Raw genomic sequence first — 57671 nt, forward strand, 5'->3', positions numbered from 1 at the left:
CCTTCATAGCTTCAAAGGATTCGGGGGAGATCGAGGCTTTGATATTCTCGCCATACTTGTCAATCAGCGGGGTCAGATCGACAAGCGCACCCATCTTGGCATAATCTGTGTAGACTGCTTTTTCGCCCGAGATGGTAATGACATCGTAAGGCTCCGCGGAGGAGATCAGCAGATTCAGCTTATCCATGGCCTTATCGGCCGGCAGCATCTCGTATTTGACCTTGTAGCCGGTTTTCTCTTCCACCACCTTGGCGAGCGTGTACGTGTTGTAATCATCCTTCGACCATAAATTAAGTGTCTTCAGCTCCGGCTTCGCCCCGCTCTCCGTTTGCGTGCCAGCCGTTTGCTCCGCTGCACTTCCCGCTGCCCCTTCTTTGTTCATGTTACCGGAAGAACCACAACCGGCTATCGATGCCACGAGCCCTGCAGACAGCAACAGTGTCAGCCATTTTCTATTTAGCATATGAAATAAACCTCCCCATAAGTTCTGCAATCTCAGTTCAGCCCTTTACCGAGCCAATCAGCACGCCTTTGATAAAATACTTCTGCATAAAAGGATATACGAGCAATATCGGCACCGTAGATGCGACCACTGTTGCTGCGCGGATGCCTTCCGGAGACATATTCATGAGATCGTCTACGCTTTTGTTCGTAAGATTCGCACTGTTTGCGTCCATCACCACATCCTGCAGATACAATTGCAGTGTCTTCAGTGCGGTGTCATTAATGTAGATCATCGGGCCAAAATAATCGTTCCAATATCCAACGGCGTAGAACAGCGCAATCGTGGCAATCACCGGCATACTAAGCGGAAGGATGATCCGGAACAAAATCGTGTAAGTCTTCGCTCCGTCAATCCGTGCGGATTCCTCAAGGGCTTCAGGCAGGCTCTCATAGTAGCTTTTGATCACCAGCATATTGAATACGCTAATCATTCCGGGAAGAATCAGCACCCACAGATTATTGACCAGATGCAGCTGGCGCATCAGCAGATAATTGGGAATGAGTCCGCCGCTGAACAGCATCGTGAAGATGAACAGCACCATAATGAAGGAAATGCCGGGCAGATTGCGTTTGGATAGCGGATAAGCGGTAAGTGCCGTCATAAGGATGGAGATTAGCGTGCCGACAGCGGTAACACCGACGGAGATACAGAAGGCCCGAATGAACAGGGATGAGGAAATGACCTGCATCAGGGTGTCGAGTTGGAACCCTACAGGCAGAATGCCGACTTTGCCGGAGGTAATTGCCCACTCTTCGCTGACCGATTTGGAGAAGACACTCGCCAGGGGCAGCAGCATAATGAGTCCGATGGCAATCAGGAATAGATACACTCCGGTATCCAGTAAAAAATCCCCTTTGGTCCGTTTTGTCATGGTTGTCCTGCTCCTTTCCTCCTCACCAGATCCCGCGCTTCAGCAGCTTGCGGCTGAGATAATTGCCGGAGACAATGAGGATAAAACCTACTACGGAGTTGAATAATCCGACTGCTGTACTGAAGCTGTAGTCCATTTTGCCAAGACCGATCCGGTATACAAAGGTACCGATAACATCTGCCGTCTCGTAGACCACCGGATTGTACATGGTGAGAATCTGTTCGGTCCCGGCATCCAGCACGGAGCCCAGACGGAGAATGAACATCAGCACTACCGTAGGCAGAATCCCCGGAAGCGAGATATGCAGCATTCTGCGGATCCGGCCTGCCCCGTCGATGGAAGCGGCTTCATATTGCTCCTGATCAATCCCGGCAATGGCGGCAATGAAGACGATGGCATTCCAGCCTACCTCCTTCCACCCGGCAGTGAAGACCACCAGGCTACGGAAATACTGGTTGCTGACAAAGAAACTGACCGGCTCTCCGCCGAACCACTGAATGATATTGTTGACGAGCCCCCCGGAAGTGGAGAGAATCGTCACGAACAATCCCGATATAATAACCCATGACAGAAAATGCGGAAGATAGATAATCGTCTGGATCGTCCGTTTGAAAAACATCAGCCGGACCTCATTCAACACCAGGGCGATGACGATCGGAACGGGAAACAGCAATACGATCTTATACACACTGATCAGCAGCGTGTTTGTGAACACCTGTCCGAACTCATCGGACTGGACCAGCTTGTGGAACTGCTCCATCCCCACCCATTCACTGCCTCGGATGCCGTCAAAAATATTAAAGTCCTGAAAGGCAATCAGCACGCCATATAAAGGCGTATATTTGAAGAGCAGCAGAAACAAAAGTCCGGGTAGCAGCAGCATATAATAATCCCTGTTTCTCCAGGCTAACCTCCATTTGCTGGCGGACCTGCTTCGGGCCGCGGCGGCTCTGCTCTTCGGGTTCAACTCCGTGGCACCTGCACCCAAGTTCAATCACCTCCATTTGCTTGTGAGTTGATTATACTGAGGAAGGGGGCCCAGCTAGTAGAGGGTAATCTGATTATTTCTGGTCTCTCGCGACTGTAAATGCAGATGCGTTTATTCCGCCCGGGTTGCTTTGACAGTAACGGTTACGGCAGTGCCCTTTCCAGGCTGGGTATGGATAGACAGACCATAACGGTTCCCTGCAAAATAACGGATTCTTTCATGTACATTGTATAATCCGAACGACCCTTCCAATCCATCCGCCCGTTGCCCAGAGGCAGGTTCGTGCAGCAGCCAGTTAGCCTGTTCAGGATCCATACCGATACCGTCATCTTTAACAATCAGCACAACATCGCCATTCTCCAGACTCGCCGAGATTTCTATCGTTCCCTGCTTGTTTTTCGTCTTGCGGATGCCATGCAGCAGCGCATTCTCCACCAGCGGCTGTAGTGTCAATTTGGGGATGATATATGGCATGAGCCCAGACTCCGCCTGGATAGAGAACGTGAACGTAGACGGAAAACGGTTCTGCTGGATCTCCAGGAATACCCGGGCCAGCTCTAATTCATCGGCAATGGTGACATTATCACGGCCCTTGTTCAGGCTTAGACGGAAGTACTGTGCCAGCGCTTCGATCATTTCGCTGGTGTCCTCCGCATCATGGGAGATGGCCGACCAATTGATCATATCCAGGGCATTGTAGAGAAAATGCGGATTAATCTGTGCCTGCAGCGTCCTCAGCTGGGCTTCCCGTTCTTGTATCTTCGCCTGATAAGACTCTTCCATCAGGTTGTTGACCTTATGGATCAGATGGTCAACGCTGCGTTCCAGCAGCCGGAAATCCCCGTCCGGCAAGGACCGGCGATCCTCCAGCCAGCCGATGCCCTCCTTGCGAATCATCCGCAGGATCATCTTCACCCGGCCCTGCATGCTTTGGATCATGAACATCAGCAGCACAAACACCAGAACAAGAAACATCACTGTAATTCCTGCCAGGGTGGCAATACTGGTGAATTGGCTGAGCGCCGTAGCACGGTGCGAAATCTCTGCTTCCGATACCTGTGCCACCAGCTTCCAGCCTGTCGTACCAATAGTGGTGTATACCACATTCACGTTGTCGCGGCCAATAGTTCTTTGGATAATGCCTTCTTCGGAATGGCCGATCTCGTTAAGCAATTTTCCAGGAAGAGGATTCACAGCTTCCCCCGAGCCTGCCTCTGCATCCCTATCCCCACCCTGATCCGGTTCATCTGTTCCATAGATCAGCTTACCGGCTCCGTCCAGGAGGAAGGGTGTATATTGATCCGAGAAATGAAGCTCCGATACAATCTCCTGCACCACGGTTTCGGATATATCCATCACCAGAATCCCGACAATTTCCTCGTAGTCCCGCGGATTACGCAGCAGGCGGGCGGCTGAGAAAATATTCTTTTCGCCAAAATCGTTATAAACTTCCGGATATATCCCCGTCCAGACAATCCCCCCGCCAGCTTCCTTCACAGCTTCATACCAGGGGTACTTATTCATATCCGTTAACGGATACAGATTAATCCGGTCTCCACCATATATCCTGGAAGCTTCGGCAAAAAACCGCAGACGGAAAATATCCTGATTCTCCTGGGCAGTTTCGGCCAGATTACGCAGCTCCTTGATCTGTCCCAGCTGGTCGGTTATCTTATCTTTTTGCAGCAGGTTGTCATACAGAATCTGGTTCATGAAAACAGAATTGCTGCTGTCGCGGATATGGTTCAGCTTATAGGACAGGTTCATGCCCGCTTGCTTCAGCGTAAGCTGCATCGTCCGGGTCACCTCTTTCTCCAGCATGTCATTGGAGCGCTGATAGAAGGAGCCCAGCATAATGGAAACGGGTAGAAGAATGAGCAGGACATAAGCAAATAGCCATTTTCTCGCAGCAAGTATCCCCTGACTTAAACCGGTAAGATATGCCCAGAACTTTGTCATCGTGTAGCCCTCCCGGTCTGCCCGGTTTGTACCAGCATGATTTCAGACGCCATACTCATTTATGCAGCTCCCTGAATGCACTTGGTGTACTTCCGGTCATTTTTTTGAACAGCTTGCTAAAGTGGCTGGGATCGGTATAGCCCACCGCATAACAGACCTCGTATAACTTATTCTGTGGATTCTTCAGCAATTCTTTGGCCTGTTCAATCCGCACTTTGGTTAGATATTCAAATAAGGTTTCTCCAGTTTCCTGCTTGAACAGCAGCCGGACATAGGTAGGGCTGAGATATACGCCTCCGGCGATGTCGGCTGCGCTTAGATTCTCCGCATATCTCTGCCTGATCAGCACGCGCACCCGTTCAATAACGTCACTGGACTTTCCACTGCGCTTCAAAAGAGAGTACTCACATACCTCCTGCAGATATTCAGCGGTATACTGGAGCAAATCCCGCATCGTTTCCTGGCGCATGACCTGCTTCCAGGCCTCCATTTCCTTCTGCTCCCACTCTTCTGTCATCCCGTTCAGCTCAAGCATGACCTGCCCGGACTGCAGGATCAGGTGCAGACTGACGTTCTGGGCGTAACGGGAACCATGCCGGCGATTCTGGGCCAGCTGCGCAAAAATACACTCCAGCTCACTCAATGTCCGCTCTGAGTCCCCCGATCTCAATGCCGAGAGCACCCGTTCACCCCACTCCGCTTCGTACCGGTACTGCAGATAATCACCGGTCTCCAGCTTATCCATAGTCAGGATACGGTTTTTGCCCAGATACCATTTCTGGTCAGCCGCACCTCTTGCCTGCTTATAGGACGACGGCAGCTCCGACAGACTGCTCACTCCCTCGCCCACCCCGATGGTCACGCTGAGCTTCAGCCATTGCCGCAGATTGCTGCGAATGGATTCCGCCAGTAAGAGCAGCTCCTGCTCTGGGGACTGATCCTCCTCAAGCTCCTCAGTCTCCTCAGTCTCATCGGTATCCCCTTTCTTCAGCTCCGGTGTAAGCAGAATCCCTACATATTCTCCGGGCTGCTTCTCAAAGGTGATGCCCCTCATCTGTTTGTCGATTAATTCCTGAATAATATTCAGCACCGTATAGGACAACAGTTGCTTGTCCTGTTCACTCCGGGTATCCATTACTTGCGGTACGTCATCAATCATAATAACCATGATGATGTAATCGCTTGCAGATAACAGCGGCAAATCCAGGAACTCCAGCTTCTCCCGGATATGTGCCGGATGGATGCTGTCGCTGATGACGGACAGAAGAAACTTCTCGCGCAGCAGCGGCAGGCTCTGCGCCAGTTTCACCTGCATCTCTTTCACCCGGCTTCGTTCCCGGGCTTCTGCATCAAGCGACTCTGTAACTTTGCCCATAACAGCGGCAAGCTCTTTGCGGCGTATGGGCTTCAGAAGGTAATCTACCGCATGGATTTGAAGTGCAGACCGCAAATAATCGGCGTCATTATGACCGCTAATGAACACAATCTTGGCGAAAGGCAGCACGGTGCGCACCTCCGCTGCCATCCGGATTCCATCCATTGCCGGCATTTGCACGTCCGTCAATACGATATCCGGTTTCAGCTCCTTGATCAGCTCGAGTCCCGCATCCCCATCATCCGCTGTTCCAATAAGCTCAATTCCCTGCGCTGCCCAGTTCACATAGTTCCGTAGACCGTTCAGTACAGACGGCTCATCATCCACTATGACCAGTGTTTTCATTGAAATGTTCCTTTCTGTTCCCGTTAGTTATCCTGTCAGTTTCCTAAAAAAAGTAAAACGCCCAGTCTCCCGGGCGCTTCATCATTTCTGATCTTTAGCTGTCAAATCAAAGGCAAAGCAAGCCGCAGCCTCTACCTGCTTGAAGCCCTCTCCAATATAAAGTGCCTGGGCACGATCATTTTCCGCATTTACACACAATACCGTCTGCGTATAGGAATGATCTTTGGCGAACCGCAATGCCGCCCTCAGCAGAATTTTCCCCAGTCCTTGTCCTTGATACTCCGGAAGTACAGCCAGTGGCCCAATGTTCATGATCGGTGATCCTTGGTAATCATCGTCTGCTCCACGGACAACACCCACAGCAAGCCCGTTATGGTACAGGATCATGAGGCCGCCTTCAATGTAGCTCTTGCGGGAGATCATCTGAGTGACCATTTCCGGTGTGGCCGGTGTTTCACTGCCTTTCAGTTTGGCAAATCCGGCATTTCTCACCCCGCACCAGACAGGCTCATCGATTCCAGGCCGAAAAGCCTTAATGTCGTATCCGTTAGGCAAGCTGAGATCAGGAACAGATTCTTCATCCCGTACAAGCAAATAGGAATAACGCTCCACGGCAAAACCGGCAGCCAGTATATTCTGCGTCTCTCTTGTATTGACTGTTGGCACGAAGATATTCAGCTTATCCAGGCCGGCCGTATGCCGTAGAACAGCTTGTAACAACTCCCGGTAGATGGCATGTTCAGCTGTATCCGCCTGAAAAATCCGGAATTGGCCTTTCCGTCCCCTCCGGTTATAGTCATTCAAAATCAGTGAAGCGGCTGCAACCAGCGATCCCTGCTCATTGATGGCCACATAGGTAGGGTTCTCGTCGGACAGTTCAAACTCGGCAAGCTGCTCTTCATATAAAAAGGAATCATCAATATCCGGCCGGTGCTTCCGGCAAAAGTCCAAAAACTCGTTCCTTCTCTCCTGGCTTAACGCTTCAATCTTCATGTAATATGCACCCTTCCCGTCCATTATATGGCTTCTATAAGATATCAGAAGTTCAGTGAACCGAAAAGAGTAAAAAACAATTATATGAGCATTCGGGCATAAAAAAACAAGCATCCCTTCAAAAGAAGGGATGCTTGTGTAAACCATGATGCGGTCAAGAGGACTCGAACCTCCACGATATTGCTATCACTGGCACCTGAAGCCAGCGCGTCTGCCAATTCCGCCATGACCGCATATTCTAATGACTTTCTTGCGCAGTCACAAGATAGATCATATCATCTGAAGATGAGAAAGTCAACAATATTTCCGCAATTATTTTAATACATAAATTTTTGGTTAAATATTGCTTTTATTTGTGAATACGATGTATAATGAGAACAAAGGTTCGCATACTATAAATGAGGTGATTTATATGGCGACTACCAAGAAAACTCCACTATATACACCAACAATCCCAGAAGATATAACCAAAGACGAAAAGTCCCTTGTCAGAAGCTATTTGCTGCTAACGTTCATTCATAAAGTATTTGAACGCGATTGCCGGGTCATCGGCAAGAGCGGATTGTTCAAGACCCCACAGCTGTATATGGAGCTGGTATCCGGCGCAACCAAGAAGACTTCGCTTATGCTCCAGGAGGTCACCCGTGAGCTTACTTCCCATCATCTGAAGATCACCACTATCCGCCAGGATCAACGGGGAGTAGAAGCCGAGTATTCTTGCCGGGGTTATGTTGGCGAGATGAATATCCCATGGCCCGGATTCCGTAATGAAATGATGCTGCGCATGCGCGCCTATCTCGGTCTGGCGCCTGAGCTTACTGTTCTCCCCCGGGAAGATACTGTGGAACAGATGGCGTTATCCATATAAGTCCTTTACTTATCATAAGAACAGCCCCCTCCGCTATGGAGGGGGCTGTTCTTGCTAGTGTTTATAAATTATACGTTCTCCGGCTCTTGTCTAGGTTCGGCAAAGCGCTGGAATATATAGTTGCGGTCAAGCTTCACTACCCGCTTATTGGGACGGCGTATCATCACCTGAGACTCGTCCCAGGCGAGCACAATACCTTTCACATCATTGCTCTCCAAAGCGTCGCGTACAACGCGGATCTTCTCTCCAGAAACCCGGTAAGCATCCAGCTGTTCGTCACTAATCATGAAGATCAAATCTCCTTTCCATACATTCTTGCCTGATCTATCCGTGAAAAAGACCCAAATGAGTAATCATTCGGGTCTAGTTACATGTGGATCTATCTTTATATCGTATGAAGTTCTATATCAGTGCTTCATTCTTCTCAAACCAGAAGTCAAGAACTTTAGCGGACATCACACGTTGTTCCAAATATTCTACCTGATGATCAGTGAATGTCTGTCTCCAGTTGAAAGACAGTTCTTCACACAAACTTGTGATCGTCAAAAGTTCAGACCAAGCGACGTAACGTTTGTACCAGAAAAACTGAGGATGTTCAATCATATAGGGATACAGATCGTCGAATTCCGTATGTTTGCAATCCAGCGCACGCTCGAAGTGATCCTTGGCCTCGGTTAGTTTATCAATAAAAAATTGCTCTGTCACCGGTTCTTTCCCCATTGTGACGCCTCCTCTCTCATGTCTAAATTTTATTATAAAGGAAAACTTATAGAGTGAAAAGCAGTTGTTTTTAAAATAGGCTAAGTTCCTATAATTGTCACCCTTTATTCGTCAAAGACAATGGTTCCTTCACTAAGAGACATAATCCGGACAAGGGACTCCAGTCGGATACCCTGCTCCCGGATGGTTCTGGCCCCTGCCTGAAAGCTTTTCTCCACCACTACACCAAGTCCGACCAGTTCGGCACCGGAGCGCTGAATGATTTTGATAAGGCCGCGTGCGGCGTCGCCATTTGCGATAATATCGTCAATGAACAGCACCTTGTCATCCGCAGAGATAAATTGACGGGATAGCATGATGTCGGTAACAATCCCTTTGGTGAACGAAGGCACTCTCTCACACAGCGCATCCGGATCAGCTAACAGCGTTTTTTTGCGGCGGGCAAATACCAGCGGCACCTTCATTTCGTAAGCGGTGGCAAATGCCACGGCAATACCCGAGGATTCCACGGTAACCACACGTGTAACTCCAGCATCAGCAAATCTCCCGGCAAACTCCCGTCCCATTTCCATCGTCAGCATAGGATCAACCTGGTGGTTGAGCAGTGCGTCCAGCTTCAGTACCTGGTCTGAAAGGACGACCCCTTCCTGCAAAATCCGTTGTTTCAATAATTCCATGACTATGAACCTCCATTACCCTTTATAATTCCAGACGTTCCACAATAATGACCGTATTTAAGCACTAGGCGGAAGTCATGTCCTTCTGCTCATCATCATAACCTGTACTATATGGACTGCACAAGGCTATCCTTTGGCACAGCCATTTTTATCTTCGCAGCACAATTAAGGAGGGGAGCCATGAAATCCCATGTCCGTACTCTGCAAATCGCTTTTACCTATATTGGCACCATCGTAGGTGCCGGATTCGCCACCGGTCAGGAAATCCTGCGGTTCTTCACAAGATATGGTCACTGGGCAGCACTGACCATTCTGCTATCCACCGCTCTGTTCATCTGGCTCGGTACCAAAATGATGATCATCAGCCGGCGCATTGAAGCAGATTCTTATGAGGATTTCAACCGCCATCTCTTCGGTGAACGTGTGGGCAAAAGCATCAGCCTGTTCACGATGATCATCTTGATCGGCGTTAATAGTATTATGCTGGCCGGGGCAGGAGCTATTTTTCAGGAGCATCTCGGATTGCCCTATCAGGCAGGACTTTTGCTTACAATCCTCGGGTCTTACCTGCTCCTGAAGCGCGGGATTTCAGGTATCCTGCAGATCAACAGCCTGGTCGTACCGTTAATGCTTACTCTGTCGCTAATTATTATTTTTAATACGCTGGGCGTGCCGGGTGCAGAACGGTTTTTGTTTCTACCTACGGATCACAGCTCATTTAGCGCTTGGATGTCTCCCCTGCTCTACACCGCATTCAATTTGGGCATGGCCCAAGCGGTACTGGTACCGCTGGCCCGGCATACGAATGATGAGACGGCTCTACTGAGAGGTGGAATTCTCGGGGGGATTGGCATCGGCTTCATGCTGCTGGCCGCACATTTCGCCATGAGCTCGCAGATGCCGGGCATTCTTCAGTTCGAGATTCCGATGGGCAGCATCGCGGTCCGTCTCGGGCCAGTGGTGCAGGGGATCTATCTACTGCTGATATTCATGGAGATATTCAGCACCTTTGTGGCAGATATTTATGGCGTTGGCGCACAGCTTCAGCAGCGTCTGCCTATCGCTCCCTCCCTAGTGACCCCTCTCCTCATGTTAATCTGCTATGTGTTCAGCCAGTTTGGCTTCAGCTCGCTGCTCTCTATTTTTTACCCCATCTTCGGTGCCGTATCACTGGTATGGGTCGTGATGCTACTCCGCACCCCAATGTCGCCGCCTCCGCGAAACGACGATCCCCCTTCCACGGATGGCAAAGGGATCACGGTCATTGCCGTTAAGCCAGTGATTAAGTTTACACGGAAATAGACGCTACCTACCTGTGGATATCGGTAGGTTGTACATTTGTTATGCAAGTAATCTAGTAATACCGCTTTGGCCATTCAAAGGTGTTTCTTACTTTTGATACGCCGAGTGACACTGCCGCAATCCCCTTATAAGGCACATCTTCACTTGTCTCGCTATGAAATCCAGACTACTGTGCTCTAGACGGAGATTACCGAGGCGGCGGGAACGATCCGAGATGCCGCTTCAGCCACGTGCCTGTGGCAGGTCATCATGATGATCTGCCGGGTTGCAGACAGCTCCCCAAGCAGGCTGAGCGCGGCATGCAGCCGTTGTTCATCGAAATTAACGAACAAATCATCGAACAGCAGGGGAAGATTCGCCTGCTGGGTCATCGTCTCCGCAAGGGCTAACCGGATGGCCAGGTAGAGTTGTTCCGCCGTACCACGACTTAGCAGACCGCTTTCCAGAAGCCCCATGCTCTTGTGTTCCGCTTTAAGTTCTTTGTTACCCACAGTCATCACTACCCGCTGATACTCCCCCTCCGTAAGTCTTGCGAAATATTCAGAGGCAAGTCGCAGTACCTGCGGCTGCTTTTCCTGTTCATAGATACGGCGAGTTCTGCCCATCAGCTCTGCAGTAAGTGCGGTCACCGCATATTGGCCTGCAATTCCTCTCAGCGCCGCACGTTGTTCTTCCAGCTGCTGAGGGACTGAATCCTCCATTCCCCGCTCCTTCAAGTATTCCCGCTCTTGCAGCAATTTACCGCGATGCTGAAGCAAGGCATTCCGTTCTTCCTCCATGCGTACCGCAGTCTCTTCGGCAGCATTCCTGGCCTGCTCCAGAGCATACGAATCGTTATGCTCCAGGTGTGTCAATAGCTCAGCAGCGGATTGATTCTCCCAGCCTCCGAACATGGCGAGCTCCCATTGACGGATCAATTTTGTCAGCTCGATGCGCCGCTGCACAGCCGATGACCGGCGCAGAAAATCCTCAGGGTCCTTAGCACCGCCTTCTTGCAGGAGTTCGCCGGAGCGTCGTGACAAATCCTCCAGTTCCCTTTTGCTCACCGCCAGCTCTTCCAGCAATTCCTGCAGCCGTGCATTCATCCCTTCCCGGCGATGCATCTCAACCTGCAGCAGATCCCAATCCCGCTTAGCCAGCTCCAGCCAGCTGAGGAGAGATAGACCTCCTGCTTCAATCTCTTGCGGAAGTGAACGGGCGCTATTACGTGGACTTCCATGATCCCATTCTGAGATTGAAACCGAATCTAATTCCTTCAGAGAACCGCTGCTTGACGAAAAATCCCCGTGATCGGAGTCAGCAGGCGCCTCCCCCCCCTCTTCAGCCACGTTCACCTGCCCTGCCCGGCTCTCAATCATCAGCGCCATCACTTCCTGCTCAAATGCCGAGCACTCCGATTCCAATGTCCTCAGTCGCATGGTTAGTTTGTGCTCCTGACGCAGTAGCTCGTTGCCCTGATCCACCAACGCAAAAATATCCGGCAGTCCTTCTGGTGACAGCCCTTCAGGCAGCTTGCGTTCATGGAGCCACTGCTCATAGCGTTCGTTCAGCTCAGTGAACTCCGCCTCGGCATGTTCCAGTTCTGCGGCGAGCGCACGCTCCTGACCCGAAAGTGAATCCATCTCTACCTGACAGGACTCATGTTCAGCAACCAGCCTGTCAACACGCTGCCGCCATGCGTTCCAAGCCTCCATCAGCCTGCGAAGCTCCTTCATTCCAGCCTCCAGCCCGCTTGCATCAGGGCTGGTGCCTTCCGCCGGCCGCCGTCCCAGCCGGCCGCCCCCGCTCTCCGGCTCCGCGCCGGAGAGCAGCAGCCCGCGCAGCCGCCGCATCTCCGCTGCGGCTGCACTTCCCGCCCCGCCGTGCTCCGGCGGGGAAGCGTCTGCCCTGCGCGCGGAGCGCAGGGCAGCCCACAGGGCCAGGTCCGCTGCGGCCAGCAGGCCGAGCGCGGCCCAGGCGCTGACCGGCGGAGCACCGGTCAGCCATAGGGCTGGCGGCAGCAGCAGCGTGAGCGCTGCGCCCGCCAGCAGGAGGCGCCGGTAGTGCTGCGTCCGGCGCCCGTTCGCGCCGCTGCCTGCGGCTGCGCGGCCGCGCAGCGGCTCCCCGCCGAGCTGCGCTTCACGCCAGCGCTCGGCAGCCAGCTGCAGCTCGTCCCAGAGCTGCAGCAGTTCACGCGGGCTTCGCGCAGCAAGGCCCGCAAAATCAGCGGCGCCGGCGGCGTTCTCGCGCGCCAGGGCTCGTTCTGCCGCCTGCAGCGAAGCGGCGGCAGCCGCGAGGCGGGAGCGCAGCGTCTGCCGCTCCGCTTCACGGGCTTCCATACGGTGGTCATACGCACTGAATCCCGCCGCATAGCGCCGTGCGGCTTCACGATCCGCCGCCGCTGCAGAGAACCCAGCCAATTCGGCTGTGCTCCAACCTGTACTGATTCCGCGCAAAACCCGTTCCAAATGCCCCTCTAACGCCTCTTTTTCTACTGCAAGGCGTTTCGCTTCTGCTTTCTTGTCCTCGTAGCTGCTGAGGCGGCGGTCCAGTGCTTCAAGACGCGGTCCTTGCGACTGAAGACGCGCGTCTGGAAGGTTCTTCGCCAATTCTGCGGCAAGCTCGCTGTACTGCCGCTGAAGACGGAATACCGTTGCTTCAGCACTCCGTAAATCGGACTCCAGCGACTGCCAGCGGGCAGCACCATTCTCCGGAAAAGAAAGAATCACCGGCAGCTCTGCAAGCTCCATCCGGGCTTCACTCCACTTTAGCCACACCTCACGAATCTCCTGGGCCTTACGTGTCAGGATCAGTCTTGCGGCTACCGACCTGCGACCTTCCTCCAACTGTGCCAATTGCAGCTCGGCAGCTTCCAGCGCAGCGCTGTTCTGATTATAGCGCGGCAGATACGACCGGCTCTCGGCGGCTTCCCTCTCCAGCTTATCAATGGACTGCAGGATTTTGGCTGCCTCCTGCACCTTGCCGCGCGGCTTGTACAGCTTATCGGCATCCTGCTGCAGGCGACGTTCCGCCCGCATAATTTCACCACCGCCTCCCATCCCTGCATGAAAGAGATAGCTACTCATTTCCTCGGATTGCAGAGCACCAAGCTCTTGAAGCTCATCAAGCGAGACCGCAAATAACTGGCGGAACATACTTCGTGAGATACCTCCGAGCAGACGCCGCTCCATTTCTGCCTGACTCTGTTCTTCGGTTATTCCGTCCGGATGGCTTACCGTGATGTGCAGCTTTTCACTTCTGCCTTGTCCCTCACCGACTGCCATATACCGCCGTATTCTCCACAGGGCACCTTCCCGGTCTCGTGCAACGAGCATACCGCCATGCTGTCCCCCTTGAGCAGGCTCATAGCGCTCCAGAGCATTAGCTCTCCCCGGAATACCAAAAAGCATGGCTCGGATGAACTGCAAGGTAGTGCTTTTACCGGCTTCATTGCGTCCGTATAGAAGGCTTATACCGGTATCCAGCTTCAATTCCCGGTTATACAGGCGGCCGTATCCGCCAATTTGCAACTCCTCGATCCTCATCCAGCATTCCCCCGATCTTCCTGAAGAAGCCTTAATTCATCCTCATACACGAACTCCGAACCCGGTTCACGGGTACCGACTTTAGACCGAAATCCGCCTTGGGCACCCGTTCCCGGGCTCTCATCCATGCCTGCAAGCAGTGTAATTCCGAGCTCAGCCGCACTTCTCAGCCAGCCTAACTTTTCCTCTTGCGATACAGAAGCGAGCATACGGCGTAGTTCCCGGTTCTCCATTAGAGGCTTAAGCGCATGATCCACCAGTTCATCCAGCACATTTGAGGACTGTTCGCCGTCCCCGGCCAAACGCAGCATTTCACCAAGGAAGCTGTCCTCCTCAGCCAGACGATCCAGGTCAATGGCAAGGCCTGTTTCCAGCGCAAATCCTTCCGTCCACACCAGACCGGCGTACTCATTGCGCTCTGCACGTATAACCTCCCGCCGCTGCAGCTCAGCAAGCAGATCCTCCGCTGCGCCTTTTTCTGCCAATACTCTGTGTACAGCCCCTCGTCCGATCAGCCTGATACGCACCACGGACATCCGTTCCGGATGCTCATCCCTGATCTCTTCAACTGTCCTTTCCACTGCCTCAGCCCACTGCGCTTCATCTTCCAGTCCTTCGATGGAGAGCTCCCGGACATGCCAGCGGACGGCATCCAATTCGTGAAATTGAAGAGCCACCTGACCTTCCTGATTCACATCTACGACATAACATCCCTTAGGTCCAGTCTCTTTGATACTGCGTCCCTGTATATTTCCAGGATATACAATGGGCGGCTGCTCATGCAGAATACTGCGTTTATGTATATGTCCAAGAGCCCAATAGTCGTAACCCCGGCCAATCAGATCCTTACGGCTGCAGGGAGAATAGGTCTCGTGCTGCAGATCTCCATCGACGTTTCCGTGCAAAAGAGCGATGTGGAACAGCTCACTTCCCGGCTGGCGTTTGAACTGCAGCGACGTGTTCTCCGTCACTTTGGCTGTGGGATAGGATATTCCACTGACTACAGCCACTTCCTGACCGTCACTGCGTCTTGAGGCAATAGCTTGTCCCGGTTCCCCGCTGCCAAATACAGTTACATGTACCGGAGGCTCAGACGAGAGACGGGGTCCATCAAGAGGATCATGATTGCCATGAATCAGGAATACAGCGATACCATGTCTGCCCAGCTCCTGAAGCGCCTCCTGAAAGCGCAGCTGACCCTGCAGTGAGGCGTCCGAGACATCATAGACATCCCCGCTGATGACCACAAAATCCACCTTTTCCTGAACAGCTACACCAACAAGCCGCCCAAGGGCGGCGAAGGTGGACTCTCTCAAATAGGAGCGGATAGCCTGCGGAAGCTGTGCCAGACCGGAAAAACGGCTATCCAAATGCAGGTCTGCGGCATGCAGAAAACGAAAAGGAATCATAACCTCACCCTTTCAATCCCGGCTGATACTGCAGATACGTTTTTTTGAGCTCATTGGCTACACGTGTTAAGGAATACAAGCTTTTGGCTTTATCCCAAGCTGAACGCGACAGCTCGTAACGATAGCCCGGATCGGTGATCACCTTTTCCAGAGCATCGGCCAGGGCCATCTCATCATCGGGATCAACCAGCAGTCCGTTTACCCCGTCTTCAATCTGTTCCGGAATCCCGCCTACGTTGGTCCCTACCAGCGCCAGACAGCTGAGAGCTGCTTCTGCAAATACCGACCCGAAGGCTTCCGCCCGCGACGGCAGCACAAAAATATCAAAAAACGGCATGAATTCTTCCGGGTGCAGTGTATACCCATAAAAGATAGTTTCATTATAAATGCCAAGATTCTGCGCCAGCAGCTCTAGCTCCCCACGGCAGGGACCATCTCCAATAATATGCAGCACATATTCATGATTGCGTTTTTTGAGCTCTGCGCAGGCCCTGAACAATGTATCGATTCCTTTTGCAGGTACGAGACGGGTTACGGTTACCAACTGCGGAATGTCATTATCATGCGGCACCGGCTTAAATCTTTTCTCGTCAAAACCGTTAGGAATCACTCCAATGCCGTCTGGTCGGTCAATATAGGGAGCCAAATATTCGGCAAAAGAACGTGACACGGTCATCAACCGTTCGCTGACATGCTCCAGCTCCCGGTAAATCGAGACGAGAAATTGATGCTCCAGACCACCTTCCATAATCGCACCATTCAAGATCAGCTCGCGTTCGTAGCTGGAATGCAAGGTCTGAATAAGCGGGATCTCAGGATATATCTTTTTCATCGCCAAGCCTGCAATCGGATGATGGGCATGGATCAGGTCATATTTTTTGGTCATACGCAGCTTGGTCCACCATATATAATCCCTGTAAGTTTGAATATATTTTTGCACAACCGGACTTTCACCATAGAGCGTCCAGTCAAAGGTTTCAAAAGTGATTTCTTCGCGGCCTTTGCCCCGGATACGCTTAGGCAGCCAGAACAAATCCATCTCCCAGCGGCTGGAACGAAACCGTTCTTGTAGATAAGGGATCATAGAAGATACACCACCCGGTTGTTCCGGAGGGAAGAATAGCGCTTGCAGCAAGTTCATAAGGCACATCCCCTTTACAATTGCCCTGTATACGGCGAGACCCGGCAATTATGATATAGTTATATATGTAGATTTACAGGTACGCTTAGGTCCCATACCTTGATTTTATCGGTATCCACCTGAAACAGCAACTAAGAAGAAACCGAAACTATTCTGAGATTTTAACAAGAGGAGAAATGATGTATGAATGAAGAACGGCTGCCCGCTGCTTTTACTGACAGCATTAAAGAGATGCTGGGACAGGAAGCGGACGCTTTTCTGGAGAGTTACACTGCGCGGCGGACCCAGGGTCTGCGGTTCAACACGCTAAAAAGCACCTCCGCCTCAGGCAACGCGGCTGCTGAGCATGCAAAGAATCAATTTGGACTGACCCCCGTGCCCTGGTGCTCTTCGGGATATTATTACGAGGAACCTTCACGGCCGGGACGGCATGCATATCATGCCGCCGGATTATATTATATTCAGGAGCCCTCCGCAATGTCCGCAGCCGAAATGCTGGCACCCCTGCCGGGTGAAATTGTACTCGATCTAGCCGCCGCACCAGGAGGCAAGACCACCCACATCGCTGCACTCATGAAGGGGCAGGGCCTGCTTATCTCCAATGAGATTCACCCGGAACGTGCCAAAATACTTGCGGAAAATGTGGAACGCCTAGGCATCCCCCATGCCGTTGTAACCAGTGCTGCGCCGGGAGATCTGTCCCGCCGGTTCCCGGAGGCTTTTGACCGGATTATGCTGGATGCTCCTTGCTCAGGAGAAGGTATGTTCCGCAAAGACCCCGCAGCCATCGGCGAATGGTCCCCGGAGCACGTAGAGATGTGTGCGGCCAGGCAATGGGATATCCTGCAGGATGCCTATATTATGCTGAAGCCCGGGGGCAGTCTGGCCTACTCTACCTGCACCTTCAACCGCAAGGAGAATGAGGAGACAATGTCGCGTTTTCTGAATAACTATCCTGATATGGAGCTAGTAGAAGAGAAACGTCTTTGGCCGCATCTGGAAAAAGGCGAAGGCCATTTCGTAGCGTTTCTCCGTAAAACTGCCTCAGAAGAAGCTGCCACGAGCCGTAGTAAACGCAGCGGTAAGAGCAAAACCGGATCCAAGCTGCCTTCGTCTGTCCGCGATGCCTACCAGCAGTTTATGAATTGGGCAGCTGATGAGCTACCGGGATTTACCGGTCAAGGTGTGCCTCTGCTCTTCGGTGAATCGCTCTATCTGCTCCCGGAAGCGTTCAACACCAGCTTGCACACTGGGCTCTTGGATGGTCTAAAGGTACCCCGTGCAGGACTGCATATTGCGCATCTCAAGAAAAACCGCATTGAACCGGCACACGCCCTGGCTATGACACTTCAGCCCGAACAGGCTGCACGCTGTTACGATCTGGCAGCAGGCAGTCTGGACCTTCAGGCCTGGCTGCGCGGCGAAGGCCTTCCTGTCCCCCCCGAGCTGCACGGATGGACGCTGGTAACCGTGGACGGACTGCCTGTAAGTTGGGGTAAAGCCAGCTCCGGGCAGCTGAAGAACCATCTACCCAAGGGACTGCGGATACTTAATTCCCAGAATGAAGAGGAATAGACGGCTGTTTCGTTCAGTGGTCTCTCCATGACTAATTCTTCATTCTAAGCTTTAACGGCAAATAAACTTAAGACAGATAACAACAAAAGCATATCCACCGGGGAAAAACCTCGGATGGACATGCTTTTGTTATTACTACACAAACACATTGGCGGCAGGCTCGATCATCTTCTGCCAACCCTGGCTCAGGTAGGTGCCAATATAGCCGGAGCTTGGACAATAGTCTGGGCGACGGATTTAATCGCATCCGCTTGAAGATACATCGTGATCAGGTTGATAATCATTACCTAGATTTGATGTGATACGTCCTTGTTGAAGCTCTCATACAATTAAAACTCTGTTTACTGTCCAGATTCCTGGGTTCGCTTGAGACGGAATGGATTTCACTCTTAAATGGCTTCCAGATTTCAGGACCTGAAGAAAAATATTTTCTCATAAAACCACAATATATTTTTCTGTTTATCTGAGATGATATCTTCTTCATAAGTAGGCCATTTTTGACCTATTTTCGATCCCCATTCATTAATTACTTCATCTCGAACTTTATCGAATTCCTTTCTGTTTCTAGATCAATCCTTTTGAAATTATACGGGTATTACATGGGTTAACTATGTCCTTGGTTGAATGATGTATTCATTCAGTACTGGGTAGCCACATACAAAAAGAAACCCTGAATGGCGCGAAACCAGTCAAGGTACTGCAAATACTCTTTGGGGTTATTACATGTTTTTCTTTATTCTTTGAAATTAATAATCAGATGTACAATTAACTAAGTGCTACAGAAAAAGCAGATTCAAGCATAGAATTAAAATCGCAAAAAGTTTTCATAAGCTCACCTGAAGGCTTATCTAGTTCAACAAAAGTTTTTTCAGAAACATTATAACAATACCAAGCTATATCCGAATCTCCAAAAAAGATCAACTCATTTTCGTCTTTAATTGACTCCCATGTTTCATTGGCATCAAAAAAACTATCCACCTCGTTAATTGGCTTAGAATCCAAAAATTGTTGGTCAATCCCATAAATTTTAAGTCCATTAAATTCAACTCCGTTAACTGTTTGCAATAAATCATAGAATTGCTGTGGCAGTACATCTCTCCCGAATTTTTCCACTATGGATTTACGAAATCTTGATAATTCGTTTTCATTAACAGGTACATTAAGTCTACGACTTCGTTTCTCTCTTATTTTGGATATCTGACTAACTTGCTCTCTCCACATTTACTCACCTTCTTAATTTATTTATTCCTTGGTAGGAGGATAAATATCTCCCTTTGGAATAGAAAAATCTACTATTTTGCTGTCCCCAGGTTTCATTCCCTTTGTTAATTAATTTTGCTCATTTGTAATAACCTTGTGATAGGGATCGTTTTTTATTAAAACTAAGTTTTCTAAATCATTGGTACCCCCTTGATCCAAAGGGAGTTTATGATGCACTTGCCAACCATCAGGAACTAGTCCGTCTTCAATCAAATCTTTCCTGACCTTACTGAAATCCTTTCGCAATTGAGCTGTGTCTTCTGGACTTCTTTTATTAAAAGTAACGTTCCGAGAGACTAATTCCATGTTTTGACTCAAACTTCTCAATTTGCTCAAAAGATATAGGTCCATTAGTTTCAATAATCCGCGTCATAATTGTATTCTCCTATCTATTTTTTCACTTTTTCCCTTAACTTTTGACACTCCACTACTATGGGTAAATTCTTGATGGACTCTCCGGTCTACTAATATCATTGTTTCTCCATACTTTCTGTAACTAGTGAATAAAAAAAGTCGATTATATAGTCATTTGACCATAATCGACCTTACCAATCTGTACTAGTTTATATCGAGAAAATCAGTCTTCATCTTCACCATATATCAAATCATCTAACATTTCATTTTGCTCCTGTATTTCTCTAAACCTATCAAACCTATTGAATAGATAATTCACTGAAATCTCTCTACTATTTTCGAGCTCGTCCTCAAATAGCTTTAATCTAGCTCCTAATTTTTCCAGTTCGTTAATTAATAGTTTTAATTTTGTATCCTCATCTTCATCTCTAAATAAAATAATTTTCGCGATTGGGATACCGGCAATAATGTTGCTTCTTATTTCAGCAAAACTTAGATTGGTATTTTTTTTTATTATAGGAAGGTATCTCATCAGATTATCGTCTTGTTCTACTAATATCAGTACTGTTGTCATAGTATCGCCATCCTTAAAACTCATTTTCAAATAGATTATTTAGTGGACCGCCGGGTAGACTGTTCTTATAGCCTCCACCATGCCAACGATATAGATGTTCCTTAAATGTTACAGGAAATATTATTCCACCCTCATCAGCAATTTGTGGATATTTAGAAGCACTGTATGCATGATGACCAATTATCGTCTTCTCATTATGTTTAGGCACACGACCATCTATTATGTCTTTAACCTGTTCTGGGGTCCAATCTCTCGTAGGTTCACCATTCAAGAGACGTTGTTTTTCCTGTTCCCAAAAACTATCGACCCCCATATCTCTCCTTTTCTTGAATCTCTTATTCCACTGTAATTGCTCCCATTCTTCTTTTGTAATCGTTCTTTCTTTAACCTTCTTGTTCAATTTCTTCATTTTTTTGCTGCTCATAATTTTATGAGGAGTTTCCCTAGGCGTTAGATCTAATCCTTCTACTCTTTCAGAAATTATATCAGCTTCTGATTTAAACAGCGGCTTATCATTTGCACTCTTTGAGATATTTGCTCTCTGATCAATATCAAATTTATTGAATTTTTCATATTCGGCATCGCTAAGTTTGATTGGTTTCTTCCCAGCAAGTTCAAGCTCTTTAAATTGCTTCTCATCGACGTCCTTCATCGTCCCGTCAATCAACAGCACCCAAGGATTAACCTCGCCATACAGACGGATATGCTTACCCTTGCGCTCCAGATTGAAACGCTTGAACTTGAACTTCTGCAGAATCCGGTCCACCAGACCCTGGAGCTTTTTGGCCCCCTTCATGAGCCCCTTTTGTAGGCTCTTGATCACAATTTTGCCGTTGCGGATGATCATGCTGCCGCTCTTGGATGCGAGCTTGGCTCCAGTTTTCAACAGGCTCTTGATGCCTTTGACTCCTGCACCTGCTACCTTCTTCGCACCAGTGGCCGCAGCTCCAACGCCTTTCTTCACGGCTTGTCCGGCTTTGTTCAGCCCTTTGCCGATCGCCTTGAAGCCAAGCTCCATCGCTAGTTCCACGAGTCCCATTGCGAGTGCGGTTGCCAGCGCAATGGCGGCCGGCTCGATCATCTTCTGCCAGCCCTGGCTCAGGTAGTTGCCAATATAGCCGGAGGCTTGGACAATAGTCTGGGCCACGGATTTAATCGCATCCGCTTGCAGATACATCGTGATCAGGTTGATAATCATCGGAAGCGCAGCGGTAATGGCCCCGCCTGTGATGATCTCTGCAGCCACGACACCAACCAAGATGCCTGCAAGGGCAGCCAAAAGCTTCAATCCATTACTCTTCATCCATTTTATTACATATGATTTAATCTGGTCAAACAGCATTTTCGCATTGCTCGCACGAAGTTTCGCACCATCGGCAATTTTGCTGCCCAGGCTTTGATCACCTTTTCCGGTATCGAATTCCGCCATGATGCTGTCCATGGTGGCCGGATCGCGGCTGCCGGAGAGCTGCTTGCTCTCCCCATCCTTAAGGTTTGCTTCCTGCACCAGCGCCGGGTCCATCTCACCCGCTTCGACCGACTCCATTTCGATGTCGTCTGCGGTAAGCTTCTCGTCCGCTTGACCGGATGCCTGCGCCTGCTCTGCCGCTGCGCCTTCTACCGCTCCTGCCCCCATAGGCTTGGAGATGTCTACTCCGAGCAGATATTCCCACATCTTGCCTTCCAGGTGACTGAGTGAACGCTTCGCTGCCTTGCCGAGCGCCCCCATCCGGGCGAGCACATCCAGAAACGTAGCAATGAGCAGGTTGCCCAGGCTTGAGATTAGCTTGGTATAGAAGTTCTGTACCGCAGCCAGCGCCTGGTCCACCTTGGCGGCCAGGAAGTCCATGACCTGCGTGACTTTGGTTTTGAGCTTCTGTGCCAGCTGGTTGACGGCCTTCACGGCCTTGTTGACGACGCCGTCGATTTTGCTGCATATTTTGGCGGCGATGCCAGGGAATTTGGCAAACACCACGGAGACCAGCTTTTTCAGCAGCGCACCAAGTCCCTTGATTAGGTTGGTGATCAGCTTGCGGCCCAGTTCGATAATGCCCAGCACAGCTTGTTTGGCTTTTTCAAAAATGAACTTCACTGCTTTGCGAAGTCCCTCGAAAATAAAGTTGACCGCTTTCTTGACAAGATCGACCACGGCTTCGAGTTTGTCCTTCACCCAACCGAGGAAGCCGCCTTTTTTCTCTTCCTTTGCTTTCTCCTCTGCATGCTTGCTGTCGGCATCCTTCTTGGCTTTGCTGTAGGCCTGAGTGGCTTCCCGCTCCGCTTCGGACTGCTTTTTCTGCGCTTCCCGTTCTTTTTCGGTCCGGACGCTGTTGATCTCGCCTTTTTTCTGCTGCGCTGCCGCTCCAGCCTGTCCAGCATAGTCGGCTTCGGCCGCATCCAGTTCGTTTTTCCATTCCCCGCGCAGGTTGTCGACTTCCGCCTTGGCTCCGGCCTGCTGGCTGAGCTGCTTGTTCTTGGCATCGGCTTCCGCCTGCTGGATCTGCGCGTGGCTGTCTGCTTTGGAGATCAGCACCTTGCTGTCGAATTTCGCCTTTTCCTTGCTGTATTCCGCCTGCTTGGCACCCAGCTGCTTCTTCATTTCCGGGGCAAGACTGCGATTGAGTCCGGCCGTCATGTCCGCAGGCACTCCCAGTGCGGGCAGCTTCTTAGCTCTGGGTGCGTTGCCGCCCTGCAGCTCTGCGGAAGCCTTCACCGTAGAGCCGTCCGGCTCGGGATAGATGTCATTCTCACCAAACGGAGTGTGGATCTGGCCCACCTCCGCCTGCTTGGCTGCCCCTACCTGCTGGGACGCCTCCTGATGGAAGCCTTCAAGCTGGGAGGGGTCCGCCTCCCCGGTCATGCTGATGCCCGGAGGCTGCGCCGCAGCGGACCGGATTTCACCCATGATGGCTTCGGGATTACCTTCCGAGCCGGAAGATCCGATGTTCATTCGCTCTAGGTTGCCTGTAGACGCAGTCCCGCCAGTACGCTCGCTTCTGTACCCCTCCGGAGCGGAGTGTTTCAGTGGCGCCGGCTTTTTCCGGGCTTGAAAGACTTTGCCTTTCAGCCCTGTCGGGGCAGGAATGGTCGGAAGCCCCTGCCGGGTCTTCTGCTTCTGCTTCGCGAAAGCCCCAGCAGAAACATCCACCACCTGGGCGTAGGCGTCCCCCATCTCTGTCGGCTGAACCCGGGTCAGCTGATCGAGGATCTGTCCGGGATCCTCGCCGTGGTTGTTCACCTTCTTGGCCTTGGCCGGCTCTTCCTTTCCGTCTCCGGCCAACGCGCCCAACGCCTCTCCGAGCGAAGGTTCCTTCGCGGCTACTTTTGGTGCAGGTTCCCCCGAAGTTTCCTTACCCGGCTTCGATTCCATTTCCGCCTTGGACTCTTTGCCTTCCTTGGACTCTTTACCTTCCTTAGCATCCTTAGCATCCGCCGGCTGTTCTTTTCCATCCTCTTTAGCCTTCGAACCCATTGCCGGTTCTTCAGCTGACTGATGAGCTTCTAGCTTCTCTTTACCGGCCAGCTGCCCTCCATCCGTCTTCCTCTTGCTACCTTCTTGGCTGGAAGAAGAAGTTCCCGCCAAGGATTTGACCCACGTTTTGAGTGTAGTGGCAGTCTTTGCTCGGATGCCGGACTTTTCATTCTGCTCGACCTTCGGCTCTGTCTGAGCACTGACGGGTTGTGCCGTTAGTGCAGGTTCTTGCGCCTGAGGCTGCTGCTGCTTACTTGCAGATGGCTCTGTAGTGGCTGAAGGTGCCAATCGGTCCGTATCCAGAGAGGCAGGCTGCTGCTCAGTCCGGGAATCTCCCGCAATCCCCTGCCCTTGCTCACCCTGCTTCGTACCTGCTGCCTCACTTGTCTGACTACCTTCCTTGCTCTCCTTCAAACTGGATAACAAGTGAACCACGGCACGGTTGCCGAGGGTACGCTGGAGCGCCAGCTTGTCTTCCCGGCTTAAAGAGGCCGGGTTCTGACGGATACGCCGGATGATCTCCACCGGGTCTGGCAGCTTGGCCGTTGCCGGCTTCACGAAATTCGATGGTTTGCTATATGGTTGATGGCTGCCCAAAGTGTTCTCTTTGTCCTTGCTTACGGTTGCATGGGTCTGCAAACGGATTCCCCCTCTGTAAAAAAATCGCTCCTATAGATAAAGTAAAATCCATAGCGCTTTTTACAGCCGGAAGAGAAAATATATCTATTGTCCGCCCCTCTCCACCACAGTCCGCAACCGTTCAAAATGAATATGAATCCATGGCCGGATGAAAATCATCTTTTTCAAAACAACAAAAAAAGAGCATAAAACAGAGCCGTTAAGCACTCCACTCTATACCCTTCTGAATCCTATCCTATGATGATTACAATTACGACAAGCAGTACTTCACAAGTGCATCGCGCACGCCATGATTGTTATTGGTTCCTGTAATCGCGTCCGCTGCCGCCTTAACCTCAAGCGGTGAGTTATCCATGGCAATGCCGAGACCAGCGTATGTAAGCATGGAAATATCATTATAGTAATTCCCGATGGACAGAACATCCTCTTGAGCAATTCCCAGCTGTGCGGCCAGATTCATCAGCGCGTTACCCTTGGAGGCTTCAGGATGCATTAAATCTACGAAAAACTCCCCACTACGCACAATATTATACTGCTGAGTCCAGGTGCTCCATTCCCGCTGAGCTTCATCCAAAATATCCGATTTGGTAAAGACCGTAAACTTGACAACCGGCTCGTGAAAATCTTCCCAGGCAGGGAGCGTTGCAGGTGTCACCCGAAAATGCTCGTACATATGATTAGCTTCCCCGGTCAGATTTGCTACATTGTCTACGTACATATCAAAGGCAGTATTCACATCATAATGAATATCATGTGCGCGGCAGTACTCAATATACGGGTCCAAACCGCGGGCATCTAGTCCATAGATATGCAGGACCTCACGGTCCTCCACACGCACCGTAGCCGCTCCATTATGTCCAAGTACATACCCGGAAAGTCCCATCTCCTCCATTAAAGGAATCGAATTCTGCGGACTGCGCCCTGTGCACAGAACGATAAGACCACCCTGCCTTGTCACTTCGGCGATAGCCTCCTTATTTTCGGAGCTCAACTGGTGATCGTCATTCAGCAGTGTACCATCCACATCCAGTGCAATCAGCTTGTATTTCATACCCCACCATCCTTGTCTGTCTTTATCTGTATCATTTAAGCCTCAGCTTCCCTGTTACTGAGCAAAGCCAGTTCTTCAGCAGTCAATTCCCGGCAGGCACCGGGTGCTAATTGCTCATCCAGCTTCAGCGCACCCATGGAAACCCGCTTCAAGAAAATCACCTTTTTGCCCACCGCCAGAAACATCCTCTTCACCTGATGAAATTTCCCCTCGGTGATTGTCAATGAAATCTGAGAGAGGGTTGTGCTACCGCGTTCTCTTCCCAAAATAGTAAGCTGTGCAGGCAAAGTCACATAACCATCTTCAAGCTCAACACCAACGGCAAAAGCTGCCACATCTGCAGCATCCACCTCACCCTCAACCGTAGCCTCATAGGTCTTCGGTACATGTTTGCGGGGGGAGAGCAGCTCATGGGCTAGCTGTCCATCATTGGTGAGCAGCAACAAACCTACCGTATCCTTATCCAGTCTGCCCACCGGAAATGGTTCAAACTGCACATATTCCTGCTTAAGCAGATCCAGCACTGTGCGATCCCGCTTGTCTTCTGTAGCAGATAATACGCCAGGTGGCTTATTCATCATCAGATAGATGAACTCCCGGTAAAATACAGGCTCACCGCCCACTTCAATTCTGTCCGTGTGCGGATCAACATGGAAGCCGCTGTCCTTAATCACGGCTCCGTTCACGGTGATCAGTCCTTGCTTAGCCTGTTTGCGGATATCACTCCGTGAACCCCTCCCCATATGGGACAGCACTTTATCGATCCGTTGTTTTTTAGCTGAACCTCCTGCTGTACTCATCCTATGTCCACCTCCAGCCTGCGGGATATTCATTCTTCAGCATGCCGTCCTGCCATTTGCCCCAGCCAGCGCTATAGCCGTCGATACAGACAAGCACATAACCTTTGGAGGTGTTGCCGGCTCGTACCGTTAGGCGTTCCTCAGGGATCAACAGAGTCTCCCCTTTCAGATAGGAGACCGCTTCGCCGCTACCGCTGGACAATGAGAGGCTCCGGGTACTTTCTAGGGGATGCAACGCGGTAGCGAGGGGATGTCCGGGAATAAATCTTCCGCTGCGGATATGGCCTACATACCAGCCGGGACGAATCGTCTTCAGGCCGTCCAGTGCAGCCTTTGGTAACGGTGAGATATACAAATGGTCACCGAATAATACGGGAAAACCGGATGGCTTAGCACTGAGCTGATCTTCGGCAAACAGCGAATATGCAGCCAATGCGGTTTCTTCTCCTCCGCCCTGAGAATGGCGTACAGGCGAAGAGCCGCCGGACTTACCAGAGGTGCCTCCCCCTTTGCCGCCGCGTCCGCTTTGCTGTCTGGCAGAAGCCACCCTAGCGGAAGCTTGACCTTTGGCTCCGTTATTTCGTGAGGAAGCGGAAATTGCTCTATCCGCACCAGCCTGTCCAGGAGATGATGAAGCCGCAGCCGTAGAACGCAGAATTCCATCATGGCGCAATACTGCCATAAAATGCCCCTCACCCTTGACCTTATGCGGCCATAGACGGGCGGCCTCAGTCAATCCGTTAAGGCCAGGCGCAAAAGAATTTGTTCCGCCCACATTGACAAGCGAAAACTCAGGATGACCGTCCAGAAACTCACGGATCGTCCCTTCATTTTCCTCTGTGGCAAAGGTACAGGTGGAATACACCATGGTCCCTCCCGGTTTCAGTGCTTTTACAGCGGAGTTCAGAATATCTCTCTGCATGGCAGCATACTTCAGCGGCGTTGCCGGCTCCCATTGCTTAACCATCTCTTCATCCTTGCGGAACATGCCTTCGCCGGAGCAAGGTGCATCGATCAGAATCCGGTCAAAAAAATCAGGAAAAGCCGCAGCAATTCGCTCCGGACTTTCATTGAGTACGATTCCGTTGCGGACCCCGTACAACTCCAGATTCTTAGCCAGAGCCTTGGTCCGCTCCGGATGAAGATCATTGCTGACCAGAAGCCCTTCACCTTGCAGCTTGGCCGCAATCTGCGTAGACTTGCCTCCTGGAGCGGCACATAAATCAAGCACACGGTCGCCCGGCTCCACGCCAAGCAGTTCTACCGGAGCCATCGCGCTCGGCTCCTGAATGTAATACAAACCTGCATGATAATAGGGATGCTTGCCGGGTCTTGCCCCTTCCTCAGTATAGAACCCCGATGGGCACCAGGGTATTGGCGCAAGCTTGAACGGGGAGAGAGCAAGCAGCTTCTCCACCGTTATTTTTAGTGTATTGGCACGGATGCCGCCATAAGGTGTCTCCTTGTACGACTCCGCATACTGCTCATACTCCGGTCCCAGCATTTCCTTCATGCGCTGCATAAAAGTGCCGGGCAATTGCACTGCCATGATGCCGTCCTCCAATAATCAAGGAACACCCCTGCGGGTGCTCCTGTGGTAGCCTTGCTATTCATTATTCCTTAATTTGCGGTGGTTAGTTACAGGTCTCTGGGGACCGCGGCGCTGCGGTTGATTGGGTACAATCTCCGCACCTGCTGCAGCTACTTCCTTTATCAGAACCGGATCAATCAGATCAATCGTAAGATCATAATAATCTACCGGGTGGTCCGCACAGGAGTTCAGCTTCCGGGCATAGTCTCCAACTTCCCCGGCCAGCTTGGCAAGATTGATCCCCAGAGTATTCCCCGGATACTGTTGCAGTACCTCATATGATCGTTGCAGCATAATCAAGCCACCGCGCACATTGTGGTTACGGTAATGATACAACCCTACTGCAGTCTGCAGCAGAGCCTTGTAGAGCGGATCTCGCTCCCGGGCCAGCCAAAGCTCTTCCAGTACCTCATGACATTCAAAATAATCCCTGTCCCGGTTGAAGTAGACCAGGTACGCCAGGAACAGCGGTTCATAAGCCATCCGGCTGACTGTCCTTTTTGGCATTCGATAACAGCCCGCGCACATGATCCAGCAGATCCTTCATTGCTTCCATATCCTGCGCCTGCCAGATCTGATTGAAGCGTTCCTGACTCTCGATTGCTTCATTAACCAGATGGTAGAAATATAACTGATGTATGGCTTTCAGAAGCTGGGTCGTTGTATTCGAATTTTCCTCGAAGGTCTTTTGCGCCTCCAGAATTTCTTCACGGATACTGGACATTTCACTGTCAAGAATAGAAGCGGCTTCTGCTGCCGTCTTGAGTCGTATCCGCATTTCATCGGGCAGGCTTTCCCGGTACTTATAATTCAAGGAATGCTCTATGGTAGCCCAGAAGTTCATGGCTAATGTGCGGATTTGTATCTCGGCGAGCACGATCTTCTGCCCCAGGGCAGTCTGTACCGGATATTTAATGATCATATGGAAGCTGCGGTAGCCGCTTTCCTTATAGTTCGTGATGTAATCCTTCTCGTAAAGAACTTCAAGATCTTTGCGGGCGCGGATATATTCAGCTACTCTGCGAATATCCTCCACGAACTGGCACATGATGCGAATGCCAGCGATATCCTCGATACCCGTTTCCAGATCCTCCATCTTAACATTTAAGCGCTCAGCCTTCTCCAGTATGCTTGACAGCCGCTTCACACGTCCGGTCACGAACTCGATCGGTGTATATTCTTCTCTTTTCTTAAGCTCCGAACGCATTGTTTTGAATTTAACCTTCAATTCCTCCACAGTTTGTTCATATGGAAGCAAAAATGTTCCCCAGTCCCTGACGTCCATCGCCTTCGTCCTCCTGTCCATTCATCCTTCAGTGATGATCAGCGCCCACTGCTTCCAGGATATGAGAGAATCCGTCCCGCCGCAGCAGCTTCCGTAATCCGGCATGTACGCTGCGGTTCACTCCTGGTCCTTCATAGATGAGAGCTGTATAAATTTCGACCAGACTCGCGCCTGCCCGGATCTTGTCATAAGCGTCCTGGCCGGTAAAAATACCGCCTGAACCAATAATCGGCAGCTTGCCGTCTGTCTGGCGGTAGATTCTGCTAATAATTTCAGTTGATCGGTCACGAAGCGGTTTGCCGCTAAGTCCGCCTGTCTCAACGGCCTTGTCACTCTTCAGCCCTTCCCGGCTGAGTGTGGTATTGGTGGCAATCACACCGTCCATTCCGGCTTCAGCGATCGTATGTACCATATATTCCAGCTCGCTGTCGCTGACATCTGGTGCGATCTTGACCAGCAGGCTCTTGGAAATACCGCTCTGTTTATGCTGAAGCTCCATTTCCTCCTTGACCTGGGCAAGAAGATTCGACAGCTCGCTGCCGTGCTGTAGACTGCGGAGATCCGGCGTATTCGGCGAGCTGATATTGACCACAAAAAAATCACCGTACGGATATAGCGTACGGATGCACTGGCGGTAATCCTCATGTGCGGATTCATTCGGCGTGGTTTTGTTGCGTCCGATATTTACCGCGACCGGAATTCTGCGTTTCCCCAGCGCCTTCAGCCGCCGAGCCATCGCATCGGCCCCTTCATTGTTGAAGCCCATCCGGTTGATCAGCGCCTCGTCAGGCAAAAGCCTAAATAACCTCGGACTGTCATTTCCGGGCTGTCCCTTCGGTGTCACCGTGCCCACTTCCATAAAGCCAAATCCAATGGAAGAAAATCCTCCAACAGCCTCAGCGTTCTTATCCAACCCTGCCGCGAGTCCCACAGGAGTCGGGAAATGCTGGCCGAATAAATCTACTGCAAGATCAGCGGTCTCGGGAACGCCGTACATGAGACGCATTGCACTATTGCCACCAGGCACCAGATCTGATTTGTTCAGTCCGCTAATGACGAGATGGTGCGCTTTCTCCGGGTCCATTTTAAAGAAAATAGGTTTGCCTAAATGTTGATACAGCACCGTTCTCGCTCCTTCAAAGGGAACCCTTAAGTATGTCAGGCGACTCCCCGATTCTGTAGGTTTCTTCTTAATTTTAGCTGTTTCCGGGGGAAAAGAAAAGTTTTTTACCGGGCAGTGCTTCAGAGCGAAATGCAGAGTATAGTAATTTTGTTGTAAACGCATTACAATGTAAGGGTAATCAACGATTAATAGAGAAAGAAGGATACCCATATGTCTACAAAACGCAAACCTCCAACTCTGCAGCAGAAAAAAGAAGAAGTCAACCGCAAAGCAATCCTATGGATCAGTGTTAGTCTGGTGTTGCTGGTTCTTCTGATTGTTGTTCTATTTATTGTTGCAGGAAATTAATTCAGCCAATGGTAGACTTTGTTGGGGTTGGTCTGATCTTGCGGTGTACCGGACGGGAATCGCTCCGCTGGAAGCAGCAGTTCGTCAGGCAGAACCCCTTTACTAATCTGAACCTTCGTCCCCATTGGAACCATTGCGAACAGCTCTTCCACATCTCCGCGGTTCATACGGATACAGCCGAGTGACTCGTCCTTGCCGATGCTGGCCGGATCATTTGTACCATGTATGGCATAATTCGTATCCGAGAGCTGCATGCCGCGGCTGCCGAACTCCCCGTTGTCATGCCCGTTCGGGTTAACCACCTTGTCTGAGATCACAAACTCTCCTTCAGGCGTCTCATTCCCCCCAAGCCCCACTACATAGTTCCGCAGAATAATGCTACCGCTGGTGACTGCCAGACGGTGATTTTGTTTATCCACGATAATTTTAAGCGGACTGCTAAAAAAGGGCTCTGTCTCACTGCCTTTGCCAGTATTGGTCTCAAGAACTCCCGCTTCCACTCCCCCACCCGCCCCCTTCGGTGGCACGGATACGGCAGGCTCCGCTGAGGACTGGGGCAACTGCGAAGCAGATGCTGCCCGAAGTTCGCTGAACTCCTGCTTCATCAGCGGCGTCGTCCCCCCCAGATAATTCCCCGGGAAAGGTTTGACCAGCTCCTTTAACGATTTGGGAGGTGAACCCTTGCTGTTCTTATAGGACCGAATGGCGCTCCACAGTGCCGCTAACTCCTCCTGCTTACCCTGCCATATCTCAGCCTGCTTCTTCAGCTCTGCAGCTTCCGGCGGGGCACAGGCACAGGCAACCGGATCAAAGGACTGGTATACAACCTCTCCTTGCTTCCCCTTCTCAATCGTAGCCACAAGAGGCAAGTGGTTCTTCCACACATACCAGCGTCCTAATTTTTTCATAGCAAGTATAGCTGTTTCAGAAGGAGCCTTCCGGCTCCGCAGAATCTTCGCCAGCGCCTGATCCGCCGAAGCCATATCTTCACCTGCTGCTGTAAAGATAATAGCCGGCTTAACTGAACCTTCTGTTGTGTCCTCTGACGGTTCCGCAACCGCCGGCTCTTCCAGATCACCAGCAGCAATAGCCGGAGCTGACTCGCCGGAATCCTCGTTAATTGCCGCAGGGGCCAGCGCAGAAGGGATCAACACAAGCAGAAACAGCATCAGCGCAAGGAATGTCCGGCGCATCCGCAGCCTGGATTCGCGGCGCTGCCGACTCTCCCTTAGAAGACCTTCCTCATATTCACGGAGCATTTCAGCCGGTACTTTACTATGTTCAAAAGCTTCATATACTTCACCCGACTGGTTGAAGCAATAGTTAGCCTTCCCCTGCTGGCCGTTCTTATAGTATTCCTTACCAAGCAAGTACCATGCCATCTTGTTTTCGGGATGCAGTTGGACATATGCTTTAAGATGCTGCGAATTTTTCATCGGGGCCTCCGCGGGTTGTAAAGTACTTCAATCCATCATTATATTTTATATCGGTCACGATATTAAAAAAAGACATCCCCAGCCGCATTTATAGCAGCAAAAAGATGTCTTTCTGGAATAATAAGGATCTAAAATGGAGAAACCCCAGCTTTAATCCTTATCTTTTGCGCAGATACGAAGAACCCGAAGGGTTTAGCCTTCTTTATTAAAAGGTACGTCTGCAATTTTGATGGAGTCCGTAGGGCACCCGTCAGCTGAGTCCTGCAGATCATCGAACAAATCGTCAGGAATCGCGGTTACCCCGTGGTTGCTGTCGTTTTCGTAGATCACTTCTGCCAAGCCTTCATCATCGTAATCAAAAATATCAGGGGCCGTCGCGCCACAAGCACCACATGCGATGCAAGTATCTTTTTCGACCCAAGTGTATTTAGCCATTTTATCTCTGCCTCCCGTTGAACAATACAGACTGCTGTGGCAGCCTGTTATTTTTCTCATATTAATATAAATAGAAAACAATTTCAATGAAATTTCAGTGTATTTCCATTTTCACCGGTTTATTAGGAACAGCATGGAGACGATGGAAACTGACTCCATTCACTCTTCAGCAGGATCCACTTTATGAAGATTGTCCTTTTGCAGGGAAGTCCCCCGCTCCTTGTGGTTACGAAGGCGCGCTGAATGGCTGTCACTAAGCATCCCTGCCGTAAGCACTGCATTCTCACCGAACTTATTACGCAGCATGTCCATGGTTTGGTTAAGCGATTCTTTCTTCGGCTGCCGCTCGTAATCGAACAGATCCAGCTGAATGGCAGAATCTTCTTTGGCGGTCAGGCCATGCAGCGTGACCCCCAGCAGCCGCACCGGCTTATCGGCTTTCCAGTGCCGGGCAAACTGGTCACAGGCTATCTTATAAATATCCTCTGCGGTCTCGGTAGGGGTCTCCAGCTGGCGAGAGCGGGTGATAGTCTTCATATCCGGCGTGCGGATGGTGAGCTGCACCCCGGATGCTACCAGTCCCTGCTTCCGCAGCCTTCTCGCCACCTGATCGCTCAGATTCAGCAGAATCGGCCGCGCTTCAGCTAATCCAACTACATCACTCGGCAGAGTAGTAGTATGCCCAATGGACTTGCTTTGCTCCCGTTCCGGATTCACAACGCCGTAATCCATTCCGTTCCCCGCCCGCTTCAGCCATGCCCCCATCACTCCAAAATGCTCTATGAGCATCCGCTCCTCTGCTGCCGCAAGCTGCCCAATGCTGTATATGCCAAGCTTACGCAGCTTCTCAGCCGTTTTGCCGCCAATACCGAACATCTCGTTACAAGGCTTATCCCACAGTACGCCCGGCACATCACGAAGCCGCAAGACAGATATACCGTTTGGTTTCTTCAGATCGGAAGCCATCTTGGCGAGTAGCTTGTTCGGAGCAATGCCGATGGAGCATGGCAGCCCAAGCTCTTCCATAATCCGCCTCTGAATCGCTTCGGCTATATCCATAGGTGTCCCGAATTGACGTGATCCGGTAATATCGAGATAACACTCATCAATCGAGACTGCTTCCAGCATTGGAGTATAGCTGTATGCAATCTGCATAAAGGCATTGGAGTATTTGCGGTAGAGATGGAAATCCGGCTTAATTATTAGAAGCGAAGGACATATACGGAGCGCCTTCTGTACCTGCATGCCTGTTGAAATCCCAAGTCTGCGCGCGGCATAGGAACAGGTAACGATGATTCCTTTGCGCAGCTCTACACTGCCCGCAACTGCCGTTGCTTTTCCTTTATATTGTTCAGGGTCCTCCGCCTCATGCACCGAGCAGTAAAATGCATTCATGTCCACATGCAGAATAACCCTGCCGCTTGTCGGATAATACTGATCCACATTCCGCACAATATCTACCTTCTTATCTTCAGGGTTTCCATTGTCAAATTCAGCATACCTCTTCTCCCGGCGCAAGGTCAACCGGATGCTGGTATCCTGTAAAGTTCTTTGTTACATTCCCGCGTAAAAATGCTATAATATAAAAATTCATTTACCTTAAGCGACTTACTAAAACTTTTTAGGAGGACTCTCATGTCTAAGTCCATTTCCATCTTCGATACGACGTTGCGTGACGGCACCCAAGGTGAAGGCATCAGTCTGTCGGCAGATGACAAGCTGAAGATTGCCAAGAAACTCGATGATCTGGGTGTTCATTATATTGAAGGTGGCATCCCGGGGAGCAACAACAAGGACATTGAGTTTTTCAAAAGAGTCAAAGAACTGCATTTGAATGCCACAATTACCGCATTCGGCAGCACCCGGCGCAAGAATTCCATTACCGAGCATGATGATAACCTGCAAAGGATGATTAATGCCGGTGTTCCGGCCGCCACGCTGGTAGGAAAATCCTGGGACTTTCATGTCCATACTGCACTGCAGACCACACTGGAAGAGAACCTCGCCATGATCGGCGAATCTATTGCCTATTTGAAACGCAAAGGCCTTGAGGTCATCTTTGATGCGGAGCACTTTTTCGACGGGTATAAGAACAATCCCGAGTATGCTTCCGCCGTCCTGAACGCAGCCCGTGAAGCCGGTGCAGATTGGCTGGTCATGTGCGATACGAACGGCGGAACCCTTCCGAACGAAATTCAGGAAATCGTCTCCGGCATGACCCATATCCTGCCCGGGGCTTCTCTTGGGATTCATACTCATAATGACTGCGAACTTGCGGTCGCAAACGCGCTCAGCGCGATCAGCGCGGGTGCGCGCCAGGTACAGGGAACGATCAACGGCTACGGGGAACGCTGCGGAAATGCCAACCTCTGCTCGATTATCCCTACTTTACAGCTCAAAATGGGGTATCATTGCATCCCAGGCGATTCCCTGCCTCAGCTCACCAATACTGCCCACTTCATTAGTGAAGTTGCCAATGTGAACCTGCCTGTGAATCAACCTTATGTAGGCAATGCTGCATTTGCACATAAAGGGGGCATCCATGTATCGGCAATCCTGCGGGATTCCCGCACATATGAGCATATCGCTCCGGAGCTTGTAGGCAACAAACAGCGGGTACTGGTCTCCGAACTGGCCGGTCAGAGCAATGTTCTGTCCAAAGCCCAGGATATGGGCCTCAGCCTGGATCCAAGCAGCGAGCAAGCCCGCAAGGTGATCGACAAAATCAAAACGCTGGAGCACCAGGGCTATCAGTTCGAAGGCGCGGATGCTTCCTTGGAACTGCTCCTGCGCGAAGCCACAGGTGAGATGAACGAGCTGTTCACCTTTGAATCCTTCAAGATGCTAGTGGAAAAAACAGCGGATCGCCCTGTTGTCTCCGAGGCCTTTGTCAAGCTTAGAGTCGGCGGCGAGAACCTCTATACCGCAGCCGAGGGCAATGGTCCAGTTAACGCACTGGATAACGCATTGCGCAAGGCTCTGCTGGCCTACTTCCCGCGGCTTAAAGACATGCATCTATCGGATTACAAGGTGCGTGTACTTGACGAGAAGGATCAGACAGCCGCTAAGGTTCGAGTACTCATTGAGTCCAAAGACTTCAATAACACCTGGAGTACTGTCGGGGTATCCAGCAATGTGATCGAAGCCAGCTGGGAAGCGTTGGTAGACAGTATGCGTTATGCGCTTCTTGGTCAGATTTCACTGGGGAACGAAACGGAATCAAGCAATGAGCCGAGAGGACTCGTGAACCACTAGTTAAAGCTTAGCGTTAGGATAATCTAGTCCATAGAGAAGCCCCTCGCAGCCGGGAATATCCCGGATTGCAGAGGGGCTTTGCCACCTGGAAGTTTCCTGGACATTTCAGGAACCGGTGAGAGTGATGATTTTCTTTTCAAGCTCTTCCGGAGACAGAAACCCGAGGATGACCTCGGAGACGACTCCGTTTTTGTCTATAAGCACGTTGGTGGGGAATACCATCCCTTTGTATTTGTCGAATACCTCACCCTTCAGATCATACATAACGGGAAAAGCCAGCATATATTTCCGGACGAAACGCTCCGCATTAGGCTTGTAATCCTGGCTGGTCACATTAATCCCGTAAACATCGAGCACATTTTTGTATTTTAACGCCAATGCATTCAGGGTCGGCGCCTCCTGCTGACAGGGATCGCACCAGGAAGCCCAGAAATTTAGCAGCACAGCCTTATCCCGCGCTCCTCCTACAGAGTAGCTTTTACCGTCCTCCTGCAGGGAGAACGCCGGGGCTAATAGTCCGGCATTAATACCGCTCTCAGTTTCCGAGGTTTGCTGGATGACCGGGACCGCTTCCGGCTCGGATTTCATGGTACGTTCTGCCGCTATAAAGATCAAAAAAACAATAACGGCTATCACCGTAATATTTCGTTTGTTTATGGCTTTCATAGCTATTTGTCCTTTGCACATGAGATGGTATTTCTCCTATTGTACCCCCAATGTCCATAGTTTCAAACTAGCCATTATCTGCAAAAAAACAGAACAAAAAAAGAGGATTCCGTCAAAGACGAAATCCTATGAAGAGAGAGGGGTGAACAAGTGACAGCATTCCAGGGAAATATCCAGCCGATTCAGCTGAATCTCTCCGTACAACAGGCGCTGGGGAAGCACTTGCTGACCTGTTATCCACACGAAGCATGCGGAGTACTGCTGGGTACTGCCGCAGCGGGGGGCATGCGTATTGACAGGTATCTGCCTATGCGCAACGTAGCGCCTGACCCGCTGCATACCTTTGTCCCCGACCCGGGAGAATGGATTAGAATACTTTACCACGAGCCTGCACGTGTTGGCTTATTTCATTCCCATCCGCATACTGCACCTTGGCCATCCAGCGCAGATATTCAAGGCCTATTTTCACTAGGACCGGAGTTTCAGATCTATCTAATCGGTTCTCCTGATCCGGAAAGCGGAGAGTCTATTCGCCTGAACGGATTTCATATCCTCCGTCAGACAGATCCCACCGGTCAACTAATTGTTAAACTGCTGCCAACTCCTGTTACGCCCTGCTGAGATAGGAGTACAAATCCCCCAAGGTTTCTACCTGTTTCTTCTGTGAAATCTCCTGAATATAGCAAACCCACAGCTTTGCCGTCATTCTGGCATCCTCCAGTGCATTGTGCCGGCCCTGTATTGGAATGTCATGAACGGCCAGAAGCTCATCAAGCGTGTAATTGCTGCGGTGAGGTTCCAGCCAGCGGGCCAGCATCATTGTATCCAGCACTCTGTGAGTCAGCTGTACCTTAGAGGTTTTCCAAAGGGCAGCATTCAAAAATGATTTGTCATGATTACTTCCATGAGCGACTAATACCCGCTGCCCTACAAAAGACATGAAATTATGCAGTCCGTCCATTAATGACGGAGCTTTGGAGGTCATCTCTTCCGAGATCCCGGTTAACTTCGTTATATCCTCCGGAATCGCGGTTTGGCAATTCACCAGAGTATAGAAGCATTCCTCTTCCTTGATGTGTTCCCCTACGACCTTTATTGCGCCAAACGAGAGAATCTCATCCCCATGCTGATGGGAAAAACCCGTCGTCTCCAGATCAAAGATCACCGTCTCCAACTCCGAGAGCGGGGTATGCAGTACTTCAGGGCGCCGCTTCTCACGCATAAGAGATCTGATAAAAGCCATTTGCTGCGCGGTTTGCTGTGCAGAATCCCCGCCTCTTATGGACGCGATGGCGGATGGCATTCCGCCCTGTCTCAGGTTGTTCCAGAATCCTCCGCCTTTGTTCGGCTCCTTCATAACTGCCTCCTTTCCGCTGACCGGAGCTGGCGCTGCAGGGCCTTGTGGAGACGCCTGACCAGCAGCAGACTTTCCCGCAACTCAGAGAAGAGCTGCTTATTCTTCAAATCACTCGCGGCTATATAATCACTGCTGGACAACAATCCGTCCTGAACTGCAAATGGGGTATTCACGCGCATTCGCAGAGCAGTCAAGAAAGCCCGCCGGATGCCTTCCAGATGCTCGTATCTCCCCAGTTCTGCTAGATGTTCCAGCCGCTTGAGTGTCGAACTGTCCCGTACACCATGCAGCAGCGACAAGTGCCTCACGATATTAACCAAAGGAATATAGACACCATATTTAACATCAAAGCCGCCGGCATAATCACCAAAACGTTCTGTAAGCACCTGCCCTAGTAAATTAAGCGTTGCCTTATGACGGACTGTATTACGAAGCACAGCGTTTGACAGCTTAAGATTATTCACAAATCCGGCATGAAAGGCTTCACGCCACTCCATAGACAATGCACTGCTCCCGGCTACATGACGCATATCAGAAGCGATAATGAGATAACGGACCGGCTCCCATTCCAGCTGGCTCATCCAGCTCTCCAGCTGCTGTTTCCATTCTGGCAGCGTTTTGCGCCACAAGGGCTCGGAGCACATCACTTTCCCGTCGCATTTCTCATAGCCAACTTCCTCTAGCACATCAGACAACATCACACCAAAAGCTTCAAAATAACTTTTCTTGAGTCCATCCGGCTCACCTTCAACAATTAGCCCGTTATCCTGATCACTCCACATTGTAGCTTCCTGTCTGCCGGCACTGCCGAATACAATAAAGGAATAGGCACAGGGAGGCGGGCCGTAGCCCGCCTCCTTCATCTGCGCCTCACATATGTTGACTGCTGTCCCGGCAATCCGGTCATGCATGTCATTGACCCGGATCATCCATTCCTCAATCGGAATAACGTTTAACTGCTCCAGCAGTACTGTTTGACAAGCGGAACGCCTTGCCTTGAGCTCCTGCGGCGAACCGGCTGATACGATGGATAAAAAACTTTTATCTTCTTTCCAATCTGCCATCTCCATCGAAGCCACACGGTCCGCCTCCCAACAAGTGAATTTCTGAGTTATTTAAAGGTTTTGGATTCTGATTCTGCAATCAATTTCATTTGTTCCGGATAACCGTAAGTACCATGCTCACTGATATCCAGACCCATCAATTCCTCTTCCTCTGTAACGCGAAGTCCGATAGCCATCTTCATTACATACAGAATGATGAAGGACATTACAGCTACAAATACGAACGTACCCGCCACGCCGAGAATCTGTACCCCCAGCTGGTGGAATCCACCACCGTAGAACAAGCCTGCTTTCCCTACCAGTGCACCTTTGGTAATCAGATCAGGTGCTGCGAAAAGACCTGTGGAAATCGCTCCCCACATCCCTGCAATACCATGGACGGAGAAAGCATAGATTGGATCATCAAGGCCTGCGCGTTCCAGCCACTGTGAAGTCATGAATGTAAAAGCACCGGCGATGAAGCCAATTAGAATAGCCGCCCAAGGCTCAACATATGCGCAAGCACCAGTAATAGCAACCAGCGCAGCCAGTACCCCGTTAAGCATAGCCGGAATATCCGACTTTCCAAAATATAACCAAGATGCGATGAGAGCTGCCAGACCGCCTGCTGCTGCTGCAATATTAGTTGTCAATGCTACGTGTCCGAAGAAACCACCCATAGGGGACAATGCGCTACCCGGATTAAATCCAAACCAGCCAAACCAGAGAATGATTACACCGAGTACAGTGAATACCTGGTTGTGTCCCGGGATAATCACCGGCTTACCTTCTTTGTTAAACTTGCCTAGACGAGGTTTAAGCAGGATGGTTGCGACAACAGCTGCAGTTGCACCTGTAAGATGGACTACTGTAGAACCTGCATAGTCCTGCATTCCCAGTTCTGCCAACCAGCCGCCGCCCCATACCCAGTGAGCGACAACGGGATAAATTAGTACAGAGAACAGAATTCCGAACACAATGTATACACTAAGTTTTGCGCGTTCCGCCATACCACCGGATACGATAGCCAGGGAAACTGCCGCGAACGCCATTTGGAAGAGGAACTTAACATTTAGGGTTACATCAGAGAAGGCAAGGGAATCAAACGATGCACCTTGAGTATCCCCACCGTACAGGAAACCTGTAGTTCCAAAGAAGCCATTACCGTTACCGAAGCCAAGGCCAAAGCCAAGAGCCCAGAAACACAAACTTGCAATGGCCAGTGTGAGTACCGTCTTCCCGGCAACATGACCAGCATTCTTCATCCGGACTGAACCGGCTTCAAGCATTGCAAATCCTGCTTGCATAAAGAATACCAGAATGAAGGCCAGGAAAGTAAACACCGTATCCAGTCCAATTTGTAAATCCGGTGCGGTCGGACCATCAGCCGCGAATGCGCTAACTGGGTACACCATCAGTGTAATCATCGCCAGAAACATCATTATCATCTTTTTTCTCATTCTTTACCCCACTCCCCAATGTCATATTTTCTAACAAAGCGTGAAACTCTTAATGTCATTATAATCAGAAGTCAGGTAAATTGACAAGACTATTTTTTTGGATGTTTTATTTTATTTCGTGAACACTCAAATTTTCTTTGCAGATCAGCACCTTTCCCTTTCTTTCAGGCAAATCCTTGAATTTCAAGGTTTCCAAAGAGGAATTTTATGATAACGGATACAGAAGGTCCAATACATTTGAATTCATCTGTATGTATTTTTATTAATCAATCTCCAAAACATACCTTAATGAAAACTCATTCCAAGCTTATTCGAATCCCACTTTTACTAAACATAACATTACATGTTACTTATTAGAACTGAGAAATGAATTCTTCGTGATTCACTGCATAGACTTATTATGAGACGTACAACCAGGCATATATTGAGAAATCTGCCAGTTACGGATACTTAAAGTAAGCGTGACGTTTGACTGTATAGTTTTTGTTTTGGTATCATTAACTATGTTCTATTATATAGAAAGAAAATTTAAAATTTAGAAGAACTGAAGTTCTTTTTATCGAGGTGAGAACCCATGGGGATATGACCCTTTACCGGATCGGCGAGCTTGCCAAAGCCGCCCATACCAGCGAACGGACGATTGATTATTATACGAAGCTGGGACTGATTGCACCGGAATCAAGAAGTGTTAAAAATTACCGGCTATACAGCCATGAAACCCTGATCGCTTTGGAACGTATTAATCAACTAAAGCGGGAGAAATATACATTGGATGAGATCAAGTCCATGATGAGTAAGTGGAATGAGGCTACGCCTGAAAATGATGTTTCAGACCGGCTAGTCGAGCTTGAGATTCAAATGCAGCGCCTGGAGCGCGAGGTAAAAGCGCTCGAGCCCGTAATTAACGGTTTGAAGCCCGGGCAAGCCAGACGAGCCCTTGCCGCACTCCTCCCACAAGGGGTTGCGTGCATGGAGGCGATCAAACTTCTGCTCACTCAGGGGCCGCCAATGTAAGCAATCAGCTTAATACATTACTTCGGAGGAATGACATATGATGTATCTATTGGTAATAGTCGCTTTCCTATTTTCTTTATGGGCCCAGTTCCGTGTAAAGGGCAACTTCAATAAATGGGCCAAAGTAGCCAACACAAGCGGTATGACCGGCTATGATGCAGCACGTCGCATGCTTGATGCTAACGGGCTGGGTGATGTACCGATCGAACCCGTACGCGGTGCGCTATCTGACCACTATGACCCTATCCACCGGGTTGTCCGTTTGTCAGAGCCTGTATACTACGAGCGCTCCATAGCAGCCATTTCCGTGGCATGCCACGAGGTGGGTCATGCGATTCAGCATAAAGTTCATTATCCTATGCTTACACTGCGTCACCGGATGTTCCCGGTGGTCAACATCGCTTCGGGTATTGCGCCTTTTATGCTTCTGGCAGGTTTCTTGTTCAGTTCCTTTAACCTTATCGGTCTGGGCATCATATTCTTCTCCGCCGCTGTTGCCTTCCAGCTGGTAACGTTGCCTGTAGAATTCAACGCAAGCAACCGGGCACGCCAGGTCATGGTAGAGCAAGGATATATCCGTAATGAAGAAGAACGCGGTGTAGCCAAAGTACTGAACGCGGCAGCTTTGACTTATGTGGCAGCTGCCCTCGTATCCTTGCTTGAACTCCTGCGTCTGATCACAATGTTCCTTGGTAACCGTGACTAACCGTTGATTGACTCTATTCATAACAATACCCCGGAGGCTAGGAGCCTACCGGGGTATTGTTATTCCTGTTTCTGAAATAGGTTAGCAGAAAAGTCCGAAAGGATCGGGCTACCAGCGGAAGCTTCCCATCTGCGCGGTGTATAAGTCCTACCGTCCTTGTAATCACCGGGTCTACGACCCGCACCTGGGCGGGCTGCATCGGATTGGTCTGATACAATGCCATCTCTGGCAGAAGACTCACTCCCATTCCCGCAGCAACAAGCCCGCGGATCGTGTCTGTTTCCCCGCCCTCAAAAGCAATCTGCGGCTTGAATCCCGCCTGCAGACAAGCTTGCCATACAATAGGCCTCAGAGAGTATCCTTGACTGAACAGGACGAACTTTTCTTCCCGGAGCTGTTCCAGCCTGATCACTTCTTCCCCGGCAAGAGGATGGTTCTGGGGAAGGATGGCGAACAACTCCTCCGTCATGACAATATCCCCGGCCACATGACCGTCATCCTCTGGAAAAGGCGAGATAAAGGCCAGATCCACCTCTCCCGATATTACATCCTTAATCAAAGAAGGGTATGCACCTTGCTTAAACCTGAATTTCACATGCGGAAAATGTTTGCGGAATTCAGCAACAATGGTTGGTATTAAATGAGTGCCCAGGCTGTGGGGGAACCCGATACGGATCTCGCCGCGTTCCGGATCCAGAAATTCATGCACCTCTGCTACAGAACGCTCAAGCTCCTTTAACACGGACTCCACTCTTTTGCAAAAGAGCTGCCCCACCGGGGTCAACTGCAGGTTGCGGCCTTTTTGCATGAACAAGTCAACACCAAGCTCCTGCTCCAGCTGATGAATCTGGCGGCTGACTGCTGACTGGGCGACATGCAGTTCCTCCGCCGCTCTTGTTACATGTTCCTTCTGGGCCACCTTCAGAAAATATTGCAGCTGTCTGAGCTCCACATGAGCACCTCCCGTTATCGTCGGCTTCTTTTAAAAATGCGAATAATGATGCCATAGAGGAAAAATCCGGCTGCAAGTCCACTGAGATGGGCCATCCAGTTCACATAGGGGGTTGCAAAGGACATAATGATCCCCATCACCAGCAGGCCGTATAGTGTCTTGCGTGAGTTCTCATCCATCATCCCCCTCTGCATAAGTGCAATATAGAGAAATGCGCCGTATATGGCGTAGATTGCCCCTGACGCTCCAACAGATACTGTAGCGACATCCACTACCGAGCGGCTACTGAACACAACAGACAGATAATTGGCGATATATCCTCCGGCCATATAGAGCAGTGCATAACGCCACCAGCCCATCAGGCGCTCAAGCGGCGGGGCAAATACCAGAAGTGCAAAGCAGTTAAAGAACAAATGGGAGAACCCGTTATGCAAAAAAGTCGCTGTCACATAACGCCACATCTCAGCCTTTTCCGGCCCCGCATTTAAGGTCGCTCCATACTTCAAAAGCGTCTCCAGGTTGGTCGACCCGCCATTTGCCGTCAATACAATGAACATAAGGACATTCAGCAGAATCAGAATACAGGTTACCGGATAATAACGAATGTAACCTTTCCACTTCTCATACCTTATGAAAATCATAGTACCACTCCTTATGTACATATTTGTCCTGGTTGGACATCGAGCTTCTAAAAAGATTATAATTTATTGTGGCAGTATGAATCCAATCATGCAATTCAAGGAGGAAACAAGGATATGACGCAAGAAAGAACAGGTGTAGCCACATTCAAGGGCAATCCCATTACTCTCGTAGGGCCTGAACTTAAAGCCGGAGATACCGCACCCGATTTTGTGGTAAGCAAGAATCTTTTGGAAGAGGCCTCCCTCAGCGATTATTCCGGTAAAATCAAGCTGATTAGCGTTGTGCCTTCTCTGGATACCGGAGTGTGCGATGCACAGACCCGCCGCTTCAACACTGAAGCCGCTGAGCTAGGTGATGATGTGGTCATTCTAACCATCAGCATGGACCTTCCGTTCGCCCAAGCCCGCTGGTGCGGTGCAGCCGGTATTGACCGTGTTGTAACACTGTCTGACCACAAAGAAGCCTCCTTTGGACAAGCCTATGGCGTGCTAATCAAGGAATTCCGTCTGGACATGCGTTCAATCTTTGTTATAGACCAAAACAATACCCTGACTTATGTAGAATACCTGACAGAAATGTCCGAGCATCCGAATTATGAAGCAGCCGTAGCTGCCGTAAAAACACTCCTGTAGTAGGAAAGTGTATCAAATCACATATAGCAAGAAGAAAAGCGGCAGAAGGTCATCCTTCTCCCGCTTTTTGTTTATGATCCAAATACGATAGTGGATTCAGGCAAAGCCCGAAACCGCATACAATCCTCGTACAGGTAAAATCCATATCTTATGTTCAGTCGACTTTATATTTACCCAGCTTCTTGTCGAGTGTCTGGTATAAACGCTGAATAACACGGTAGTTGGCACCCAAATCGCCGAGCGATCCTCTGGATGCTGAATATATATCAACGGCACAGCGCACCGGAGAAGTATTCAGCACGGACACCGTGATATCAAGCGTCCGGCCAAAGCCCGTTCTTTTCTCGAGGGTAATTTCACCCACTGACTGCACTTCATGTAAGACTTTGAATCCAGGAATCTTCTTTAGCGTAGACGATACTTCTTCCCACGCCTTGTCTCTTGAAAGAGTATAATAACGCGTCTTCAATGCCGGATCTTTTGCACGGTCGCTTGTTCCGTCATGACTGCGAAATAAACCGACCAAGGTTCTTTTCAACGACAAAATACTTCCCCCTCTTCAAATCCCAAGTTCATTATTCTAAGTGTAACATTCTTAACCCCGGAACAAAAGGGCTTAGCTCACTTTCCATTATTGCTCCTATACACAAAAAAGTACCCTGTATCCGCAACAAAGCGGTTAACAGGGCACCTTGTCAATAATAGTAGAAAACCCGCCTATGCCGTCCGGCTACAGTGTCTTCTGAACCTGCTAGAGCAGGTGGGTGACCGCAGAAGTCGTTTTTGAATTCCCCAAGTCGTATAGACAGGGCATTTCAGCTGCGCTTCATATAGATCTCCCAAGACATTATCATTGGTTCAAAACAACGAGCAACCGTAACGTACATCGCAGGAATTACCCTTATTATATTGCGTTTTGACGAAAATGTAAACCTGTATGCGCTTTATTTACTACTTCAATACAGTTTTCGAATATAAATCCCGGTATTTGTTAATCTTTTGTTAAATTCGTTTGAGAGCTATGGTCGTCCTCTTCTTCTTCATCCGGATCGCCTTCTGCCTCTTTCTCAGCTGCTTCCAGCGCCGCTAGCTCTTCTTCTTGTTTCTTCTTTTCTACCTGCTCTTGAAGCTTGTTGTAGGTAGCATAGAAATTAAAGAAGGCCAGCATAGATATCAGAGTCGGAATACAAAGGGCATAAAGCACTGTATACCGCAGACCTATGTAGACTAGAACCGCTGAGCCAATAAGTGTGGAGAACACACGGATCGGCCGTGCGATGGTCAGCAGAATTGAATTGGTCACCACTTCTTTGAAGGTCATCTGATAGTGAACCACAATGGAGAAGAAGTTAAACATAGAAACGAACAAAATAATCATCAGCACCAGCATGAGTATACCGACGATTCTAAAGTTGGCCATTTGCGTCATGTATACGGTCACATCTACGTACATAATGACAAACAGCAGGGTATAGATAGCCCCTCCAAACATGCTCTTCACATAATTTTCTTTGTATCCATGAAAAAAAGTGCGGAATGTGCTGACATCGGTGTTGCCCATAACCCATTTACGAACAACAGTAAACAGCGCTGCCGTTGCTGGAAATACGGTGAAAGGCGCCAAAACCCCCAGTGCCCAGTTGAGTGTGATCTGTTCATTGGGCCCCCCTGCACCTGAACCCAACATAATCATCTTTGTTACTGCGATGAACAGAAACGGAATCGAACATAACGCCCACAAAATATTACTGAAGGCGATACGCGTAATCCACTCCGTGATGCGGTATAAACCACCCATTGCTCCCTTAAACTCCAATTTCCTTCCTCCTGTCTGTCTCGCGCATACTGCGTATCTTAACTATACCTTATTTGACCTGAACTTTTCCAGCGCCCAAGTTGGAGATTGTGGGTTTATGTCTATACATCTTTGGCGGAGAGTCCATATATTAGAAACGTAACCACACCATTCACCAAATTTTGAATGAGGTTGACAACATGTCCGCATCTGGCTGCTACAATCCCTGGACTTCCACCGGCACCATTCTAGTACTGTTCATCCTGCTTGTTATTATTACCCGTACTTTTGTATAACAGTGCAGAGCCGTTTGACCGCCCCTTTCTAAGCGGCGCCATCCGTTTCAGCGAGAAATAGTATTAGGATTGTGTTGAGAGAAAGAAATATGACCTTGCTCTATGCAAAAAAAGAAGACGAGAGCCGTCAGAACGGCTTCTCGTCTTCTTGTGTCATCAGGCATGCTGATTCATGTTAAATATCGTAGTCTTCGCGTTTAGCCGGGCGTGTACTAGTGCTGCTTGGACGTGTGGATGGCTTGCGGTCACCACTGCGTCCAGCGCCTGCATCACGGCTTGCGCCGGAATCACGGTTACCTTTGTAGCCGCCGCCATATCCGCCTGTGCTATTGCTGCCGTAACCGCTGCTATAACCACCACGGCTGCTACTGCTTCCGCCGCTTGCATTATCGCGGTTGCCACGGTATCCTCCGCCTGAACCAGAACCAGTGCGGTTGCCACCATAACCACCGTTAGGCTTGCGTCCGCTGCGGATATCATTTTTACCGCCGCGGCGTTTAGCGCGGATTGGATCTTCCGGTGTCAATTCAATCTGAGCATCCTTGGTGTCCCCGGTAAGCAGCTTCATCGCTGCTGACAGCAGCTGAACTGAATCGTATTGCTCCAGAAGCTGGATAGCAATCCCTTTGTATTCATTCAGCTCACTGCCCTCTTCAACCATAGCCAGCAAACGTTCAGCTGTAATCCGTTGTTTGCCTTCGATAGCCTCAGCCATTGTAGGAAGTGGTTTGCGGGTAATACGGTGACGGGTAACGCGCTCGATCAAATGCAGGTGATCCATCTCGCGTGGTGTCACGAAAGACCATGCAGTACCCTCTTTACCGGCACGACCTGTACGGCCGATACGGTGCACATAGCTCTCAGGGTCCTGAGGAAGGTCAAAGTTGATAACATGAGTCACACCGGAAACGTCGAGACCGCGTGCTGCTACGTCGGTAGCTACAAGCACATCGATGCTGCCGTCACGGAATTTGCGCATTACTGCATCACGCTGATTCTGGGACAAGTCACCATGAAGACCATCAGCGGAGTAGCCGCGTTTCTGAAGCCCTTCAGCCAATTCGTCTACCCGGCGTTTGGTACGTCCGAATACGATGGCCAAATCAGGAGATTCCATGTCGATAAGACGGCTCAACGCTTCAAACTTCTGGCGCTCAGGAACTTCAATATAAGCTTGATCAATCAAAGGTGCACTGATTTGCTTAGGAATAACCGAAACATGCTGCGGATTCTTCAAGAACTGCTGGGCAAGACGTTGAATGTTAGGGGGCATTGTTGCTGAGAACAGCATGGTTTGGCGTTCTTCCGGTACAAGTTTGAGGATCGATTGAATATCCTCCATGAATCCCATATCCAGCATTTCATCCGCTTCATCGAGGACAATGGTTTGAACATCATCAAGACGGATGGTTTTGCGGTTAATGTGGTCCAAGAGACGTCCTGGAGTACCGATGATAATTTGCGGTTTCTTCTTCAGTCCGCGGATCTGACGGCCGATATCCTGTCCGCCGTATATGGCCAGCGAACGAAGACCTTTGAAGCGGGTCAGTTTGCCGATTTCTTCGGCGACCTGAATAGCAAGCTCACGGGTCGGTGTCATTATAAGAGCTACAATCTTCTCTTCTTCACGGGCAATCTTGGAAATGAGGGGAATACCGAAAGCAGCTGTTTTACCAGTACCTGTCTGTGCCTGGCCGATTAGGTCAGATCCTGCCATCGCAATCGGAATAGCCTGCTCCTGAATGGGTGTAGATTCCTCAAATCCTAGCTCTGTGATTGCTTGCAGCACTTTTGGCTCCAAGCCGAATTCAGCGAATGTTTTCAAATTATTCATGCTCCTTCTATACAGTGGACATTCCACATGCTTGTCTGTATTCTTAAGTAGCGGTAAACACATTTATAGGCTGTCCAATCATGCCGGATTTTCTGCATGGTTTAGCTCGCATTGGGACCAAAAGATGTCCTGATCAGGCTAGATGAATATGCCTGAACAATCGTGTATTGCACTTTAAGCAATGCAAAAACACCATTGTAACGTCCTACTCAAGAATATCCTATACATTATATCACAAACCCGATCAGGAATACCAGTGTATTCCTTTCTTTCATTACTTACATTACACACCAGAGGTGAATTTGCTTGCCAAGATTAAAACAAATCGGGAATTACCTTGCAATTATCTTCGGGTCAGCGATGATTGCATGCGGCTTTAACCTGTTTTTAATTCCCCACCGATTGCTGAGCGGAGGAGTTTCCGGTCTGGCCATGCTGGTCGGATACTTTACTCCATTCAACATCAGCTTGATGTATCTGTTATTCAATGTACCTTTGCTGGTAGCGGGCTGGTTTCAACTCGGCCGAAGATTTATTGTTCTGAGCATCCTGTCAGTAGGAGCTACTACCTGGCTTATGGCGTTAATCCCTGTGACTCCTGTAGCTTCTGATATGTTGCTGGCTTCCGTGTTTGGTGGAGTGCTGGTTGGCGTTGGCGCAGGCGTTTCCTTCCGGGTAGGCGGTTCTTCAGGGGGCTTCGATATTCTGGGTTCCATAATCATAAGGCACCGCGATTTCCCCATTGGCAATGTGCTTGTGGGACTCAACGGTCTTGTTATTCTCACCGCAGCCTATTTTGACAACAATTGGAATTTGGCGCTGGCGTCTATGGTTTCTATTTACGTATCTGGTAAGGTCGTAGATCTGATTCACGTCAGCCACATTAAAGTAACGGTATATATTGTAACCACACGTACCGACGAACTGCTTCAACAGCTCCTCGGACTGCAGCGCGGGGTGACAAAGATTAAAACTGAAGGTGCTTATTCTCATGTGGAACGGGATATGCTAATGACAGTGACTACACGGTACGAGCTTGCTGAACTGAAGCGGATTATCAAAAGTACTGACCCGCAGGCTTTTGTAAACATCGTTGAAACGGTGGGTGTTATGGGTTCGTTCCGCAAAAGATAGGCTCAAAAAAAATGCGCATGCTTAAAAATTATGATATATTAGACACACGCAGGACCTTACAAATTTCATGAAGATTGTGATTTACCCTCTTTTTTCCTGGCACTTCGTTTTCCGATGAACCCTGAATTTCAATTCAGCACTATTCGAAAAAGGAAAGGGTGATTGTTGTGGAAATGGAAACGGTAAAACTGTCAGCAATCGTCATGAGATGGTATCCGGATATGATACCTTTTCTGAAGCAGGATGAATTGAACTCCGTGATTGTTCTGCGGGACGGTCTGAGTATTCTGGAACCGGAAGATGCCATGGAGATTATCCATTACAGCATTTACGAGCATCAGAATACTGCGTATCTTCAATAAGCTCAATAAGCACAATGTTTGGGAATCAGTTTCAATAGTTGCCGCTTTGGATTCGGCCACATGCCGGACCCAAGCGGCATTTACTTTTTAAGGCTGAAAGCACGTCCGGTGGAGGCCGGTGAATCCAGTCTGATTATTTGCAGGGTTTAAAATCTGTACATCCCGTTTATAAACAACAAGAGCGGTTTTTATGCGGACAAAATTACGTGGATTGTTACAAGTCTGTTCTTTTTGGACGCTGCCGTTCCTTTATACTTTAATGGAATGTACATAAAGGGAGAGAATAAAAAATGAATATCACCTGGGCACTACTGATGATGGCTCTGGGAAGCGTCGGTGTGCAGTCTAATTCACACGAAGCAGACGTTGCTGCCGCACTGCAATCTGCCATGAACCCATCCATCGCCGCACAACACACAGCAAATCCTGACACTCCAAAGAATACTGCGGGAGGCAATGGAGCCACACCTGCTCCAAGTGCTTCGCCGGGTGCCGAAGCTTCTCCGGGTGCTACAGACACCGCTCTTTTAGCCGATCCGCAGCCAGATGCCCCCAAGATCAAAGGCATATATGTAACAGCTTATAGCGCTGGTGGATCGCGGATGGAAACCCTGCTCAACTTGCTTGATAAAACCGAGCTAAATTCCATGGTTATTGATATTAAGGACGACGCAGGATACATCACATATAAAACAGATAACGCTGAGCTTCAGCAAATGGGCCATCCTCAGCCGTTCATTGGTGACATTAACAAACTAATGGCGCGATTAAAGAAGCATGATGTCTATCCCATTGCCCGGATTGTTGTGTTTAAGGATTCCGTGCTCGCCAAGAAAAAACCTGAGATGTCTTTCGTAAAAGCCGATGGTTCCGTGTGGACCAATAAAGGCGGAGATAGCTTCGTGAACCCGTATAACCGGGATGTATGGAAATACAACGTGGATATCGCCAAAGAGGCTGCCAAACTCGGCTTTAAAGAAATCCAATTCGATTATGTACGTTTTCCTGAAGGCTTCGAAAAACGTGCAGATACACTCAAATACACCAAAAGCGACCGTCCGCGGGTTGAGATCATTTCAGATTTTGTGAGATATGCCAAATCAGAACTAGGGCCGCTTGGTGTCCGCGTATCGGTTGATATTTTTGGCTATGCGGCCTCTGTGCCTGCTGCAGAAGGCATCGGCCAGGACTTTGTAAGGATCTCCAAGAACGTCGATGTTATCAGCCCAATGGTGTATCCAAGCCATTACTCAACAGGCTGGTTTGATGTAAAAGATCCGGATAAGAACCCTTACGCTACAATCAAAGGTTCCATGGTGGATACACATAAAAAACTTGATCCCCTTGGAAGCTACAAACCAGTTATCCGCCCCTGGATTCAGGATTTCACCGCAAGCTGGCTCGGAAGCGGACATTATGTTAAATATGGTAAACAACAGGTTGAAGACCAAATTCGTGCCCTAAAGGAAATGAAGGTCGACGAATTCCTGCTCTGGAATGCCAACAACCGTTATACTTCAGGTGTAGATTACGAAAAATAAGTAAACAGCTTCCTGCCATTTTCGAATATTAATTCAACATGCATCCATTAAAGACCCCACATTGTGGGGTCATTTTACTGGGATCCGTCCCGATATTTAATAAAGAATGATGAGGCTTAAGTACAATGATCCCAACAAATTCATTAAAGCAAAAAGCTAGACAATTCCTCTATATTTTATTCCCTATCCTTATTACACAGGTCGCCTTATCCGCCATTACTTTTTTCGATACGAATATGTCCGGCAAATATGGTACGAATGACTTGGCTGGTGTTGCCATAGGAACAAGCTTGTGGATTCCTATTCAAACCGGGCTCAGCGGCATCCTCATGGGGATTACCCCCATAGTTTCTCATTTGATTGGAAGCAAAAAAGATAAGGATGTGGCTTATCAGGTTACTCAAGGCATGTGGCTGTCGCTGCTCATATCGCTGCTGGTTCTGATACTCGGCGCCTTCGCCCTTTCACCAATACTTGACTTTATGAATCTGGAACCACAGGTGCGAGATATCGCTTTCCGTTTCCTCTGCGCCATCTCGGTAGGAATCATTCCGCTGTTTGGATACACCGTTATACGCAGCTGTATTGATGCTCTCGGTCAGACACGGGTCTCTATGTTCATCACACTGATTGCACTGCCGGTCAATGTAGGCCTCAACTATCTCTTAATCTTCGGGAAATTCGGATTCCCTCGTCTTGGAGGTGTGGGTGCAGGGGTCGCCTCAGCCATAACCTATTGGGTGATCTTCGCTATCTCCCTGCTCTTCGTCTACCGGACCGAGCCCTTCCGAGGCCTGCGATTATTCCGGAGCTTCTACTCCATGTCCCGGCGGAGCTTCAAAGAGCTGCTTAAGATCGGCGTGCCTATTGGCTTCTCCATTTTCTTTGAGACGGCTGTCTTCTCTGCTGTAACCCTTCTAATGAGCAGATTCGATACCGTGACCATTGCCGCCCACCAAGCGGCCATTAATTTCGCTTCCACACTGTATATGATTCCGCTGAGCATTTGCATGAGCCTTACGATCCTCGTTGGCTTCGAGAGCGGGTCCGGCAGATTGAAGGATGCCCGTCAATACGGAATAATGGGCATCGGGACTGCCGCTATTCTCTCTATGGTTACAGCTCTCGTGCTGCTGTTCGCAGGCAATCATGTTGCCTGCTTGTACTCAGATGAGCCAGAGGTGATTTCACTCATCCAGCATTTTTTAATTTACGCCATTTTCTTTCAGATATCTGATGCCATTGCCACTCCTACACAGGGGGTTCTTCGGGGCTACAAGGATGTGAACCCGGCATTTATTATCTGTTTTATCGCCTATTGGGTAATCGGCCTACCCACCGGGTATCTGTTAGCAACCTATACACACTTAGGTGCGTACGGTTATTGGATCGGACTGATCACCGGGCTTGCCATAGGGGCTATCCTCCTGCTGTCCCGTCTTGTCAAAATACAGCGCAAGTACGGACAGACCCACGCAAAAACTGCCCGGATATAATAAAAGAACAGCGCGGATATACTCCCGCAGCTGTTCTTTTTGTTAGCGGCTTTTCACGATAAGCTCTACCGCATCCTGAATGACTTGATTGGGAGAATTCCCTTGCTCCAGTTCCTCCTGGATACAATGCTCCAGATTGGCCCCAATGACGGCACCTGCCGTACGGTCCACTGCGGTTCTTATTGCCGTCAACTGAATAACAATCTCCCTGCAGTCTTGTCCTTCTTCAAGCATACTTAACACGCCCCGCACTTGTCCTTCAATCCGTTTGAGTCTATTCTTGATCGCTTTATCGTATTCCATTAGTAACACTTCCTTTAGATGAACAAATTGACACCCGAATCCTCAGCAGCCCCTAAATAACTGGCGACACCGCCAAATTCCACGCCTGCTATTAATTCCTCCTGCTTGATTCCCATAATATCCATACTCATTGTACATGCCATTAGCTTTACACCCGCATGGATTGCACCCGACATCAGCTGTTCAAGAGAGTCCACATTTTTTCGTTTCATGGTGTGCCGGATCAATTTTGCACCCAATCCCCCCATATTCATTTTGGACAAGGATAATTTGCGGGTACCTTGGGGCATCATCATGCCAAACATCTTGTCGAGTCCCTTTTTCTGAACCGCCGGAGCCTGCTCTCGGCGTAGCAGATTCAATCCCCAAAAGGTGAAAAACATGGTAACTTGCTTGCCCATTGCAGCTGCACCTGAGGCAATAATAAAGGAAGCAATCGCCTTGTCCAGATCGCCGCTGAACACAACCATAGTCGTTCCTTCCTTCTCCACAGGAGTAGGCAAGGAAGCCGCTGTCCCTTCTGGCTTCTGTATTCCTTTGCGCACAATGGCCTGAACCTTACCCTTTGAGACATCCAGGGATTCCAGTGTATTCTGCGTCTTGAGACACCACTGCCGGATATCCGGGCCAAAGCCGAAATCAGTTGCAACAATTTCAAGCAGCTGTCCTTCTTTCATGGACTTCACTGTCTCGTATACTTTGAGTATAGGGCCGGGACACTGCAATCCGCAAGCATCCAGCATAATTCGCTGTTCAGCGATAACGGAATTTGCTTGATCCGTAAATTCAGGCACTGTAATAACTGTCTCAGTTGCCATCTTATCTCCTTGTAGATCGTCACTGCCTTCCCTGACCATAACAGCGTAGGTTTTATATCCGCCGTCAACATTCTTCACGTCGAATCCGTGCTGCATCAGCATCCTGGCAGCAATGTAACCTCTAAGACCGACTTGACAGGATACCGCAATCTTAATATCTGAAGGAATTTCCGCCAGGCGGGTTCTCAGCTCGGGAAGCGGGATGTTGATGGACCCGGGGATAAATCCGGCAAAACGCTCCACCTCATCTCTGACGTCGATAATAAGTCCTCCTGTCCGGGAGAAATCATCCACCTCGTGCCATTGAAGGTTCTTCACCATACCATCCATAACATTAGAAGCAACATAACCGGCCATATTGACAGGGTCTTTCGCCGAAGAATACGGTGGCGCGTAGGCCAGCTCTATATCCGCCAGTTCGTCTGCCTTGAGATTCCCACGGATGGCGGTGGCAATCACATCTATCCGTTTGTCGGCACCATCGCTTCCTACTGCCTGAGCACCATATATTTCTCCTGTGTGCGGGTTGAACAGCAGCTTAATAGCAATAGGGGCTGCATCAGGATAATAACCTGCATGTGAATTCGGATGAATGTGGATGGCCTCATAGGGTACACCTAGAGATTTCAGTGTTTTCTCGTTGTTCCCGGTAAGGGCTGAGGTTAAGCCAAAGGTTTTGATAATCGCTGTGCCCAGTGCACCTTCATAAGCAATGGACCGGCCATTGATATGATCTGCGGCAAGACGGCCCTGACGGTTAGCCCCCCAAGCCAGTGATACCATCGTTTCGAATCCTTGAACCTTATCCCTCACTTCAATAACATCTCCGACTGCGTAGATCGCTGGGTCGCTTGTCTGCAGTGTAGTGTTAACTTTCACAGCTCCCCGGACTCCCAGTTCCAGTCCACTATTTCTAGCCAGCTCATTCTCCGGTGTAACTCCAATGGCCAAAATAATCATATCTGTAGCCAGCGTTAATCCGGATGCGAGCTGTAGGGATCGGCCTCCCTCCGTAATCGCCTCCACACCTTCATTCAACCTGAATTCCACTCCGTTCAGGCGCATGTGTTCTTCTACCGGTCTTGCCATTTCGGGATCGAGCGGGTTCAGTATCTGAGTTCCCCGGTCAATAACCGTCACTTCAAGCCCGCGCTCCCGCAGATTCTCCGCCATTTCCAGTCCGATAAATCCCGCACCAATGACCGTTGCATGCTTCGGATGCTGATGATCGACATATGCCTTGATCCGGTCTGTATCCGGAATGTTTCTCAGCGTGAACAGATTACCCGCACTGGTAATCCCCGGAATTGGGGGAACAATCGGTCTTGCACCCGGAGACAGAATTACAATATCGTAAGGAATTTGAACAACTTCACCTGTAATTACATTACGGGAAACAACTTGCTTGCTCTCACGATCAATAGCTGTAACCTCAGTAAATGTCCTTACATCTATATTAAATCTTTGCTGTATCCCCTTCGGAGTCTGCAGAAACAACTTCTCCCGGGAGTCTATGGTTTCTCCAATGTAATAAGGGAGGCCGCAATTGGCAAAAGAAACATGCTCTCCACGCTCCACCAGGATAATCTCATCAAGTTCATTTAATCTCCGCAGACGTGCAGCTGCTGAAGCACCACCCGCCACACCGCCAACAATTACAATTCTCTTGCTCATTCTTATTTTGCCCCCTTGTTTATACCCTATAGGGTATATTTTATACAGTAGGGGGTATGTAGTCAAGAAAAAAAGACCGCCATTCATGGCGGTCGTATCGAAGCACAATTTTTATTTTATTGAGAAAGGCGGGAAGCCAGCTCGTAAAGCTCAACATCAAAGTCTTTTTTGGTATTAACCACCAGATCAATGTCAGTAAGTGTCAGCTCACCTTTGATAATACCGCAAGCTTTGTCAGAGTGACCTTCGAGCAAGGACCGCACAGCAAAGTCACCCAAACGGCTGGCCAGATTCCGGTCTCCTGGAGTGGGAGTACCTCCACGCTGAATATGTCCAAGAACGGTAACGCGAGCGTCCAGGGAGGCGTGACGGTCTTTCAGCGCTTGAGCCACATCTTCACCCTTGCCTACCCCTTCAGCGACAATTACGATACTGTGGCGTTTGCCACGGGCAAAGTTATCGCGCATCCGGTCAGCTACCTCGTTAAGATCATAAGGCATTTCAGGCACCAGAATCGTCTCGGCTCCGGAAGCAAGGCCGGCGTGAAGCGCAATGTCTCCGCAGTGGCGGCCCATAACTTCCACGATGGATGAACGCTCATGCGAGGACATCGTGTCACGGAGCTTATTGATGGCATCAACTACAACACCTACCGCAGTATCAAAGCCAATAGTGTAGTCAGTGAACGAGATATCGTTATCGATGGTACCAGGCAGAGCCATGGTATTAATACCAAGCTTGCTGAGTTTGTTAGCTCCCTTATAAGAGCCGTCTCCGCCGACAACGACCAATCCGTCGATTCCCATCTCATTCAGAATATCAGCACCCTTTTGCTGTCCTTCAGGAGTCACAAACTCGAGACAGCGGGCCGATTGGAGAATAGTGCCTCCACGCTGGATGATATCACCGACACTGCGCAGATCCATAGGGAAAATGTCGCGGTTTAGCAACCCCTGATATCCACGCTGAATTCCGAACACTTCAATGCCATAGTAGATTGCGCTGCGCACTACTGCGCGAACCGCGGCATTCATGCCCTGGGAATCTCCACCACTGGTTAATACTGCGATTTTTTTTACGTTTGCCATCCTGTTAGTTCCTCCTTAAAATTGTGCGGAGCCCGTTCTTGAACAGAATTACGCCCCACAGCCTCTAATACATATGTCTGCGTATCCAGCGGCTGTTCACGAAGAAGAATAATCTTGTCAGAGGACTTCTTCTCATCAGACGCCTGGATACCGAGCGAACCTCCCGCTGTTCGCTAACTTTCGGATCGGATAAATAAAGTGCCAGCAAGCCTTCGATGACCATACGATGCATTGAGGTCTCGGGTAGATTCCGGACATCCCTGCGGGCCCACTCCACAATGGAGGCGATCCGGTTCAGCATGGTATCGGTATTGTCATAATAATTGCAGAAGTTGAGATCCCCGCCAGCCCGGTCTTCATCCTGATCAATCAGGTAATCCAGCAGAATGTGCAAACCGCATAAATGTGGAAAGTACGCTGCCCGGATCGAAGCCGCTGCTGATGTGCTCAGCTTGGGATCGCACGAAGCCAGAAACAACATAAACACACCCAAGGTAGAGCCTGTTGCTGCCGCAAATTCATTCCACTGCAAATGCGGAGCCCGTTTTCCTTCCACCTCCCACCATTCCTTCAGGGCAGCCTCCCTGAGATCGGGGCGAATGTGCTTATAAACCTGCAAATCCGTATACAGCACAGCCAGACCATGTACTTCTTCAGCTGCCGCAGCATAGCCTGGCAACAGGGACGTCATCTCCTGGCATTTACGGACGAGCCTGTGAAGATATCCTCCGTCGTTCTGCTCACTGCGAAGTGCATAGTAATTACCAAGCTCAGCCTTGGGGTTAATGGCGTCCAGCATGGATTGATGCAGCAGCCTGAAGTCGGCGGGATCAAGAGAAGTACTGCGGTCACACAGGTTGTCCAAATAATCACTGATCGTCTGATAAGCAACAATAAGCGGAATCAGTATATGTCTCATCGACAAATTGCCGGCGGCATATATTCCGCCACCCTGGCAGTGAAACTCTTTGGTCTCAATGCTGGCA

The 57671-nt window shown here is 49.8% G+C and carries 52 protein-coding genes, 1 tRNA gene and 1 other RNA gene (2 of these 54 only partly in view); 14 read left to right on the forward strand and 40 right to left on the reverse strand.

What is annotated here, in order from left to right:
* The 7 genes from ACAN54_RS10310 to ACAN54_RS10340 form a co-directional block, all read right to left on the reverse strand.
* Nucleotides 1-463 carry the beginning of an extracellular solute-binding protein gene (locus ACAN54_RS10310; RefSeq protein ID WP_379153692.1) on the reverse strand. The gene continues 1079 nt to the left of window position 1, outside the view, so the window shows 463 of its 1542 coding nt (coding positions 1-463); the start codon lies at nucleotides 461-463; the stop codon falls past the left edge of the window.
* 37 nt (nucleotides 464-500) lie between these two features.
* On the reverse strand, nucleotides 501-1376 hold the full coding sequence (locus ACAN54_RS10315; RefSeq protein WP_379153694.1) for a carbohydrate ABC transporter permease: 876 nt from the start codon (nucleotides 1374-1376) through the stop codon (nucleotides 501-503).
* Nucleotides 1377-1398: 22 nt separating this feature from the next.
* The gene (locus ACAN54_RS10320; protein ID WP_379154205.1) at nucleotides 1399-2259 is read right to left on the reverse strand and encodes an ABC transporter permease; all 861 of its coding nucleotides are present in this window, start codon (nucleotides 2257-2259) and stop codon (nucleotides 1399-1401) included.
* A gap of 216 nt (nucleotides 2260-2475) precedes the next feature.
* The gene (locus ACAN54_RS10325; RefSeq protein ID WP_379153696.1) at nucleotides 2476-4323 is read right to left on the reverse strand and encodes a cache domain-containing sensor histidine kinase; all 1848 of its coding nucleotides are present in this window, start codon (nucleotides 4321-4323) and stop codon (nucleotides 2476-2478) included.
* A gap of 55 nt (nucleotides 4324-4378) precedes the next feature.
* A complete protein-coding gene (locus ACAN54_RS10330) occupies nucleotides 4379-6043 on the reverse strand; it encodes a response regulator transcription factor (RefSeq protein ID WP_379153698.1) in 1665 nt (554 codons plus the stop codon).
* Nucleotides 6044-6124: 81 nt separating this feature from the next.
* Complete coding sequence (locus ACAN54_RS10335) at nucleotides 6125-7036, reverse strand: GNAT family N-acetyltransferase (RefSeq protein WP_379153700.1); 912 nt, start codon at nucleotides 7034-7036, stop codon at nucleotides 6125-6127.
* Between the two features lie 149 nt (nucleotides 7037-7185).
* Nucleotides 7186-7269: transfer RNA gene (locus ACAN54_RS10340), tRNA-Leu, on the reverse strand.
* A gap of 179 nt (nucleotides 7270-7448) precedes the next feature.
* Between ACAN54_RS10340 and ACAN54_RS10345 the strand changes: the two genes are divergently transcribed.
* Nucleotides 7449-7904 (forward strand): YhjD family protein, encoded by a 456-nt coding sequence (locus tag ACAN54_RS10345; protein ID WP_379153702.1) that lies wholly within the window; start codon nucleotides 7449-7451, stop codon nucleotides 7902-7904.
* A 68-nt stretch (nucleotides 7905-7972) separates the two neighbouring features.
* Here ACAN54_RS10345 and ACAN54_RS10350 read toward each other — a convergent pair whose 3' ends face one another.
* The 3 genes from ACAN54_RS10350 to ACAN54_RS10360 all read right to left on the reverse strand — a co-directional run bounded on the left by ACAN54_RS10350 (nucleotide 7973) and on the right by ACAN54_RS10360 (nucleotide 9301).
* Entirely contained in the window at nucleotides 7973-8191 is a 219-nt protein-coding gene (locus ACAN54_RS10350; protein WP_379153704.1) for a hypothetical protein, read from the reverse strand.
* Between the two features lie 115 nt (nucleotides 8192-8306).
* Nucleotides 8307-8624 (reverse strand): hypothetical protein, encoded by a 318-nt coding sequence (locus tag ACAN54_RS10355; protein WP_379153706.1) that lies wholly within the window; start codon nucleotides 8622-8624, stop codon nucleotides 8307-8309.
* Between the two features lie 104 nt (nucleotides 8625-8728).
* A complete protein-coding gene (locus ACAN54_RS10360) occupies nucleotides 8729-9301 on the reverse strand; it encodes a xanthine phosphoribosyltransferase (RefSeq protein ID WP_074085100.1) in 573 nt (190 codons plus the stop codon).
* 180 nt (nucleotides 9302-9481) lie between these two features.
* Between ACAN54_RS10360 and ACAN54_RS10365 the strand changes: the two genes are divergently transcribed.
* Nucleotides 9482-10603, forward strand: a complete 1122-nt coding sequence (locus ACAN54_RS10365) for a YkvI family membrane protein (RefSeq protein WP_379153709.1) — start codon at nucleotides 9482-9484, stop codon at nucleotides 10601-10603.
* Between the two features lie 176 nt (nucleotides 10604-10779).
* Here the strand turns inward: ACAN54_RS10365 and ACAN54_RS10370 are convergent, their stop codons facing one another.
* Genes ACAN54_RS10370 through ACAN54_RS10380 form a run of 3 tightly spaced genes read right to left on the reverse strand, consistent with a single transcriptional unit; the run spans nucleotide 10780 to nucleotide 16677 of the window.
* Complete coding sequence (locus tag ACAN54_RS10370) at nucleotides 10780-14127, reverse strand: AAA family ATPase (protein ID WP_379153711.1); 3348 nt, start codon at nucleotides 14125-14127, stop codon at nucleotides 10780-10782.
* Nucleotides 14124-15536 (reverse strand): metallophosphoesterase family protein, encoded by a 1413-nt coding sequence (locus ACAN54_RS10375; protein ID WP_379153713.1) that lies wholly within the window; start codon nucleotides 15534-15536, stop codon nucleotides 14124-14126. The genes ACAN54_RS10370 and ACAN54_RS10375 overlap by 4 nt, the downstream gene beginning before the upstream one ends.
* A 4-nt stretch (nucleotides 15537-15540) precedes the next feature.
* Complete coding sequence (locus tag ACAN54_RS10380; RefSeq protein WP_379153716.1) at nucleotides 15541-16677, reverse strand: glycosyltransferase family 4 protein; 1137 nt, start codon at nucleotides 16675-16677, stop codon at nucleotides 15541-15543.
* Nucleotides 16678-16860: 183 nt separating this feature from the next.
* Here ACAN54_RS10380 and ACAN54_RS10385 point away from each other — a divergent pair, with 183 nt between their 5' ends.
* The gene (locus tag ACAN54_RS10385) at nucleotides 16861-18252 is read left to right on the forward strand and encodes an RsmF rRNA methyltransferase first C-terminal domain-containing protein (protein WP_379153718.1); all 1392 of its coding nucleotides are present in this window, start codon (nucleotides 16861-16863) and stop codon (nucleotides 18250-18252) included.
* A 765-nt stretch (nucleotides 18253-19017) separates the two neighbouring features.
* On the opposite strand, the gene ACAN54_RS10390 is transcribed toward ACAN54_RS10385, so the two are convergent.
* The 10 genes from ACAN54_RS10390 to ACAN54_RS10435 form a co-directional block, all read right to left on the reverse strand.
* Nucleotides 19018-19473, reverse strand: a complete 456-nt coding sequence (locus ACAN54_RS10390; RefSeq protein WP_379153721.1) for a YrhA family protein — start codon at nucleotides 19471-19473, stop codon at nucleotides 19018-19020.
* Between the two features lie 108 nt (nucleotides 19474-19581).
* The gene (locus ACAN54_RS10395) at nucleotides 19582-19830 is read right to left on the reverse strand and encodes an HNH endonuclease (protein ID WP_379153723.1); all 249 of its coding nucleotides are present in this window, start codon (nucleotides 19828-19830) and stop codon (nucleotides 19582-19584) included.
* 259 nt (nucleotides 19831-20089) lie between these two features.
* Nucleotides 20090-20440 carry a hypothetical protein gene (locus ACAN54_RS10400; protein ID WP_379153725.1) on the reverse strand — a complete coding sequence of 117 codons (351 nt, stop codon included), beginning with the start codon at nucleotides 20438-20440 and terminating at the stop codon, nucleotides 20090-20092.
* A gap of 13 nt (nucleotides 20441-20453) precedes the next feature.
* Entirely contained in the window at nucleotides 20454-24548 is a 4095-nt protein-coding gene (locus ACAN54_RS10405) for an HNH endonuclease (RefSeq protein WP_379153727.1), read from the reverse strand.
* Between the two features lie 250 nt (nucleotides 24549-24798).
* Complete coding sequence (locus ACAN54_RS10410) at nucleotides 24799-25599, reverse strand: Cof-type HAD-IIB family hydrolase (RefSeq protein WP_379153729.1); 801 nt, start codon at nucleotides 25597-25599, stop codon at nucleotides 24799-24801.
* Nucleotides 25600-25634: 35 nt separating this feature from the next.
* Nucleotides 25635-26399, reverse strand: a complete 765-nt coding sequence (locus ACAN54_RS10415; protein WP_379153731.1) for a pseudouridine synthase — start codon at nucleotides 26397-26399, stop codon at nucleotides 25635-25637.
* A 1-nt stretch (nucleotide 26400) separates the two neighbouring features.
* Complete coding sequence (locus ACAN54_RS10420) at nucleotides 26401-27948, reverse strand: RsmB/NOP family class I SAM-dependent RNA methyltransferase (protein WP_379153733.1); 1548 nt, start codon at nucleotides 27946-27948, stop codon at nucleotides 26401-26403.
* Between the two features lie 57 nt (nucleotides 27949-28005).
* A complete protein-coding gene (locus ACAN54_RS10425) occupies nucleotides 28006-28497 on the reverse strand; it encodes a DUF309 domain-containing protein (protein WP_379153735.1) in 492 nt (163 codons plus the stop codon).
* Nucleotides 28463-29275: a GTP diphosphokinase gene (gene yjbM / locus ACAN54_RS10430; protein ID WP_379153737.1), complete on the reverse strand. Its 813-nt coding sequence runs from the start codon at nucleotides 29273-29275 to the stop codon at nucleotides 28463-28465. Before yjbM ends, ACAN54_RS10425 begins: the two co-directional genes overlap by 35 nt.
* Before the next feature lie 28 nt (nucleotides 29276-29303).
* The gene (locus ACAN54_RS10435; protein ID WP_379153739.1) at nucleotides 29304-30398 is read right to left on the reverse strand and encodes a quinone-dependent dihydroorotate dehydrogenase; all 1095 of its coding nucleotides are present in this window, start codon (nucleotides 30396-30398) and stop codon (nucleotides 29304-29306) included.
* Nucleotides 30399-30608: 210 nt separating this feature from the next.
* Here ACAN54_RS10435 and ACAN54_RS10440 point away from each other — a divergent pair, with 210 nt between their 5' ends.
* Nucleotides 30609-30746 (forward strand): hypothetical protein, encoded by a 138-nt coding sequence (locus ACAN54_RS10440; protein ID WP_167374753.1) that lies wholly within the window; start codon nucleotides 30609-30611, stop codon nucleotides 30744-30746.
* Here the strand turns inward: ACAN54_RS10440 and ACAN54_RS10445 are convergent.
* From ACAN54_RS10445 to ACAN54_RS10455, 3 genes are all read right to left on the reverse strand, one after another.
* The gene (locus ACAN54_RS10445) at nucleotides 30743-32128 is read right to left on the reverse strand and encodes a L,D-transpeptidase (RefSeq protein ID WP_379153742.1); all 1386 of its coding nucleotides are present in this window, start codon (nucleotides 32126-32128) and stop codon (nucleotides 30743-30745) included. The two genes, ACAN54_RS10440 and ACAN54_RS10445, sit on opposite strands and share 4 nt — an antisense overlap.
* A 246-nt stretch (nucleotides 32129-32374) precedes the next feature.
* Nucleotides 32375-32617, reverse strand: coding sequence for a ferredoxin (locus ACAN54_RS10450; protein ID WP_379153744.1), 243 nt, complete (start codon nucleotides 32615-32617; stop codon nucleotides 32375-32377).
* A gap of 159 nt (nucleotides 32618-32776) precedes the next feature.
* Nucleotides 32777-34069 carry a DNA polymerase IV gene (locus ACAN54_RS10455; RefSeq protein WP_379154207.1) on the reverse strand — a complete coding sequence of 431 codons (1293 nt, stop codon included), beginning with the start codon at nucleotides 34067-34069 and terminating at the stop codon, nucleotides 32777-32779.
* Nucleotides 34070-34252: 183 nt separating this feature from the next.
* Here ACAN54_RS10455 and cimA point away from each other — a divergent pair, with 183 nt between their 5' ends.
* Nucleotides 34253-35872: a citramalate synthase gene (gene cimA / locus ACAN54_RS10460; protein WP_379153746.1), complete on the forward strand. Its 1620-nt coding sequence runs from the start codon at nucleotides 34253-34255 to the stop codon at nucleotides 35870-35872.
* Nucleotides 35873-35977: 105 nt separating this feature from the next.
* On the opposite strand, the gene ACAN54_RS10465 is transcribed toward cimA, so the two are convergent.
* Nucleotides 35978-36538, reverse strand: a complete 561-nt coding sequence (locus tag ACAN54_RS10465; protein ID WP_379153748.1) for a TlpA family protein disulfide reductase — start codon at nucleotides 36536-36538, stop codon at nucleotides 35978-35980.
* A gap of 150 nt (nucleotides 36539-36688) precedes the next feature.
* Here ACAN54_RS10465 and ACAN54_RS10470 point away from each other — a divergent pair, with 150 nt between their 5' ends.
* Nucleotides 36689-37159, forward strand: a complete 471-nt coding sequence (locus tag ACAN54_RS10470; RefSeq protein WP_379153750.1) for a M67 family metallopeptidase — start codon at nucleotides 36689-36691, stop codon at nucleotides 37157-37159.
* On the opposite strand, the gene ACAN54_RS10475 is transcribed toward ACAN54_RS10470, so the two are convergent.
* The 3 genes from ACAN54_RS10475 to ACAN54_RS10485 are packed head-to-tail and all read right to left on the reverse strand — an operon-like array spanning nucleotide 37146 to nucleotide 40398.
* Nucleotides 37146-37895 (reverse strand): exonuclease domain-containing protein, encoded by a 750-nt coding sequence (locus tag ACAN54_RS10475; protein WP_379153752.1) that lies wholly within the window; start codon nucleotides 37893-37895, stop codon nucleotides 37146-37148. The two genes, ACAN54_RS10470 and ACAN54_RS10475, sit on opposite strands and share 14 nt — an antisense overlap.
* Complete coding sequence (locus ACAN54_RS10480) at nucleotides 37892-38974, reverse strand: DUF294 nucleotidyltransferase-like domain-containing protein (protein ID WP_489685739.1); 1083 nt, start codon at nucleotides 38972-38974, stop codon at nucleotides 37892-37894. Before ACAN54_RS10480 ends, ACAN54_RS10475 begins: the two co-directional genes overlap by 4 nt.
* A 32-nt stretch (nucleotides 38975-39006) precedes the next feature.
* The gene (locus ACAN54_RS10485) at nucleotides 39007-40398 is read right to left on the reverse strand and encodes an ammonium transporter (RefSeq protein WP_379153754.1); all 1392 of its coding nucleotides are present in this window, start codon (nucleotides 40396-40398) and stop codon (nucleotides 39007-39009) included.
* A gap of 582 nt (nucleotides 40399-40980) precedes the next feature.
* On the opposite strand from ACAN54_RS10485, the gene ACAN54_RS10490 reads away from it, so the two are divergent.
* Both ACAN54_RS10490 and ACAN54_RS10495 read left to right on the forward strand, forming a co-directional pair.
* On the forward strand, nucleotides 40981-41412 hold the full coding sequence (locus ACAN54_RS10490) for a MerR family transcriptional regulator (RefSeq protein ID WP_379154211.1): 432 nt from the start codon (nucleotides 40981-40983) through the stop codon (nucleotides 41410-41412).
* A 37-nt stretch (nucleotides 41413-41449) separates the two neighbouring features.
* Nucleotides 41450-42118 (forward strand): zinc metallopeptidase, encoded by a 669-nt coding sequence (locus ACAN54_RS10495; RefSeq protein WP_379153756.1) that lies wholly within the window; start codon nucleotides 41450-41452, stop codon nucleotides 42116-42118.
* 37 nt (nucleotides 42119-42155) lie between these two features.
* Here the strand turns inward: ACAN54_RS10495 and gltC are convergent, their stop codons facing one another.
* Together gltC and ACAN54_RS10505 are read right to left on the reverse strand one after the other, a co-directional pair.
* Nucleotides 42156-43070 carry a glutamate biosynthesis transcriptional regulator GltC gene (gene gltC / locus ACAN54_RS10500; protein ID WP_379153758.1) on the reverse strand — a complete coding sequence of 305 codons (915 nt, stop codon included), beginning with the start codon at nucleotides 43068-43070 and terminating at the stop codon, nucleotides 42156-42158.
* A 14-nt stretch (nucleotides 43071-43084) separates the two neighbouring features.
* Nucleotides 43085-43711: a rhomboid family intramembrane serine protease gene (locus ACAN54_RS10505; RefSeq protein ID WP_379153760.1), complete on the reverse strand. Its 627-nt coding sequence runs from the start codon at nucleotides 43709-43711 to the stop codon at nucleotides 43085-43087.
* A gap of 114 nt (nucleotides 43712-43825) precedes the next feature.
* On the opposite strand from ACAN54_RS10505, the gene tpx reads away from it, so the two are divergent.
* A complete protein-coding gene (tpx, locus tag ACAN54_RS10510; RefSeq protein ID WP_379153762.1) occupies nucleotides 43826-44344 on the forward strand; it encodes a thiol peroxidase in 519 nt (172 codons plus the stop codon).
* A gap of 154 nt (nucleotides 44345-44498) precedes the next feature.
* Here the strand turns inward: tpx and ACAN54_RS10515 are convergent, their stop codons facing one another.
* The 3 genes from ACAN54_RS10515 to ACAN54_RS10525 all read right to left on the reverse strand — a co-directional run bounded on the left by ACAN54_RS10515 (nucleotide 44499) and on the right by ACAN54_RS10525 (nucleotide 46160).
* Nucleotides 44499-44888: a DUF1499 domain-containing protein gene (locus ACAN54_RS10515; RefSeq protein ID WP_379153764.1), complete on the reverse strand. Its 390-nt coding sequence runs from the start codon at nucleotides 44886-44888 to the stop codon at nucleotides 44499-44501.
* A 162-nt stretch (nucleotides 44889-45050) separates the two neighbouring features.
* Nucleotides 45051-45242: non-coding RNA, 6S RNA (gene ssrS / locus ACAN54_RS10520), on the reverse strand.
* 93 nt (nucleotides 45243-45335) lie between these two features.
* Entirely contained in the window at nucleotides 45336-46160 is an 825-nt protein-coding gene (locus ACAN54_RS10525; RefSeq protein WP_379153766.1) for a YesL family protein, read from the reverse strand.
* Between the two features lie 179 nt (nucleotides 46161-46339).
* On the opposite strand from ACAN54_RS10525, the gene ACAN54_RS10530 reads away from it, so the two are divergent.
* Nucleotides 46340-46435, forward strand: a complete 96-nt coding sequence (locus ACAN54_RS10530) for a YjcZ family sporulation protein (RefSeq protein WP_379153768.1) — start codon at nucleotides 46340-46342, stop codon at nucleotides 46433-46435.
* Nucleotides 46436-46610: 175 nt separating this feature from the next.
* Here ACAN54_RS10530 and cshA read toward each other — a convergent pair whose 3' ends face one another.
* Nucleotides 46611-48260, reverse strand: coding sequence for a degradosome RNA helicase CshA (cshA, locus tag ACAN54_RS10535; RefSeq protein WP_379153770.1), 1650 nt, complete (start codon nucleotides 48258-48260; stop codon nucleotides 46611-46613).
* Between the two features lie 315 nt (nucleotides 48261-48575).
* Between cshA and ACAN54_RS10540 the strand changes: the two genes are divergently transcribed.
* From ACAN54_RS10540 to ACAN54_RS10555, 4 genes are all read left to right on the forward strand, one after another.
* Nucleotides 48576-49403, forward strand: a complete 828-nt coding sequence (locus ACAN54_RS10540; protein WP_379153773.1) for a YitT family protein — start codon at nucleotides 48576-48578, stop codon at nucleotides 49401-49403.
* A gap of 173 nt (nucleotides 49404-49576) precedes the next feature.
* Entirely contained in the window at nucleotides 49577-49765 is a 189-nt protein-coding gene (locus tag ACAN54_RS10545; RefSeq protein WP_379153775.1) for a hypothetical protein, read from the forward strand.
* 290 nt (nucleotides 49766-50055) lie between these two features.
* On the forward strand, nucleotides 50056-51306 hold the full coding sequence (locus tag ACAN54_RS10550) for a putative glycoside hydrolase (protein WP_379153777.1): 1251 nt from the start codon (nucleotides 50056-50058) through the stop codon (nucleotides 51304-51306).
* Between the two features lie 125 nt (nucleotides 51307-51431).
* The gene (locus tag ACAN54_RS10555) at nucleotides 51432-52802 is read left to right on the forward strand and encodes an MATE family efflux transporter (protein ID WP_379153779.1); all 1371 of its coding nucleotides are present in this window, start codon (nucleotides 51432-51434) and stop codon (nucleotides 52800-52802) included.
* 42 nt (nucleotides 52803-52844) lie between these two features.
* On the opposite strand, the gene ACAN54_RS10560 is transcribed toward ACAN54_RS10555, so the two are convergent.
* From ACAN54_RS10560 to ACAN54_RS10575, 4 genes are all read right to left on the reverse strand, one after another.
* Nucleotides 52845-53105 carry a metal-sensitive transcriptional regulator gene (locus ACAN54_RS10560; protein ID WP_379153781.1) on the reverse strand — a complete coding sequence of 87 codons (261 nt, stop codon included), beginning with the start codon at nucleotides 53103-53105 and terminating at the stop codon, nucleotides 52845-52847.
* 14 nt (nucleotides 53106-53119) lie between these two features.
* A complete protein-coding gene (locus ACAN54_RS10565) occupies nucleotides 53120-55597 on the reverse strand; it encodes a CoA-disulfide reductase (protein ID WP_379153783.1) in 2478 nt (825 codons plus the stop codon).
* A 116-nt stretch (nucleotides 55598-55713) separates the two neighbouring features.
* Complete coding sequence (gene pfkA, locus ACAN54_RS10570) at nucleotides 55714-56685, reverse strand: 6-phosphofructokinase (RefSeq protein WP_379153785.1); 972 nt, start codon at nucleotides 56683-56685, stop codon at nucleotides 55714-55716.
* Nucleotides 56686-56749: 64 nt separating this feature from the next.
* Nucleotides 56750-57671: the 3' portion of a tetraprenyl-beta-curcumene synthase family protein gene (locus ACAN54_RS10575; protein WP_379154213.1), read on the reverse strand. 161 nt of this gene lie beyond the right edge of the window; the window shows 922 of its 1083 coding nt (coding positions 162-1083); its start codon lies off the right edge, out of view; its stop codon occupies nucleotides 56750-56752.

It is taken from the genome of Paenibacillus diazotrophicus (genome assembly GCF_042610465.1).

Excerpts from the sequence above, each read along its gene's own strand:
- ACAN54_RS10530 (WP_379153768.1), top strand. The coding sequence starts at position 46,340 with ATGTCCGCATCTGGCTGCTACAATCCCTGGACTTCCACCGGCACCATT.
- ACAN54_RS10380 (WP_379153716.1), bottom strand. The coding sequence starts at position 16,677 with ATGAACTTGCTGCAAGCGCTATTCTTCCCTCCGGAACAACCGGGTGGT.
- ACAN54_RS10450 (WP_379153744.1), bottom strand. The coding sequence starts at position 32,617 with ATGGCTAAATACACTTGGGTCGAAAAAGATACTTGCATCGCATGTGGT.
- ACAN54_RS10505 (WP_379153760.1), bottom strand. The coding sequence starts at position 43,711 with ATGATTTTCATAAGGTATGAGAAGTGGAAAGGTTACATTCGTTATTAT.
- ACAN54_RS10495 (WP_379153756.1), top strand. The coding sequence starts at position 41,450 with ATGATGTATCTATTGGTAATAGTCGCTTTCCTATTTTCTTTATGGGCC.
- ACAN54_RS10320 (WP_379154205.1), bottom strand. The coding sequence starts at position 2,259 with ATGCTGCTGCTACCCGGACTTTTGTTTCTGCTGCTCTTCAAATATACG.
- ACAN54_RS10485 (WP_379153754.1), bottom strand. The coding sequence starts at position 40,398 with ATGAGAAAAAAGATGATAATGATGTTTCTGGCGATGATTACACTGATG.
- ACAN54_RS10425 (WP_379153735.1), bottom strand. The coding sequence starts at position 28,497 with ATGCCAAAAAGGACAGTCAGCCGGATGGCTTATGAACCGCTGTTCCTG.
- ACAN54_RS10465 (WP_379153748.1), bottom strand. The coding sequence starts at position 36,538 with ATGAAAGCCATAAACAAACGAAATATTACGGTGATAGCCGTTATTGTT.
- ACAN54_RS10550 (WP_379153777.1), top strand. The coding sequence starts at position 50,056 with ATGAATATCACCTGGGCACTACTGATGATGGCTCTGGGAAGCGTCGGT.
- ACAN54_RS10355 (WP_379153706.1), bottom strand. The coding sequence starts at position 8,624 with ATGGGGAAAGAACCGGTGACAGAGCAATTTTTTATTGATAAACTAACC.
- yjbM (WP_379153737.1), bottom strand. The coding sequence starts at position 29,275 with ATGGACGTCAGGGACTGGGGAACATTTTTGCTTCCATATGAACAAACT.
- ACAN54_RS10440 (WP_167374753.1), top strand. The coding sequence starts at position 30,609 with ATGTCTACAAAACGCAAACCTCCAACTCTGCAGCAGAAAAAAGAAGAA.
- ACAN54_RS10560 (WP_379153781.1), bottom strand. The coding sequence starts at position 53,105 with ATGGAATACGATAAAGCGATCAAGAATAGACTCAAACGGATTGAAGGA.
- ACAN54_RS10390 (WP_379153721.1), bottom strand. The coding sequence starts at position 19,473 with ATGTGGAGAGAGCAAGTTAGTCAGATATCCAAAATAAGAGAGAAACGA.
- ACAN54_RS10415 (WP_379153731.1), bottom strand. The coding sequence starts at position 26,399 with ATGAGTACAGCAGGAGGTTCAGCTAAAAAACAACGGATCGATAAAGTG.
- ACAN54_RS10330 (WP_379153698.1), bottom strand. The coding sequence starts at position 6,043 with ATGAAAACACTGGTCATAGTGGATGATGAGCCGTCTGTACTGAACGGT.
- ACAN54_RS10400 (WP_379153725.1), bottom strand. The coding sequence starts at position 20,440 with ATGACAACAGTACTGATATTAGTAGAACAAGACGATAATCTGATGAGA.
- ACAN54_RS10325 (WP_379153696.1), bottom strand. The coding sequence starts at position 4,323 with ATGACAAAGTTCTGGGCATATCTTACCGGTTTAAGTCAGGGGATACTT.
- ACAN54_RS10375 (WP_379153713.1), bottom strand. The coding sequence starts at position 15,536 with ATGATTCCTTTTCGTTTTCTGCATGCCGCAGACCTGCATTTGGATAGC.
- ACAN54_RS10490 (WP_379154211.1), top strand. The coding sequence starts at position 40,981 with ATGACCCTTTACCGGATCGGCGAGCTTGCCAAAGCCGCCCATACCAGC.
- pfkA (WP_379153785.1), bottom strand. The coding sequence starts at position 56,685 with ATGGCAAACGTAAAAAAAATCGCAGTATTAACCAGTGGTGGAGATTCC.
- ACAN54_RS10565 (WP_379153783.1), bottom strand. The coding sequence starts at position 55,597 with ATGAGCAAGAGAATTGTAATTGTTGGCGGTGTGGCGGGTGGTGCTTCA.
- ACAN54_RS10345 (WP_379153702.1), top strand. The coding sequence starts at position 7,449 with ATGGCGACTACCAAGAAAACTCCACTATATACACCAACAATCCCAGAA.
- ACAN54_RS10445 (WP_379153742.1), bottom strand. The coding sequence starts at position 32,128 with ATGGCATGGTACTTGCTTGGTAAGGAATACTATAAGAACGGCCAGCAG.
- ACAN54_RS10555 (WP_379153779.1), top strand. The coding sequence starts at position 51,432 with ATGATCCCAACAAATTCATTAAAGCAAAAAGCTAGACAATTCCTCTAT.
- ACAN54_RS10360 (WP_074085100.1), bottom strand. The coding sequence starts at position 9,301 with ATGGAATTATTGAAACAACGGATTTTGCAGGAAGGGGTCGTCCTTTCA.
- ACAN54_RS10420 (WP_379153733.1), bottom strand. The coding sequence starts at position 27,948 with ATGGCAGTGCAATTGCCCGGCACTTTTATGCAGCGCATGAAGGAAATG.
- ACAN54_RS10370 (WP_379153711.1), bottom strand. The coding sequence starts at position 14,127 with ATGAGGATCGAGGAGTTGCAAATTGGCGGATACGGCCGCCTGTATAAC.
- cimA (WP_379153746.1), top strand. The coding sequence starts at position 34,253 with ATGTCTAAGTCCATTTCCATCTTCGATACGACGTTGCGTGACGGCACC.
- ACAN54_RS10385 (WP_379153718.1), top strand. The coding sequence starts at position 16,861 with ATGAATGAAGAACGGCTGCCCGCTGCTTTTACTGACAGCATTAAAGAG.
- ACAN54_RS10350 (WP_379153704.1), bottom strand. The coding sequence starts at position 8,191 with ATGATTAGTGACGAACAGCTGGATGCTTACCGGGTTTCTGGAGAGAAG.
- ACAN54_RS10545 (WP_379153775.1), top strand. The coding sequence starts at position 49,577 with ATGGAAACGGTAAAACTGTCAGCAATCGTCATGAGATGGTATCCGGAT.
- ACAN54_RS10315 (WP_379153694.1), bottom strand. The coding sequence starts at position 1,376 with ATGACAAAACGGACCAAAGGGGATTTTTTACTGGATACCGGAGTGTAT.
- ACAN54_RS10410 (WP_379153729.1), bottom strand. The coding sequence starts at position 25,599 with ATGAAATACAAGCTGATTGCACTGGATGTGGATGGTACACTGCTGAAT.
- ACAN54_RS10335 (WP_379153700.1), bottom strand. The coding sequence starts at position 7,036 with ATGAAGATTGAAGCGTTAAGCCAGGAGAGAAGGAACGAGTTTTTGGAC.
- ACAN54_RS10365 (WP_379153709.1), top strand. The coding sequence starts at position 9,482 with ATGAAATCCCATGTCCGTACTCTGCAAATCGCTTTTACCTATATTGGC.
- ACAN54_RS10475 (WP_379153752.1), bottom strand. The coding sequence starts at position 37,895 with ATGAAGGAGCCGAACAAAGGCGGAGGATTCTGGAACAACCTGAGACAG.
- tpx (WP_379153762.1), top strand. The coding sequence starts at position 43,826 with ATGACGCAAGAAAGAACAGGTGTAGCCACATTCAAGGGCAATCCCATT.